56 protein-coding genes, 1 tRNA gene, 3 rRNA genes and 1 riboswitch (2 of these 61 cut by a window edge) are annotated in these 56,220 nt (G+C 54.9%); of the genes, 49 read left to right on the top strand and 11 right to left on the bottom strand.

Annotated features, from left to right (window positions below):
* From JK621_RS15050 to rsd, 4 genes are all read right to left on the bottom strand, one after another.
* Positions 1-24, bottom strand: partial view of a HesA/MoeB/ThiF family protein gene (locus JK621_RS15050; RefSeq protein WP_212556683.1) — the 5' end (the start) only. Its footprint begins 726 nt before the window's first position; the window shows 24 of its 750 coding nt (coding positions 1-24); it begins with the start codon at positions 22-24; the stop codon falls past the left edge of the window.
* Between the two features lie 4 nt (positions 25-28).
* Entirely contained in the window at positions 29-667 is a 639-nt protein-coding gene (thiE, locus tag JK621_RS15045) for a thiamine phosphate synthase (protein WP_212556682.1), read from the bottom strand.
* Complete coding sequence (gene thiC, locus JK621_RS15040; protein WP_249337077.1) at positions 660-2,603, bottom strand: phosphomethylpyrimidine synthase ThiC; 1,944 nt, start codon at positions 2,601-2,603, stop codon at positions 660-662. The genes thiE and thiC overlap by 8 nt, the downstream gene beginning before the upstream one ends.
* A gap of 115 nt (positions 2,604-2,718) precedes the next feature.
* Positions 2,719-2,842: riboswitch (TPP riboswitch) on the bottom strand.
* A 39-nt stretch (positions 2,843-2,881) separates the two neighbouring features.
* Positions 2,882-3,385, bottom strand: a complete 504-nt coding sequence (rsd, locus tag JK621_RS15035; protein ID WP_212556681.1) for a sigma D regulator — start codon at positions 3,383-3,385, stop codon at positions 2,882-2,884.
* A 99-nt stretch (positions 3,386-3,484) separates the two neighbouring features.
* Between rsd and nudC the strand changes: the two genes are divergently transcribed.
* The 6 genes from nudC (at position 3,485) to JK621_RS15005 (ending at position 7,860) form a co-directional block, all read left to right on the top strand.
* A complete protein-coding gene (gene nudC / locus JK621_RS15030; protein ID WP_212556680.1) occupies positions 3,485-4,252 on the top strand; it encodes an NAD(+) diphosphatase in 768 nt (255 codons plus the stop codon).
* Between the two features lie 38 nt (positions 4,253-4,290).
* Positions 4,291-5,355: a uroporphyrinogen decarboxylase gene (gene hemE, locus JK621_RS15025; RefSeq protein WP_126479714.1), complete on the top strand. Its 1,065-nt coding sequence runs from the start codon at positions 4,291-4,293 to the stop codon at positions 5,353-5,355.
* 9 nt (positions 5,356-5,364) lie between these two features.
* The gene (gene nfi / locus JK621_RS15020) at positions 5,365-6,051 is read left to right on the top strand and encodes a deoxyribonuclease V (protein ID WP_212556679.1); all 687 of its coding nucleotides are present in this window, start codon (positions 5,365-5,367) and stop codon (positions 6,049-6,051) included.
* Between the two features lie 48 nt (positions 6,052-6,099).
* Positions 6,100-6,690 carry a YjaG family protein gene (locus JK621_RS15015; protein ID WP_004953973.1) on the top strand — a complete coding sequence of 197 codons (591 nt, stop codon included), beginning with the start codon at positions 6,100-6,102 and terminating at the stop codon, positions 6,688-6,690.
* Between the two features lie 189 nt (positions 6,691-6,879).
* Complete coding sequence (hupA, locus tag JK621_RS15010) at positions 6,880-7,152, top strand: nucleoid-associated protein HU-alpha (protein ID WP_012004757.1); 273 nt, start codon at positions 6,880-6,882, stop codon at positions 7,150-7,152.
* 36 nt (positions 7,153-7,188) lie between these two features.
* Complete coding sequence (locus tag JK621_RS15005; RefSeq protein WP_212556678.1) at positions 7,189-7,860, top strand: DUF1481 domain-containing protein; 672 nt, start codon at positions 7,189-7,191, stop codon at positions 7,858-7,860.
* A gap of 52 nt (positions 7,861-7,912) precedes the next feature.
* On the opposite strand, the gene purD is transcribed toward JK621_RS15005, so the two are convergent.
* Both purD and purH read right to left on the bottom strand, forming a co-directional pair.
* Positions 7,913-9,196, bottom strand: coding sequence for a phosphoribosylamine--glycine ligase (gene purD, locus JK621_RS15000; protein WP_212556677.1), 1,284 nt, complete (start codon positions 9,194-9,196; stop codon positions 7,913-7,915).
* 48 nt (positions 9,197-9,244) lie between these two features.
* On the bottom strand, positions 9,245-10,834 hold the full coding sequence (gene purH / locus JK621_RS14995) for a bifunctional phosphoribosylaminoimidazolecarboxamide formyltransferase/IMP cyclohydrolase (protein WP_212556676.1): 1,590 nt from the start codon (positions 10,832-10,834) through the stop codon (positions 9,245-9,247).
* Positions 10,835-11,469: 635 nt separating this feature from the next.
* Between purH and JK621_RS14990 the strand changes: the two genes are divergently transcribed.
* From JK621_RS14990 to rrf, 4 genes are all read left to right on the top strand, one after another.
* Positions 11,470-13,011, top strand: a 16S ribosomal RNA gene (locus tag JK621_RS14990).
* Between the two features lie 145 nt (positions 13,012-13,156).
* Positions 13,157-13,232, top strand: a tRNA-Glu gene (locus JK621_RS14985).
* A 235-nt stretch (positions 13,233-13,467) separates the two neighbouring features.
* Positions 13,468-16,375 (top strand): 23S ribosomal RNA (locus JK621_RS14980).
* A gap of 102 nt (positions 16,376-16,477) precedes the next feature.
* Positions 16,478-16,593 (top strand): 5S ribosomal RNA (gene rrf / locus JK621_RS14975).
* Together the 16S, 23S and 5S rRNA genes with 1 tRNA gene alongside form the textbook arrangement of a ribosomal RNA operon.
* A gap of 91 nt (positions 16,594-16,684) precedes the next feature.
* Here the strand turns inward: rrf and JK621_RS14970 are convergent.
* From JK621_RS14970 to acs, 4 genes are all read right to left on the bottom strand, one after another.
* The gene (locus JK621_RS14970; protein ID WP_212556675.1) at positions 16,685-17,203 is read right to left on the bottom strand and encodes an ester cyclase; all 519 of its coding nucleotides are present in this window, start codon (positions 17,201-17,203) and stop codon (positions 16,685-16,687) included.
* 171 nt (positions 17,204-17,374) lie between these two features.
* Positions 17,375-19,027: a cation/acetate symporter ActP gene (gene actP / locus JK621_RS14965; protein ID WP_212556674.1), complete on the bottom strand. Its 1,653-nt coding sequence runs from the start codon at positions 19,025-19,027 to the stop codon at positions 17,375-17,377.
* Positions 19,024-19,335, bottom strand: a complete 312-nt coding sequence (locus JK621_RS14960) for a DUF485 domain-containing protein (protein ID WP_062869262.1) — start codon at positions 19,333-19,335, stop codon at positions 19,024-19,026. The genes actP and JK621_RS14960 overlap by 4 nt, the downstream gene beginning before the upstream one ends.
* Before the next feature lie 90 nt (positions 19,336-19,425).
* Positions 19,426-21,384: an acetate--CoA ligase gene (acs, locus tag JK621_RS14955; protein ID WP_212556673.1), complete on the bottom strand. Its 1,959-nt coding sequence runs from the start codon at positions 21,382-21,384 to the stop codon at positions 19,426-19,428.
* An 895-nt stretch (positions 21,385-22,279) separates the two neighbouring features.
* Between acs and gltP the strand changes: the two genes are divergently transcribed.
* Entirely contained in the window at positions 22,280-23,596 is a 1,317-nt protein-coding gene (gene gltP / locus JK621_RS14950) for a glutamate/aspartate:proton symporter GltP (RefSeq protein ID WP_212556672.1), read from the top strand.
* Positions 23,597-23,757: 161 nt separating this feature from the next.
* On the opposite strand, the gene JK621_RS14945 is transcribed toward gltP, so the two are convergent.
* Positions 23,758-23,919 (bottom strand): hypothetical protein, encoded by a 162-nt coding sequence (locus JK621_RS14945; RefSeq protein ID WP_212556671.1) that lies wholly within the window; start codon positions 23,917-23,919, stop codon positions 23,758-23,760.
* A gap of 52 nt (positions 23,920-23,971) precedes the next feature.
* Between JK621_RS14945 and JK621_RS14940 the strand changes: the two genes are divergently transcribed.
* From JK621_RS14940 to JK621_RS14755, 38 genes are all read left to right on the top strand, one after another.
* Positions 23,972-24,628 (top strand): carbonic anhydrase, encoded by a 657-nt coding sequence (locus JK621_RS14940; protein ID WP_212556670.1) that lies wholly within the window; start codon positions 23,972-23,974, stop codon positions 24,626-24,628.
* Complete coding sequence (locus JK621_RS14935; RefSeq protein WP_212556669.1) at positions 24,606-26,081, top strand: SulP family inorganic anion transporter; 1,476 nt, start codon at positions 24,606-24,608, stop codon at positions 26,079-26,081. Before JK621_RS14940 ends, JK621_RS14935 begins: the two co-directional genes overlap by 23 nt.
* Before the next feature lie 335 nt (positions 26,082-26,416).
* Complete coding sequence (locus tag JK621_RS14930) at positions 26,417-27,331, top strand: ParA family protein (protein WP_212556668.1); 915 nt, start codon at positions 26,417-26,419, stop codon at positions 27,329-27,331.
* Positions 27,331-27,996 carry a hypothetical protein gene (locus JK621_RS14925; protein WP_172906324.1) on the top strand — a complete coding sequence of 222 codons (666 nt, stop codon included), beginning with the start codon at positions 27,331-27,333 and terminating at the stop codon, positions 27,994-27,996. Before JK621_RS14930 ends, JK621_RS14925 begins: the two co-directional genes overlap by 1 nt.
* Positions 27,989-29,338: an SPI-7-type island replicative DNA helicase gene (dnaB-PI, locus tag JK621_RS14920; protein ID WP_212556667.1), complete on the top strand. Its 1,350-nt coding sequence runs from the start codon at positions 27,989-27,991 to the stop codon at positions 29,336-29,338. Before JK621_RS14925 ends, dnaB-PI begins: the two co-directional genes overlap by 8 nt.
* A 2-nt stretch (positions 29,339-29,340) precedes the next feature.
* Entirely contained in the window at positions 29,341-31,071 is a 1,731-nt protein-coding gene (locus JK621_RS14915) for a ParB family protein (RefSeq protein WP_212556666.1), read from the top strand.
* On the top strand, positions 31,071-31,793 hold the full coding sequence (locus JK621_RS14910; protein WP_115058004.1) for a DUF2786 domain-containing protein: 723 nt from the start codon (positions 31,071-31,073) through the stop codon (positions 31,791-31,793). Before JK621_RS14915 ends, JK621_RS14910 begins: the two co-directional genes overlap by 1 nt.
* A gap of 210 nt (positions 31,794-32,003) precedes the next feature.
* Positions 32,004-32,633: a DUF2857 domain-containing protein gene (locus JK621_RS14905; protein WP_060422762.1), complete on the top strand. Its 630-nt coding sequence runs from the start codon at positions 32,004-32,006 to the stop codon at positions 32,631-32,633.
* Complete coding sequence (locus JK621_RS14900) at positions 32,630-32,893, top strand: hypothetical protein (RefSeq protein WP_212556665.1); 264 nt, start codon at positions 32,630-32,632, stop codon at positions 32,891-32,893. The genes JK621_RS14905 and JK621_RS14900 overlap by 4 nt, the downstream gene beginning before the upstream one ends.
* A gap of 113 nt (positions 32,894-33,006) precedes the next feature.
* A complete protein-coding gene (locus tag JK621_RS14895; RefSeq protein WP_212556664.1) occupies positions 33,007-34,281 on the top strand; it encodes an STY4528 family pathogenicity island replication protein in 1,275 nt (424 codons plus the stop codon).
* A 295-nt stretch (positions 34,282-34,576) separates the two neighbouring features.
* Positions 34,577-35,338: a PFL_4669 family integrating conjugative element protein gene (locus JK621_RS14890; protein WP_212560207.1), complete on the top strand. Its 762-nt coding sequence runs from the start codon at positions 34,577-34,579 to the stop codon at positions 35,336-35,338.
* Positions 35,335-35,910 carry a hypothetical protein gene (locus tag JK621_RS14885; RefSeq protein ID WP_212556663.1) on the top strand — a complete coding sequence of 192 codons (576 nt, stop codon included), beginning with the start codon at positions 35,335-35,337 and terminating at the stop codon, positions 35,908-35,910. The genes JK621_RS14890 and JK621_RS14885 overlap by 4 nt, the downstream gene beginning before the upstream one ends.
* 12 nt (positions 35,911-35,922) lie before the next feature.
* Positions 35,923-37,962: a DNA topoisomerase III gene (locus JK621_RS14880; protein WP_212556662.1), complete on the top strand. Its 2,040-nt coding sequence runs from the start codon at positions 35,923-35,925 to the stop codon at positions 37,960-37,962.
* Positions 37,963-38,675: 713 nt separating this feature from the next.
* Entirely contained in the window at positions 38,676-39,143 is a 468-nt protein-coding gene (locus JK621_RS14875) for an STY4534 family ICE replication protein (RefSeq protein WP_212556661.1), read from the top strand.
* A 72-nt stretch (positions 39,144-39,215) separates the two neighbouring features.
* The gene (locus JK621_RS14870; protein ID WP_212556660.1) at positions 39,216-39,743 is read left to right on the top strand and encodes a single-stranded DNA-binding protein; all 528 of its coding nucleotides are present in this window, start codon (positions 39,216-39,218) and stop codon (positions 39,741-39,743) included.
* Positions 39,744-40,336: 593 nt separating this feature from the next.
* Positions 40,337-42,217, top strand: coding sequence for a group II intron reverse transcriptase (locus JK621_RS14865; RefSeq protein ID WP_212556659.1), 1,881 nt, complete (start codon positions 40,337-40,339; stop codon positions 42,215-42,217).
* A 153-nt stretch (positions 42,218-42,370) separates the two neighbouring features.
* Positions 42,371-42,613, top strand: coding sequence for a DUF4160 domain-containing protein (locus JK621_RS14860; protein ID WP_212556658.1), 243 nt, complete (start codon positions 42,371-42,373; stop codon positions 42,611-42,613).
* On the top strand, positions 42,594-42,866 hold the full coding sequence (locus tag JK621_RS14855; protein WP_072270381.1) for a DUF2442 domain-containing protein: 273 nt from the start codon (positions 42,594-42,596) through the stop codon (positions 42,864-42,866). Before JK621_RS14860 ends, JK621_RS14855 begins: the two co-directional genes overlap by 20 nt.
* Before the next feature lie 145 nt (positions 42,867-43,011).
* Entirely contained in the window at positions 43,012-43,644 is a 633-nt protein-coding gene (locus JK621_RS14850; RefSeq protein WP_147881285.1) for a PilL N-terminal domain-containing protein, read from the top strand.
* Entirely contained in the window at positions 43,641-44,384 is a 744-nt protein-coding gene (locus JK621_RS14845) for a hypothetical protein (RefSeq protein ID WP_212556657.1), read from the top strand. The genes JK621_RS14850 and JK621_RS14845 overlap by 4 nt, the downstream gene beginning before the upstream one ends.
* A gap of 10 nt (positions 44,385-44,394) precedes the next feature.
* Entirely contained in the window at positions 44,395-45,105 is a 711-nt protein-coding gene (locus JK621_RS14840) for a TIGR03759 family integrating conjugative element protein (RefSeq protein ID WP_049191715.1), read from the top strand.
* Positions 45,084-45,776, top strand: a complete 693-nt coding sequence (locus JK621_RS14835) for a transglycosylase SLT domain-containing protein (protein ID WP_212556656.1) — start codon at positions 45,084-45,086, stop codon at positions 45,774-45,776. The genes JK621_RS14840 and JK621_RS14835 overlap by 22 nt, the downstream gene beginning before the upstream one ends.
* Before the next feature lie 2 nt (positions 45,777-45,778).
* The gene (locus JK621_RS14830) at positions 45,779-45,961 is read left to right on the top strand and encodes a hypothetical protein (RefSeq protein WP_126027005.1); all 183 of its coding nucleotides are present in this window, start codon (positions 45,779-45,781) and stop codon (positions 45,959-45,961) included.
* Positions 45,958-46,185, top strand: a complete 228-nt coding sequence (locus JK621_RS14825) for a hypothetical protein (RefSeq protein WP_048796742.1) — start codon at positions 45,958-45,960, stop codon at positions 46,183-46,185. The genes JK621_RS14830 and JK621_RS14825 overlap by 4 nt, the downstream gene beginning before the upstream one ends.
* 2 nt (positions 46,186-46,187) lie before the next feature.
* Positions 46,188-46,712, top strand: coding sequence for an integrating conjugative element protein (locus JK621_RS14820; RefSeq protein WP_212556655.1), 525 nt, complete (start codon positions 46,188-46,190; stop codon positions 46,710-46,712).
* A complete protein-coding gene (locus tag JK621_RS14815) occupies positions 46,709-47,335 on the top strand; it encodes a restriction endonuclease (protein WP_212556654.1) in 627 nt (208 codons plus the stop codon). Before JK621_RS14820 ends, JK621_RS14815 begins: the two co-directional genes overlap by 4 nt.
* Positions 47,319-47,849, top strand: coding sequence for a hypothetical protein (locus JK621_RS14810; protein ID WP_212556653.1), 531 nt, complete (start codon positions 47,319-47,321; stop codon positions 47,847-47,849). The genes JK621_RS14815 and JK621_RS14810 overlap by 17 nt, the downstream gene beginning before the upstream one ends.
* Complete coding sequence (gene traD, locus JK621_RS14805; RefSeq protein ID WP_212556652.1) at positions 47,842-49,953, top strand: type IV conjugative transfer system coupling protein TraD; 2,112 nt, start codon at positions 47,842-47,844, stop codon at positions 49,951-49,953. Before JK621_RS14810 ends, traD begins: the two co-directional genes overlap by 8 nt.
* The gene (locus JK621_RS14800) at positions 49,937-50,695 is read left to right on the top strand and encodes a TIGR03747 family integrating conjugative element membrane protein (RefSeq protein WP_212556651.1); all 759 of its coding nucleotides are present in this window, start codon (positions 49,937-49,939) and stop codon (positions 50,693-50,695) included. Before traD ends, JK621_RS14800 begins: the two co-directional genes overlap by 17 nt.
* A gap of 235 nt (positions 50,696-50,930) precedes the next feature.
* Entirely contained in the window at positions 50,931-51,260 is a 330-nt protein-coding gene (locus JK621_RS14795) for an RAQPRD family integrative conjugative element protein (protein ID WP_212556650.1), read from the top strand.
* Positions 51,260-51,502 carry a TIGR03758 family integrating conjugative element protein gene (locus JK621_RS14790; RefSeq protein ID WP_212556649.1) on the top strand — a complete coding sequence of 81 codons (243 nt, stop codon included), beginning with the start codon at positions 51,260-51,262 and terminating at the stop codon, positions 51,500-51,502. Before JK621_RS14795 ends, JK621_RS14790 begins: the two co-directional genes overlap by 1 nt.
* Before the next feature lie 55 nt (positions 51,503-51,557).
* On the top strand, positions 51,558-51,923 hold the full coding sequence (locus tag JK621_RS14785) for a TIGR03745 family integrating conjugative element membrane protein (protein WP_212556648.1): 366 nt from the start codon (positions 51,558-51,560) through the stop codon (positions 51,921-51,923).
* An 11-nt stretch (positions 51,924-51,934) separates the two neighbouring features.
* Positions 51,935-52,300: a TIGR03750 family conjugal transfer protein gene (locus JK621_RS14780; RefSeq protein WP_012146793.1), complete on the top strand. Its 366-nt coding sequence runs from the start codon at positions 51,935-51,937 to the stop codon at positions 52,298-52,300.
* Positions 52,297-52,968: a PFL_4703 family integrating conjugative element protein gene (locus tag JK621_RS14775; RefSeq protein WP_212556647.1), complete on the top strand. Its 672-nt coding sequence runs from the start codon at positions 52,297-52,299 to the stop codon at positions 52,966-52,968. Before JK621_RS14780 ends, JK621_RS14775 begins: the two co-directional genes overlap by 4 nt.
* On the top strand, positions 52,965-53,876 hold the full coding sequence (locus JK621_RS14770) for a TIGR03749 family integrating conjugative element protein (protein WP_212556646.1): 912 nt from the start codon (positions 52,965-52,967) through the stop codon (positions 53,874-53,876). The genes JK621_RS14775 and JK621_RS14770 overlap by 4 nt, the downstream gene beginning before the upstream one ends.
* Complete coding sequence (locus tag JK621_RS14765; RefSeq protein WP_212556645.1) at positions 53,869-55,365, top strand: TIGR03752 family integrating conjugative element protein; 1,497 nt, start codon at positions 53,869-53,871, stop codon at positions 55,363-55,365. Before JK621_RS14770 ends, JK621_RS14765 begins: the two co-directional genes overlap by 8 nt.
* Positions 55,366-55,519: 154 nt before the next feature.
* The gene (locus JK621_RS14760) at positions 55,520-55,945 is read left to right on the top strand and encodes a TIGR03751 family conjugal transfer lipoprotein (RefSeq protein ID WP_212556644.1); all 426 of its coding nucleotides are present in this window, start codon (positions 55,520-55,522) and stop codon (positions 55,943-55,945) included.
* Positions 55,945-56,220, top strand: the 5' end (the start) of a protein-coding gene (locus JK621_RS14755; protein ID WP_212556643.1) for a conjugative transfer ATPase. 2,589 nt of this gene lie beyond the right edge of the window; the window shows 276 of its 2,865 coding nt (coding positions 1-276); it begins with the start codon at positions 55,945-55,947; its stop codon lies off the right edge, out of view. The genes JK621_RS14760 and JK621_RS14755 overlap by 1 nt, the downstream gene beginning before the upstream one ends.

Raw genomic sequence — 56,220 nt, 5'->3', positions numbered from 1 at the left:
CAGAAATTCTTGATCGTTAAGCATCGAGTCACTCCTTGCCTTCGATCAGTTGCAAAAGCTGCGCGGTGGCCGCACGCCAGTCCGGGGCCTTGGTGATGGCGCTAACCACCGCCACGCTGCCGACGCCGCAATCCAGCACCGACGCCACGCGATCGATCCCGATCCCGCCGATCGCCACCGTCGGGTAGTCCGCCAGCCCGGCGACATGGCGTTTCAGCTCAGCCAGACCTTGGGGTTCGGAAGGCATCTCTTTGGTTTGGGTTGGGAAAATGTGTCCCAGCGCGATATAAGAGGGTTTGACTGCGATTGCCCGGGCTAATTCGGCATCGTCATGGGTGGAAACGCCAAGCCGTAATCCTGCCCGATGGATCGCCGCCAGATCGGTGGTATCCAAATCTTCCTGGCCGAGGTGCACGCCATAGGCGCCGTGTTTAATCGCCAGTTGCCAGTAGTCGTTGATGAATAGCCGGGCGTGATAATGCTTGCCGAGGGCTATGGCGGCGGCGATATCGTCCTCGACTTGCTCATCCGGCAAATCCTTGATGCGCAGTTGGATCGTGGTCACGCCCGCTTCCAGCAGGCGGGCAATCCATTCAACGCTGTCTACGACCGGGTAGAGTCCCAGTTTGTGGGGCGTCGCCGGGAAGGGCGTCATGATATCAGTCATTGCTCGTCTCCTCCTGCAGATTGCCGGCGCTGTGATACAGCTCGCTGCCGCGGGCGCGGAACTCGGCGGACATTTTCTCCATGCCGGTCAGCTGCACCTCTATCGGCTTGGCGGCCTCCTGGGCGGCGGCGTAGTCGCGCACCTCTTGCGAGATCTTCATCGAGCAGAACTTCGGTCCGCACATCGAGCAGAAGTGGGCGATCTTGCCGGATTCCTGCGGCAGGGTTTCATCGTGATAGGCTCGGGCAGTGGCGGGATCGAGCGCCAGATTGAACTGATCTTCCCAGCGGAATTCGAAGCGGGCTTTGGACATGGCGTTATCACGGATTTGCGCACCCGGATGCCCTTTGGCCAGGTCGGCGGCGTGGGCGGCAATTTTGTAGGTGATCAGGCCCTGTTTGACGTCCTCTTTATTCGGCAGGCCGAGGTGTTCCTTCGGCGTGACGTAGCACAGCATGGCGCAGCCGAACCAGCCGATCATCGCGGCCCCTATGCCGGAGGTGAAGTGGTCATAACCCGGTGCGATATCGGTAGTCAACGGGCCCAAGGTGTAGAACGGCGCTTCGTGGCAGTGTTCCAGCTCTTCGGTCATGTTGCGGCGGATCATCTGCATCGGCACGTGGCCAGGGCCCTCGATCATCACCTGCACGTCATATTCCCAGGCAATTTTTGTCAGTTCGCCCAGCGTATGCAGCTCGGCGAACTGCGCTTCGTCGTTGGCGTCCTGAATCGAGCCGGGACGCAGGCCGTCACCCAGCGACAGCGATACGTCATAGGCGGCGCAGATTTCACAAATTTCGCGGAAGTGTTGATACAGGAAGTTTTCCTGATGATGCGACAGACACCATTTGGCCATGATCGAACCGCCACGGGAGACGATGCCGGTCAGGCGTTTGGCGGTCATCGGCACATAGCGCAGCAGCACGCCGGCATGGATGGTGAAGTAGTCGACGCCTTGTTCGGCCTGCTCCAGCAGCGTATCGCGGAACATTTCCCAGGTCAGGTTTTCCGCCACGCCGTTCACTTTTTCCAGCGCCTGGTAGATAGGCACCGTGCCGATCGGCACCGGACTATTGCGCAGGATCCACTCACGGGTTTCGTGGATGTAGCGGCCGGTGGACAAATCCATCACGGTGTCTGCGCCCCAGCGGGTGGACCACACCAGCTTCTCCACTTCTTCTTCGATTGACGAAGTCACTGCGGAATTGCCGATATTGGCGTTGACCTTCACCAGGAAGTTACGGCCGATGATCATCGGTTCGGCTTCCGGATGGTTGATATTGGCGGGGATGATGGCACGACCGGCGGCCACTTCCTGGCGAACGAATTCCGGCGTGATGTTTTGCGGCAGGTTGGCGCCCCAGCTTTGGCCGGGATGCTGGTGGCGCAGCACTTCACCGCGGATACGTTCACGGCCCATGTTTTCGCGGATGGCGATGAACTCCATTTCCGGGGTGACGACGCCGGCGCGAGCGTAGTGCAACTGGGTGACGCATTTGCCCGCTTGCGCCTTGCGCGGCTGCGGCAGATGTTCGAAGCGCAGATGATCCAACCCTTCGTCCGCCAGGCGCTGCTGAGTGAACCCGGAACTGACGCCGTTGAGAGCTTCGGTATCGCCACGTTCTTCGATCCAGCCGGCGCGCAGTTTCGCCAGGCCGCGATGCACATCGAGCTCGGATTGCGGATCGCCGTACGGGCCGGCGGTGTCATATACCGGGATAGCTTCGTTCTGCTCGTATTGCGGGTTGTCTTTGTCACCGCCAATCAGCGTCGGGCTGAGCTGGATTTCACGCATCGGAACCCGGACATCGCTGCGCGAGCCTTGCAGATAGATGCGGCGTGAATTGGGAAAGGATACGCCCTGCAAAGTGTCGATGAATTGCTGGGCTTCTTCGCGCTGTTCTTTACGGGCGCGCGGTTTTTTAACGTTAGACATAGCAAATTCCTACCAGTGTGATGAGTTGGGAAAATTGCTTGTCTGGAGCTCGGAGGGAGTAATGATGCTGGCCGGGAAGGCGGAGGTATCCCCGATCGGGAAGCCCTGCCTGTGGCGATAGATTACTCTTGTTCCCTTCGCGGGTATTAACCCGATCAGGTTCCGCGGATCCCGAATTAACGGTCTCAGCCTGGCCAATTTGATGAGCAAATCAGCGCTAGGCACTCCGACAAGATGCCCTCCAGTATAGGAGGGATAATAAAAAAAACTACAAAATTCTAACGCGTCTGATCCAGTGCTTTATCCGGCAGAGGTTGCTGCGAGGCTTCCGTCGCCAGTTGGATCAGCTTATCTTCCAGAGCGAAACGCGCCGCAAGCGTTTCACCGATATCCGACAGCGCCTGGTGGAATTCCATGCACACGTCCTGATCGATATCCACTTCGGTATAGCGATCGTGGAAAGCCATGATCTGCTCGGTATTGACCCAAAGTTTGGGATAGATGTTCACCGATAGCGCCATTTTCGGACTGGGTGCGGCTTCCACTTGTTTGATAATTCTGTCATAGATATGAAAATGCCCGGCAGAGAGGTAATCCACCAAATTATGGCAAAAGTTCTCCAGCGCTTTTTCATTCAGCGGCGTATGCTTTTCTTTGTTCGGTTTGATGCCCACGAGGGTGCAATAGGCGACGAGCAACTGCTTGCGCGCCTGAAGCCATTGATCAACTAATTCATTACTACCACCAACGCGCTGAGTCAGGCTTTCCAAACGGTTGAGCATGTTTGACTCCGTAAGTAATAAAAAGTAACAGTAAGTTATTAAAATGTAACAAGGCCGATTTGTAGAGTGCCAGTGAAGCTGAGGTTGTGCAACAACGATATGGAACTTGCATTAACGGGTAATGAAAATGGCTGGTGGATCGTCAGCCATGAAAGCAAAATTTGGTTACCGCACGGTGAATTGCCGTTCGGTTCGGCGGCGTCGTTTTCCCTGCAGGGGCGAATGGCGCGCACCATTGGTGAGTGGGAAGGGCTGCCGGTGTGGCTGGTGCGTCAGGCGATGCCGCAGGATATGGGCTCGGTGCGCCAACTGCTCGAGCTCGATCGCGGGTTGTTTCAGCTTGCCGGGCGCGGCGTGCAACTGGCCGACTTTTACCGCTCTCATCGCTTCTGCGGTTATTGCGGCCATGAGATGCACCTCAGCCGTACCGAGAGCGCCTGTCTGTGCGGTCACTGTCGGGAGCGTTACTACCCGCAAATTGCACCCTGCGTGATCGTCGCTATTCGGCGCGACGATGAGATCCTGCTGGCGCAGCATGTGCGTCATCGCGGCGGCATTCATACCGTATTGGCCGGTTTTGTCGAGGTCGGTGAAACGCTGGAGCAGGCGGCCGCGCGCGAGGTGATGGAAGAAAGTAATATTGAAATCAAAAACCTGCGCTATGTGACTTCTCAACCCTGGCCGTTCCCGCATTCGCTGATGATGGCCTTTATGGCCGATTACCACCGCGGTGAGATTCGTCACGATCCGAAAGAGCTGCTGAACGCCGGCTGGTACCGTTATGACCAGTTGCCGCTGTTGCCGCCGCCCGGCACAGTGGCGCGCCGCCTGATAGAGGACACCGTAGCCTTATGCCGTGAGCAATAAATCGCTACAATAACGGCAGATGAATAAGGGAGCCCTATATGAATGAGTTGAAGAACGATCGTTACCTGCGCGCGCTGCAACGTATGCCGGTGGATGTGACCCCAGTATGGATGATGCGTCAGGCCGGTCGTTATTTGCCGGAGTACAAGGCTACCCGCGCTCAAGCCGGCGATTTCATGTCGCTGTGCAAGAATGCGGAGTTGGCCTGTGAGGTTACGCTGCAACCGCTGCGCCGCTATGCGCTGGATGCCGCTATCCTGTTCTCCGATATCCTCACCATTCCCGATGCTATGGGGCTGGGCCTGTATTTCGAAGCCGGTGAAGGCCCACGCTTCTCTTCGCCGATCACCAGCCGTGCCGACGTGGACAAACTGCCGGTGTTCGATCCGGAAGTGGAACTGGGCTATGTGATGAACGCGGTACGCACCATTCGTCGCGAACTGAAAGGCGAAGTGCCGCTGATTGGCTTCTCCGGCAGCCCGTGGACGCTGGCGACCTACATGGTGGAAGGAGGCAGCAGCAAGGCCTTTACCAAGCTGAAAAAAATGATGTACGCCGAACCGGCCACGTTGCATTTGCTGCTGGATAAGCTGGCGGACAGCGTCATTTTGTATCTTAACGCCCAGATTAAAGCCGGCGCGCAGTCGGTGATGATATTCGATACCTGGGGCGGTGTGCTGACCGGACGCGACTATCGCGAATTCTCGCTGCACTACATGCACAAGATTGTCGACGGGCTGCTGCGTGAAAACGACGGCCGCCGCGTACCGGTCACGTTATTCACCAAAGGCGGCGGCCAGTGGCTGGAAGCGATGGCGGCGACCGGTTGTGATGCGCTGGGCCTGGACTGGACTACCGATATTGCGGATGCGCGCCGTCGCGTAGGCGACAAAGTGGCGCTGCAGGGGAATATGGATCCGTCCATGCTGTACGCATCGCCTGAACGCATCGGCCAAGAAGTGGAAACCATTCTGGCCGGTTTCGGCCACGGCGAAGGCCACGTGTTCAACCTGGGCCACGGCATTCATCTGGACGTACCGCCAGAAAACGCGGGCGTCTTTGTAGAGGCCGTTCACGCTCAATCGGCGAAATACCATCGCTAAGGACGGAATGTGGTAGATACCCAAGCTCTGCGCGCAGAGCAGTTGCAACGTGCGTCTGAAGTCATTCGCCACGATGACTTTCTGGTCGATACGCCGGCTTTTATCGCCGGCGCTGACGTGGGTTTCGAGCAGGAAGGGGCGGTGACGCGAGCTGCCATCGCCATCCTGCGGTATCCGTCGCTGGAACTGGTTGAATACCAGATTGCCCGTGTGGCTACTACCATGCCCTATATTCCGGGTTTTCTTTCATTCCGTGAATATCCCGCGTTGCTTGCTGCGTGGGAGCAATTGCAACAGAAGCCGGACCTGGTTTTTGTCGACGGTCATGGCATTTCGCATCCGCGCCGCCTGGGCGTCGCCAGCCACTTTGGGTTGTTGGTCAATGTGCCGACCATCGGCGTGGCGAAGAAGCGCCTGTGCGGTAAATTCGCGCCTCTGGATGTCGCCGCCGGTGCGCTGGCGCCGCTGGAGGATAAAGGCGAACAGCTTGGCTGGGTGTGGCGCAGCAAGGTGCGCTGCAACCCATTGTTTATCGCCACCGGCCACCGTGTAAGCGCCGACAGCGCACTGGCCTGGGTACAGCGCTGCATGGCGGGCTACCGTTTACCTGAACCCACGCGCTGGGCCGATGCCATCGCCTCGCGCCGGCCGGCCTTCCAGCGCTGGCTGCAACAGCATCCAGAGGTGCCGCAATGACCGATTTCGGGTACACTGCGGCGCAGATAACGCGTAAGAGAGTGAATAATGCTACGTAACCCGATTCATTTACGTCTGGAAAAGCTTGAAAGCTGGCAACATTTGACCTTTATGGCCAGTTTGTGCGAGCGTATGTATCCGAATTACCAGATGTTCTGCCTGCAGACCGAGTTCGGCGATCCGGCCATTTACCGCCGCATTCTGGATTTGGTGTGGGAAACCCTGGTGGTGAAGGATGCCAAGGTCAACTTTGACAGCCAGCTGGAGAAGTTGGAAGAGGCGATTCCCTCGGCAGAAGATTACGATCTTTACGGCGTTTACCCGGCGATTGACGCCTGTATCGCATTAGGGGAACTGATCCATTCGCGGCTCAGCGGGGAGACGCTGGAGCACGCCATTGCCATTAGCGAAACGTCGATTCGCACCGTGGCGATGCTGGAAATGACTCAGGCCGGTAAAGAAATGACCGACGATGAGTTGAAGGTTTTGCCTGCGGTAGAGGAAGAATGGGACATTCAATGGGAGATTTTCCGCCTGTTGGCTGACTGTGAAGAGCGTGATTTAGAGCTGATCAAAGGGTTGCGTTCTGACCTCCGCGAGGCTGCGGTAAGTAATATCGGGATAAATTTAACGCAATAAGGCAAGAAAACGTGATTTAACGCCTGATTTGTCATGCCTTAAGGCTTCACATCCGCACCCTGTCTGGTCTACATTTGGGGGGCGTAAAAAAAGTGGCTATCGGTGCGTGTATGCAGGAGGGTGCTGTCAATCGGCATATCCGTCGCACTCGATGCTTTGCAAACGATAAACACACTGTAAGGATAACTTATGAACAAGACTCAACTGATTGATGTAATCGCGGACAAGGCTGACCTTTCCAAAGCACAAGCTAAACTGGCTCTGGAATCCACCCTGGCTGCTATTACTGAGTCTCTGAAAGAAGGTGATGCAGTACAATTGGTTGGTTTCGGTACTTTCAAAGTGAACCATCGTAACGAGCGCACCGGCCGCAACCCACAGACTGGTAAAGAAATCAAAATCGCAGCTGCCAACGTGCCTGCGTTCGTTTCTGGTAAAGCACTGAAAGACGCGGTTAAGTAATACTGCGTGTTGGTGAAAAGATTAAACAGGGGGGCGATGGCGCCCCTTTTGTTTGTCCGACAGGCGCTGCTGGCCATTGGCATTGCCGGTGGCCTGAGCGCCTGCAGCAGTCATTCTGATCCCCCCACCTTTACCGCCAGCGGCTACGTGGCCGATCAGGGCGTTATGCGTCTGTGGCGTAAAGACGACGACCAGCAACGTCCTCAGGTGCTGATGAGTGTCTACAGCCCCTATCGCGGGCCAGGCACGGTCACTACCCTGTACGAATACCAGAACGGTGAACTGCGCCAGATTAAGCGCACTGATGCCGATCGCGATCAAGACTCTATTCAATTACGCTTTGCCGATGACGGCACGGTGAGTTTTATGCAACGCCAGCTGGCTACGCGGCGTGAGCAATTGACCGGCGATGAGATCGCCCTGTATCAATACCAGGCACGGCGGGTCCTTGAACTGAGCGATGCGTTGCGCGCCGGTAAGGTGACGCTGATGCAGGGGCGTTGGCAGCAGGATGTGGTGCAAACCTGTGATGGGCAATCAATCAAGCCGAAGCTGGATAAGAATGCAGAGGCCTGGATCGCGCGGCGTGCCCGCAACAGCAACCAGCCGGTGAATATAGCCTGGTTGGACGCGCCGGAAGGGCGTGAACTGCTGCTGGTGGCGAACGACGATTTTTGCCGCTGGGAACCGAAAGAAGAGACGTTATAAAAAAGGGTTCTGCATGCAGAACCCCTCGTTTGACTGTGGTGCGACGTTCAGATCATTTGCCGCGGGCAATCGCACGATAGCCAATATCGCTGCGACAGAAACTGCCCTGCCACTGAATGCCTTTCGCCAACTGGTATGCGCGTTGTTGCGCTTCCGCTACCGTTGCACCCAGCGCTGTCGCGCACAGCACGCGCCCACCGTTAGTGACTACGTCATCGCCCTGCATGCGCGTACCGGCATGGAACACTTTGCCGTCGGCGCTTTCCTGCTGCGGTAGGCCCTGAATCACGTCACCGTTGCTGTAGTCGCCCGGGTATCCGCCGGCCGCCAGTACCACGCCCAAGGCAGGGCGCTCGTCCCACTCGGACGTTTTCTCATTCAACTTGCCTTCCTCACCGGCCAGACACAGTTCAACCAGATCGGAGCGCAGACGCAGCATGATGGGTTGAGTTTCCGGATCGCCAAAGCGGCAGTTGAACTCAATCACTTTCGGCTGACCGTCTGCAGAGATCATCAGCCCGGCATACAGGAAACCGACGTAGGTATTCCCTTCCGCGGCCATGCCGCGTACCGTCGGCCAAATGACCTGGTCCATTGCTCGCTGGTGGATTTCATCAGTGACTACCGGGGCCGGGGAATAGGCGCCCATACCGCCGGTGTTAGGGCCGGTATCGCCATCGCCAACGCGTTTGTGATCCTGGCTGGTGGCCATCGGCACTACGTTCTCGCCGTCGACCATCACGATAAAACTGGCTTCCTCACCCTCGAGGAATTCTTCCACCACGATACGGTGGCCCGCATCGCCAAAAGCGTTGCCGGCCAGCATGTCCTGCACTGCGTCTTCCGCTTCCTGCAGCGTCATGGCGACGATGACGCCTTTACCGGCGGCAAGACCATCGGCTTTAATGACGATAGGGGCACCTTTACTGCGTACATAAGCCAGCGCCGGTTCAACGTCGGTAAAGTTCTGGTACTCGGCGCTCGGAATGTTATGACGCGCCAGGAAGTCTTTGGTAAAGGCTTTAGAGCCTTCCAGTTGAGCGGCCGCCTGGGTCGGGCCAAAGATTTTCAGGCCTGCGGCCTGGAAGGCGTCAACCACGCCAATCACCAGCGGCGCTTCCGGCCCAACGATGGTCAGACCGATGTCATGGCTCTGTGCAAAGGCGACCAGCGCCGGAATATCGGTGGCGGAGATCGCTACGTTTGTCAGGTTTGGTTCCAGCGCGGTACCGGCGTTGCCCGGTGCGACGTAAACGTTGTCTGCCAGCGGTGACTGAGCGGCTTTCCATGCCAGCGCATGTTCACGCCCGCCGTTGCCGATAATTAAAATGTTCATCAGGTACTCCATGCAGAGCGTGCGCCGTAGCGCACGCGGCAAAAGGGATTAATGGCGGAAGTGGCGCATGTCGGTGAAGATCATCGCAATGCCGTGTTCGTTGGCGGCGGCAATCACTTCGTCGTCGCGGATCGAACCGCCAGGCTGGATCACGCAGGTGATGCCAACCGCCGCTGCCGCATCGATGCCGTCACGGAACGGGAAGAAGGCGTCGGACGCCATGGCGGAACCTTTCACCTCAAGCCCTTCGTCTGCCGCTTTGATCCCGGCGATTTTGGCGGAGTAAACGCGGCTCATCTGGCCAGCGCCTATGCCGATGGTCATATTGTCACGCGCATAAACGATGGCGTTGGATTTCACGAATTTGGCCACTTTCCAGCAGAACAGCGCATCACGCAGTTCCTGAGCGCTCGGCTGACGTTCGGACACCACGCGCAGATCGCCTTCGTTCACCATACCCAGATCGCGATCCTGCACCAGCAGGCCGCCATTGACGCGTTTGAAGTCCAGCGCGGCAACGCGTTGTTGCCATTGACCGCAGGCCAGAACGCGAACGTTCTGCTTGGCGGCCAGCAGAGAGCGGGCTTCCTGGCTGATGCTCGGTGCAATGATCACTTCCACGAACTGGCGGCTAATGATGGCTTGCGCGGTGGCGGCATCCAGTTCACGGTTGAAGGCGATGATACCGCCGAAAGCCGAGGTCGGATCGGTCTGGTAGGCGCGCTCGTAGGCCACCAGGATATCGTCGCCGATAGCCACACCGCATGGGTTGGCGTGCTTGACGATCACGCAGGCCGGCTCGGCGAACTCTTTGACGCATTCCAGCGCGGCGTCGGTATCGGCGATGTTGTTATAGGAGAGCGCTTTGCCCTGCAGCTGGTCAGCGGTAGCGACAGAAGCTTCCTGAACGTTCTCTTCTATATAGAAGGCAGCTTGCTGGTGGCTGTTTTCACCGTAGCGCATATCCTGCTTCTTGATGTAGTTAAGGTTCAGGGTGCGTGGGAACCGGCCGGCAGGCTGTTCAGTATCGCCGTGATAGGCTGGAACCAGTGCGCCGAAGTAGTTGGCGATCATGCTGTCGTAGGCGGCGGTATGCTCGAAGGCTTTGATAGCCAGATCGAAACGAGTGGCGTATTGCAGCGAGCCATCGTTGTTATCCATCTCGGTAATGATGGCGGCGTAGTCGCTGCTCTTCACCACGATGGCGACGTCTTTATGGTTCTTGGCCGCGGAGCGCACCATGGTCGGGCCGCCGATATCGATATTCTCGACCGCGTCTTCCAGCGAGCAGTCCGGGCGCGCGACTGTCTGGGCGAACGGATAAAGGTTAACGACTACCATGTCGATCGGCTTGATGTCGTGCTGGCCCATGATCGCATCGTCCTGACCGCGACGGCCCAGAATGCCGCCGTGTACCTTGGGATGCAGGGTCTTCACTCGTCCGTCCATCATTTCCGGGAAACCGGTGTAGTCGGAAACTTCGGTAACAGGCAGGCCGGCATCTGCCAGCAGACGGGCGGTGCCGCCGGTGGAGAGTAGTTCGACGCCACGCTGGGAAAGCGCTTCGGCGAATTCAACGATACCGGCTTTGTCGGAGACGCTGAGCAGGGCCCGGCGGATTGGACGAGGTTGTTGCATGGTTTTATCCCTTGGCTTTGGAGTCGCAATAAAGAGCGTTACGTGAATTTCCACCTGCTTCTCTCTATAAGGAAAGGATTTTCTCTCTATAGAGGAGCAATCGGGCACAGATTCAGGTAACGACCTTATAAAAGAGGGAGCGTTTCGTCGCGAGGAATTGTAGCGAAAACGTTTGCGCGGTGCTCGTAAATTTTCCTCGCAAATGGGTTCTGTGGATAAAGTTGTGCACAACAGGGTATAAGGACGGGTTTTGCTGTGGAATGCAGCAAACGATCGTTTTTGTCGAAAATACCTGTTGCGGCCTGCGAGGAGCTCCCTATAATGCGCCTCCATCGACACGGAACATGTGAACAACTTCACAGAGTCTCCGGGGTTCGAAGAGAAAAAATCCTGAAAATTAGGGTTGACTCTGAAAGAGGAAAGCGTAATATACGCCACCTCGAGATAGCAAGCTACGGCGGCTAACTCACTGCTCTTTAACAATTTATCAGACAATCTGTGTGGGCACTCCACAAGACGATATCCAGAACCTTCGGGTTCGAAAAAATATCAAGTCTTGAAGAGTGACTACTGAAGTAAAATTCATTTAGTAACCTTTGAGCATCGCTTCACGAGTTGAAGCAAATCGAACTTTTAAATTGAAGAGTTTGATCATGGCTCAGATTGAACGCTGGCGGCAGGCCTAACACATGCAAGTCGAGCGGTAGCACAAGAGAGCTTGCTCTCTGGGTGACGAGCGGCGGACGGGTGAGTAATGTCTGGGAAACTGCCTGATGGAGGGGGATAACTACTGGAAACGGTAGCTAATACCGCATAACGTCTACGGACCAAAGTGGGGGACCTTCGGGCCTCACGCCATCAGATGTGCCCAGATGGGATTAGCTAGTAGGTGGGGTAATGGCTCACCTAGGCGACGATCCCTAGCTGGTCTGAGAGGATGACCAGCCACACTGGAACTGAGACACGGTCCAGACTCCTACGGGAGGCAGCAGTGGGGAATATTGCACAATGGGCGCAAGCCTGATGCAGCCATGCCGCGTGTGTGAAGAAGGCCTTAGGGTTGTAAAGCACTTTCAGCGAGGAGGAAGGGTAGTGTGTTAATAGCACATTGCATTGACGTTACTCGCAGAAGAAGCACCGGCTAACTCCGTGCCAGCAGCCGCGGTAATACGGAGGGTGCAAGCGTTAATCGGAATTACTGGGCGTAAAGCGCACGCAGGCGGTTTGTTAAGTCAGATGTGAAATCCCCGCGCTTAACGTGGGAACTGCATTTGAAACTGGCAAGCTAGAGTCTTGTAGAGGGGGGTAGAATTCCAGGTGTAGCGGTGAAATGCGTAGAGATCTGGAGGAATACCGGTGGCGAAGGCGGCCCCCTGGACAAAGACTGACGCTCAGGTGCGAAAGCGTGGGGAGCAAACAGGATTAGATACCCTGGTAGTCCACGCTGTAAACGATGTCGATTTGGAGGTTGTGCCCTTGAGGCGTGGCTTCCGGAGCTAACGCGTTAAATCGACCGCCTGGGGAGTACGGCCGCAAGGTTAAAACTCAAATGAATTGACGGGGGCCCGCACAAGCGGTGGAGCATGTGGTTTAATTCGATGCAACGCGAAGAACCTTACCTACTCTTGACATCCAGAGAATTCGCTAGAGATAGCTTAGTGCCTTCGGGAACTCTGAGACAGGTGCTGCATGGCTGTCGTCAGCTCGTGTTGTGAAATGTTGGGTTAAGTCCCGCAACGAGCGCAACCCTTATCCTTTGTTGCCAGCGATTCGGTCGGGAACTCAAAGGAGACTGCCGGTGATAAACCGGAGGAAGGTGGGGATGACGTCAAGTCATCATGGCCCTTACGAGTAGGGCTACACACGTGCTACAATGGCGTATACAAAGAGAAGCGAACTCGCGAGAGCAAGCGGACCTCATAAAGTACGTCGTAGTCCGGATTGGAGTCTGCAACTCGACTCCATGAAGTCGGAATCGCTAGTAATCGTAGATCAGAATGCTACGGTGAATACGTTCCCGGGCCTTGTACACACCGCCCGTCACACCATGGGAGTGGGTTGCAAAAGAAGTAGGTAGCTTAACCTTCGGGAGGGCGCTTACCACTTTGTGATTCATGACTGGGGTGAAGTCGTAACAAGGTAACCGTAGGGGAACCTGCGGTTGGATCACCTCCTTACCTAATGATATTGATTCGCGTGGCGTGCTCACACAGATTGTCTGATGAAAAAGTAATGAGCAAAAGCGCTACCTGTTGATGTAATGAGTCTCTGACTCATGCTGATACGAACCGATTAAAACGTTCAGTTTAATCGGATTTTCGTGTCCCCATCGTCTAGAGGCCTAGGACACTGCCCTTTCACGGCTGTAACAGGGGTTCGAATCCCCTTGGGGACGCCAATCCGATAATGAGTGAAAGACATTATCACCGGTGAGTCATCACCGAAAACATCTTAAAGATGACTCTTGCGAGTCGTGTTTAAGATATTGCTCTTTAACAATCTGGAACAAGCTGAAAATTGAAACATGACAGCTGAAACTTATCCCTCCGTAGATGTATTGGGATAAGGATTAACCTGTCATAGAGTCTCTCAAATGTAGCAATGCGAACGATGGAAACATCTTCGGGTTGTGAGGTTAAGTGACTAAGCGTACACGGTGGATGCCTAGGCAGTCAGAGGCGATGAAGGGCGTGCTAATCTGCGAAAAGTGTCGGTAAGGTGATATGAACCGTTATAACCGGCAATACCCGAATGGGGAAACCCAGTGTGTTTCGACACACTATCGTATGGTGAATACATAGCCATACGAGGCGAACCGGGGGAACTGAAACATCTAAGTACCCCGAGGAAAAGAAATCAACCGAGATTCCCCCAGTAGCGGCGAGCGAACGGGGAACAGCCCAGAACCTGAATCAGTTTGTGTGTTAGTGGAAGCGTCTGGAAAGTCGCACAGTAAAGGGTGATAGTCCCGTACACTAAAATGCACATTCTGTGAGTTCGATGAGTAGGGCGGGACACGTGACATCCTGTCTGAATATGGGGGGACCATCCTCCAAGGCTAAATACTCCTGACTGACCGATAGTGAACCAGTACCGTGAGGGAAAGGCGAAAAGAACCCCGGCGAGGGGAGTGAAATAGAACCTGAAACCGTGTACGTACAAGCAGTGGGAGCACCTTCGTGGTGTGACTGCGTACCTTTTGTATAATGGGTCAGCGACTTATATTTTGTAGCAAGGTTAACCGTATAGGGGAGCCGTAGGGAAACCGAGTCTTAACTGGGCGAATAGTTGCAAGGTATAGACCCGAAACCCGGTGATCTAGCCATGGGCAGGTTGAAGGTTGGGTAACACTAACTGGAGGACCGAACCGACTAATGTTGAAAAATTAGCGGATGACTTGTGGCTGGGGGTGAAAGGCCAATCAAACCGGGAGATAGCTGGTTCTCCCCGAAAGCTATTTAGGTAGCGCCTCGTGAACTCATCTTCGGGGGTAGAGCACTGTTTCGGCTAGGGGGCCATCCCGGCTTACCAAACCGATGCAAACTCCGAATACCGAAGAATGTTATCACGGGAGACACACGGCGGGTGCTAACGTCCGTCGTGAAGAGGGAAACAACCCAGACCGCCAGCTAAGGTCCCAAAGTCATGGTTAAGTGGGAAACGATGTGGGAAGGCATAGACAGCCAGGATGTTGGCTTAGAAGCAGCCATCATTTAAAGAAAGCGTAATAGCTCACTGGTCGAGTCGGCCTGCGCGGAAGATGTAACGGGGCTAAACCATGCACCGAAGCTGCGGCAGCGACGCTTAGCGTTGTTGGGTAGGGGAGCGTTCTGTAAGCCGTTGAAGGTGGCCTGTGAGGGTTGCTGGAGGTATCAGAAGTGCGAATGCTGACATAAGTAACGATAAAGCGGGTGAAAAACCCGCTCGCCGGAAGACCAAGGGTTCCTGTCCAACGTTAATCGGGGCAGGGTGAGTCGACCCCTAAGGCGAGGCCGAAAGGCGTAGTCGATGGGAAACAGGTTAATATTCCTGTACTCGGTGTTACTGCGAAGGGGGGACGGAGAAGGCTAGGCTAGCCGGGCGACGGTTGTCCCGGTTTAAGCGTGTAGGGGGAGAGAATTGGTAAATCCGTTCTCTTATTCAACCCTGAGGCGTGATGACGATGCACTACGGTGCAGAAGTAGTTGATGCCAAGCTTCCAGGAAAAGCCTCTAAGCATCAGGTAACACAGAATCGTACCCCAAACCGACACAGGTGGTCAGGTAGAGAATACCCAGGCGCTTGAGAGAACTCGGGTGAAGGAACTAGGCAAAATGGTGCCGTAACTTCGGGAGAAGGCACGCTGGCGCGTAGGTGAAGAGACTTGCTCTCGGAGCTGAAGCCAGTCGCAGATACCAGCTGGCTGCAACTGTTTAATAAAAACACAGCACTGTGCAAACACGAAAGTGGACGTATACGGTGTGACGCCTGCCCGGTGCTGGAAGGTTAATTGATGGGGTCAGCCGCAAGGCGAAGCTCTTGATCGAAGCCCCAGTAAACGGCGGCCGTAACTATAACGGTCCTAAGGTAGCGAAATTCCTTGTCGGGTAAGTTCCGACCTGCACGAATGGCGTAATGATGGCCAGGCTGTCTCCACCCGAGACTCAGTGAAATTGAACTCGCTGTGAAGATGCAGTGTACCCGCGGCAAGACGGAAAGACCCCGTGAACCTTTACTATAGCTTGACACTGAACATTGAGCCTTGATGTGTAGGATAGGTGGGAGGCTTTGAAGCGTGGACGCCAGTCTGCGTGGAGCCAACCTTGAAATACCACCCTTTAATGTTTGATGTTCTAACTCGGCCCCGTAATCCGGGGTGAGGACAGTGTCTGGTGGGTAGTTTGACTGGGGCGGTCTCCTCCCAAAGAGTAACGGAGGAGCACGAAGGTTAGCTAATCACGGTCGGACATCGTGAGGTTAGTGCAAAGGCATAAGCTAGCTTGACTGCGAGAGTGACGGCTCGAGCAGGTACGAAAGTAGGTCTTAGTGATCCGGTGGTTCTGAATGGAAGGGCCATCGCTCAACGGATAAAAGGTACTCCGGGGATAACAGGCTGATACCGCCCAAGAGTTCATATCGACGGCGGTGTTTGGCACCTCGATGTCGGCTCATCACATCCTGGGGCTGAAGTAGGTCCCAAGGGTATGGCTGTTCGCCATTTAAAGTGGTACGCGAGCTGGGTTTAGAACGTCGTGAGACAGTTCGGTCCCTATCTGCCGTGGGCGTTGGAAGATTGAGAGGGGTTGCTCCTAGTACGAGAGGACCGGAGTGAACGCACCACTGGTGTTCGGGTTGTCATGCCAATGGCACTGCCCGGTAGCTAAGTGCGGAAAAGATAAGCGCTGAAAGCATCTAAGCGCGAAACTTGCCTCGAGATGAGTCTTCCCTGGGCCTTTAAGGCCCCTGAAGGAACGTTTAAGACTAAGACGTTGATAGGCTGGGTGTGTAAGTGCAGCGATGCATTGAGCTAACCAGTACTAATGATCCGTGAGGCTTAACCTTACAACACCGAAGGTGTTTTGATTTGAGAGATTTTCAGCGAAGTTCCGAGATTGGTTTCGATGGCGACACGAGAGTGAAGCGGTTGGAATGAAACAGAATTTGCCTGGCGGCAATAGCGCGGTGGTCCCACCTGACCCCATGCCGAACTCAGAAGTGAAACGCCGTAGCGCCGATGGTAGTGTGGGGTCTCCCCATGCGAGAGTAGGACACTGCCAGGCATCAAACAAAGTCGAAAGCCTCATGCGAAAGCATGGGGCTTTTTGCTTTTGGGTCAGGGAATACGGGCGCAGCTACGCTGCGCCTCAGTGGCTACATTTTCACCATTCCCAACTGCTGTAATAACGTCAGATTATCCTCAATATGCCAATTGGCGGTTATTGCTCCTTGCTTGATCTGATAGATATCGGTTGCAATAAAATCAATGAGTTGTCCTTTTCCCTGTTTCCCCTGAAAATGGCCAGTAAAATGCCCGCTAAAGTGCAAATGCGCCACGACGCGATCGCCGGAAACAATCATCTGCGTCACTTCGCAACGTAAGTCCGGGACGGCCTGGCGGAAAGTTTTCGAGGCCTGCAACGCGCCGCGAATACCCTGCATTCTGCCGGTGGGTAAGGTCATATCGGTAAAGTCACGGGCCAGCGCCTGTTTTGCCAGCATCTCATCGCCGGTATTCCAGAAGCTGTCGTAGCGCTTGGCGGCAAGTATTTGCGCCTGCTGCTGTGCAATAGGAAGGTTGTGGTCGCTAATCAACTGCAATGGTTCGACAAGCGGGGTTGCCAATGCGTTGCCGGCAAAGGCCAGCAATAGTAAGGCCATAGGCTGTTTCATGATCCTGTCTCTTGTATTGTTCAGAGCACCTATCTTGATTCCTGTTAGCCGAATGAAAAACCCCGACAGAGGCGATGAACCTTTAAAGAATATTTACAACTGACAGAACGAGAAAAGGCCCCGAAGGGCCTTTGATTAGGGGGTGTTTGCTTTTTTTCACTTATTATTCAGTTAATGCGAGCTGCCCTGAGAGATGCCCAGCCCGGTTTGCGAACGAACAAACTGAGAGCGGAAACGCTCGCGTTCTTGCTGCCCGGTCAGCGAACTGTCGGTGACGGAGAACAGCCAGGTCCCTACAAATGCCACCAGTATCGAGAACAGCGCCGGGTATTCATAAGGGTAGATCGGTTTTTCATGGCCAAGGATCTGCACCCAAATCGTCGGGCCCAGGATCATCAGGATCACCGCAGTCAGCAAGCCCAGCCAGCCACCGATCATCGCACCACGGGTCGTCAGGCGTGACCAATACATCGAAAGAATGATGATCGGGAAGTTACAGCTGGCGGCGATAGAGAAGGCCAGCCCCACCATAAAGGCGATATTCTGCTTCTCAAACAAAATTCCCAGCGCAATCGCCACTATCCCCAGGATCACCACGGTGATCTTGGAAACCCGCAGTTCATCACGCTCGGTCGCTTTGCCATCTTTAACCACGCTAGCGTACAAGTCGTGAGATACCGCTGATGCCCCTGCCAGCGTCAGGCCGGCAACCACCGCAAGGATGGTGGCAAAGGCGACTGCCGAGATAAAGCCGAGGAAGAAGTTACCGCCAACCGCGTTGGCCAAATGCACTGCGGCCATATTGGTGCCGCCCAGCAGCGCTCCGGTGGCATCTTTGAACGCCGGGTTAGGGCTGACCAGCAAAATAGCGCCAAAACCGATAATAAAGGTCAGAATATAGAAGTAGCCGATAAAACCGGTGGCATAGAACACGCTTTTGCGGGCCTCTTTGGCATCGCTGACGGTAAAGAAGCGCATCAGAATATGCGGCAACCCGGCGGTACCGAACATCAGCGCCAGCCCCAGGGAAAGTGCCGAAATAGGATCTGAGACCAAACCACCCGGGCTCATAATGGCGATGCCCTTCGGATGCACTTTCACGGCTTCGGCAAACAGGGTGTTGAAGTCAAAGTTGACCGATTTCATCACCATCAGCGCCATAAAGCTGGCACCCGCCAACAGCAGCACCGCTTTGATAATCTGTACCCAGGTCGTGGCCAGCATGCCGCCGAACAAAACGTACAACACCATCAAAATGCCGACCAAAATTACCGCTACATGGTAGTTCAGCCCGAACAGTAATTGGATCAACTTGCCGGCCCCGACCATCTGAGCAATCAGATACAGCGCGACCACCACCAGGGAGCCGCAGGCGGAAAGCGTGCGGATCGGTTTTTGCTTCAGGCGGTAAGAGGCTACGTCAGCGAAAGTATAGCGGCCAAGGTTACGCAGGCGTTCGGCAATCAGGAACAGAATGATCGGCCAGCCGATCAAAAAGCCGATAGAGTAAATCAGCCCGTCATAGCCAGAGGTATACACCAGTGCGGAAATACCCAGGAAAGAAGCCGCCGACATAAAATCACCGGCGATGGCAAGACCGTTCTGCAGGCCGGTGATTTTCCCCCCCGCGGTGTAATAGTCCTGGCGCGAGCGGGTGCGTTTGGAGGCCCAATAGGTGATATACAACGTGGCGCCGACAAACAACACGAACATGACGATCGCCTGAATATTCAACGGCTGGCGATGTACTTCACCGCTAATGGCATCGGCAAAGGCCAACCCCGGCAGAGCCAACAGAGCGACGGAGGACAATAAACGCTTCATTTCTGCACCTCACGCAGGATTTCTGCCGTCAGGCGATCAAACTCGCCATTAGCGCGGAATACGTAGATCCCGGTCAGAACGAAAGAGATAACGATCAGGCCCACACCCACCGGGATCCCACGGGTAATGGTCGATCCGACGGCGATCGGCGTACCGAGCCATTGCGGATCGAAAGCGATCAGTAAAATGAAGCCAACGTAAAGTACCAGCGTAATCAACGAAAGCAGCCAGGCGAAGCGGCCGCGTTTTCGTACCAGCTCTTTAAAACGCGGGTTTTCCTCAATCCTTTGATAAATGGTGTCATTCATCAGTGCGTCTCCAGTAGGTATTGATCGAGAACGCCGCGCGGCAGCCGTCCATCGGATGAGTTCCTGATGAACGGCCGGAGACGGCGGAAATTACGACGGTACTTTCATTGATTGTTTTTCTTCCAACAGCTTGTCTACTACGGCCGGGTCCGCCAGGGTTGATGTGTCACCGAGGTTGCTGGTGTCACCCGCAGCGATTTTGCGCAGAATGCGGCGCATGATCTTGCCGGAGCGCGTTTTGGGCAGCGAATCTGTCCAGTGCAGCACGTCTGGCGTGGCGATCGGCCCTATTTCCTTACGTACCCAGTTACGCACTTCGGTATAGAGTTCAGGAGAGGGTTCTTCGCCATGATTCAGCGTGATATAGGCATAAATCGCCTGGCCCTTAATATTATGCGGAATGCCGACTACCGCCGCTTCGGCGATTTTCGGATGCGAAACCAGCGCAGATTCGATTTCTGCGGTACCCAGACGGTGCCCGGAAACGTTCAGCACGTCATCGACGCGGCCGGTGATCCAGTAATATCCATCTTCATCGCGGCGTGCGCCGTCACCGCTGAAATACATGCCTTTAAAGGTGGAGAAGTAAGTCTGCTCAAAACGATCGTGATCGCCGAACAGCGTACGCGCCTGGCCAGGCCAGGAATCGGTGATCACCAAATTGCCTTCGCAGGCGCCTTCCTGAGGCGTGCCTACGTTATCGACCAAGGCAGGCTGCACGCCGAAGAACGGCCGCGTGGCAGAGCCGGCTTTGAGCTCTGTGGCGCCGGGCAGCGGGGTGATCATAAAACCGCCGGTTTCGGTCTGCCACCAGGTGTCGACGATCGGGCACTTGCCGTTACCGATTTTGTTGTAATACCACTCCCAGGCTTCCGGGTTGATCGGCTCTCCGACCGAACCCATGATACGCAGTGAATCGCGTTTGGTGCCCTCTATCGCTTTATCGCCTTCGGCCATCAGCGCACGGATGGCGGTGGGGGCGGTATACAGGATATTGACCTGGTGCTTATCAATCACCTGTGACAGGCGGTTGACGTCAGGGTAGTTCGGCACGCCTTCGAACATCAGGGTGATGGCACCGCAGGCCAGCGGGCCGTAGAGCAGATAGCTGTGGCCTGTAACCCAGCCGACGTCGGCCGTACACCAGTACACCTCACCGTCGTGGTAGTCGAAGACGTACTTGAAGGTCATGGCGGCATACACCAGATAGCCACCGGTGGTGTGCAGCACGCCCTTGGGTTTGCCGGTCGATCCGGAGGTATAAAGGATAAACAACGGGTCTTCCGCATTCATCTCTTCCGGTGGGCAGTCGGCGGAAACGCCGTTGATCAGCTCATGCCACCATAAATCACGGCCTTCCTGCCAATAACCCGGCTTGCCGGTACGTTGGAAAACGACCACGTTGGTGATGCTTTTCACGCCAGGGTTTTTCAGCGCGTCGTCGACGTTCTTTTTCAGCGGCACGGCACGCCCGGCGCGCAGGCCTTCGTCAGCGGTGATAACCAGCCTGGAGTTGGAGTCGATAATGCGGCCGGCGACCGCCTCTGGCGAGAAACCGCCAAAGATTACCGAGTGCACCGCACCGATACGTGCACAGGCCAGCATGGCGACCGCGGCTTCCGGCACCATGGGCATATAGATAGCCACGACGTCGCCTTTTTTGACGCCCAACTTTTTCAGTACGTTGGCGAACTGGCAGACATCGTGGTGCAGTTGTTTGTAGGTCACCTGTTTCGACTGGGTGGGATCGTCACCTTCCCAGATAATGGCGGTCTGGTCACCGCGCTCGGCCAGATGGCGATCGAGGCAGTTGGCCGCCAGATTCAGGGTGCCGTCTTCAAACCAGCGGATACTGATATGGCCCGGATCGAACGACGTGTTTTTTACCCGGCTATAAGGTTTGATCCAGTCCAGGATTTTTCCTTGCTCGCCCCAGAAAGTCTCCGGGTCTTGCACAGACTGTTGATAATATTGTTGGTATTGTTCTGGGTTAATCAGGGCGTGTTCTGCAATTGCAGAAGGAATAGCGTGTTTATGCACTTGGCTCATAGCTTTTCTCCTTGAAGTTGTTAATGATATGTCAACTGAGGGTTAAGTATAGTTTGCTATGATTCTTTGTTTCTTTTTTGCGCGGCAGATCACGCAACAAAGATATTGATTTGTAATAGTTCTGTCTTATTTGCGTTGTGTATCTATCTACTTGGTGGGAAAAAGCGGTTAAATAGGTGGTTTTTTTCAGAAAACGCTATCTAAAGAACCAAAAAGAATAATCAATCCCAGATTAAACGCGCTTCCTATAGATCATAGCCAATATAAAACCTTGAGTATTAATTTCTGCTCAACCCTTTATACGTATGCCGACTATTAATATACCCGTGACTATTAATAGTCTGGTCATTATCACCACTCTTAGCTTAATAAGCTTGCCTGGGATTTATCGTTTTTTATAAATATTTTTATGTATATTGGTTTTAGAAGAATAATTCTCATTTGTGTTTTCAACGAAAAATATCAAAGAAATAATTACCAGGCGAAATGTTTTTTTGTTTCATTTTAAAAACCTTTATGCAACATAATATAAACATCACTGGCAAATTAAATATGCAGATTCTGCGAAAAATAACGCATTTTTATTATGGGTGAAAATTGTACGATCGGATTAATATGTGATTTACGGCACATAAAATTATGTTTTTAATAACAATCGATTATGCTATGTGAGGCTGAAATTGATAATTTCTATGATTCGATTCAGCGCGCAAGCCTGATAAAACAAGGGTTGCAGACAAGGTCGCTCAAATGGTACTGATTTAAGCAGCGTCACACTAAGGGCAGGTGGATGCCTTCTTGAAATGAACATAAGCCCGTATTAAATGATTAATTATTCTCTTCTTCGTGTTGCAGTTAAATACGTTGAAAGGAATCTTTTGAGGACTCTTTGGGTATGAAAAGTGTAAAAATTAGCCTTGCTTGGCAAATCCTGATAGCGCTGGTGTTGGGTATTGTCGTCGGTGCAGTGCTCCATAATCAGACTGAGTCGCGTGAGTGGCTGGTTAGTAATGTTCTTAGTCCGGCCGGTGATATTTTTATTCGCCTGATTAAGATGATTGTCGTGCCGATCGTTATTTCTACGTTGGTGGTAGGTATCGCCGGAGTCGGCGATGCGAAAAAGTTAGGCCGCCTCGGATTGAAAACCATTATTTATTTCGAAGTTATTACCACTGTCGCCATAGTGGTGGGGCTGACGTTGGCTAATGTTTTTCAACCCGGTCACGGTATCGATATGTCGACGCTGACGGCGGTCGATATCTCTCAATATGAAAAAACTACTGAGCAAGTGCAAAGCGGTTCGCATAGCTTGGTGGGAACCATTCTGTCGTTGATTCCTTCGAACGTCTTTGCCTCTATGGCCAAAGGCGACATGCTGCCGATTATCTTCTTCTCGGTGCTGTTTGGTCTTGGCCTGTCGTCATTGCCGAAAGAAACCAAAGAACCTCTGTTGAAGGTGTTTAAAGCCGTTTCCGAAAGCATGTTCAAAGTCACCCATATGATCATGCGTTATGCGCCAATTGGGGTATTTGGTCTGATCTCCGTGACGGTAGCCAACTTTGGTTTCGCTTCGCTGTTGCCGCTGGCCAAACTGGTGGCGTTGGTGTACTTCGCCATCGCCTTTTTCGCTCTGGTGGTGCTGGGTGCGGTCGCCCGCTTATGCAATCTGCGAATCTGGACGCTAATCCGTATCCTGAAGGACGAACTGATCCTGGCTTATTCCACCGCCAGTTCGGAAACCGTGTTGCCACGCATTATTGAAAAGATGGAAGCCTACGGTGCGCCGAAGGCGATCACCAGCTTTGTGGTACCCACCGGTTACTCCTTTAATCTGGACGGTTCCACGCTGTATCAGAGCATCGCCGCCATCTTTATTGCGCAGTTGTACGGGATTGAGTTGTCTCTAGGCCAGGAAATCGTGCTGGTGGTGACGCTTATGGTCACGTCCAAGGGGATCGCAGGCGTACCCGGCGTTTCTTTCGTGGTGCTGCTGGCAACTTTGGGCAGCGTCGGCATCCCGCTGGAAGGGTTGGCGTTTATCGCCGGCGTCGACCGTATTCTGGATATGGCGCGCACTGCGTTGAACGTAGTGGGTAATGCGTTGGCGGTACTGGTGATCGCCAAATGGGAGCATCAGTTCGACAGTAAGAAAGCGCTGGCCTATGAGACAGAGTTCTTGTCAGGCAATGCCAAACAGGCAAGTGAGTCTTAATAGTCTGCCTGTGCAATTATTGAAAAACCCGCCTTATGGCGGGTTTTTTTATGCCCGATTTCTGGCGGGTCAGGCAGCGAATGTAAAGAATGCTCTCATTGGAGTTACTTTAGTTTTTTTATATGTCGGCCGTGATTAATTGGCCAATAAAATCAAAATGTTTACTTGTTTTTGTTAAAAGTTCCCGGCTGTTTTTCCTTGTCAGATTCGTCGCTGCTTCTATGGTTAATAGGGGCCTTTCCTGATGGAGGAACGGCGCTGTGCGTGTAAAAAATGCCCCATGCCAATTTTGGCTTTGGGATAAAACCATCATTTTGATTCATGTAATTGGCTCCTGGGCGGGTAGGCGAGAGCCTGTTTGTCCCCAACAGAGAGATGCATGCCGTGACGATACTTAAACCCCTGATAGCCAGAAACCGCAGTTGGGCGCTACAGCAGCGCCAGCGCAACCCACATTACTTCCGCAAGCATGTCGCCGGTCAGCAGCCGCAGGCGCTGTGGATAGGCTGTTCCGACAGCCGTGTCCCGGCCGAGGTACTGACCGGCGCACACCCCGGTGAGCTTTTCGTTCATCGCAATATCGCCAATATGGTCCTTGAGGATGACGATAGTCTGATGAGCGTATTGCAATATGCGCTGGAATATCTGCAAGTCTCCGCCATTGTATTGTGCGGCCATTACGGTTGCGGCGGCGTACAGGCTGCAGTGGCGTTGCCGGCAATGTCGCTGGCACAAGAAGACAGTGCATTGGCGCGACGGATGGCGCATTTGCGGCGATCACTCGAACATAACTTGCAGGATTATCAGCAGGCAGAGGGAAACGACGTTGCACGTCTGAACCGGCTTATCGACGCGCACGTGGTGACCCAGTTCACCCATTTGATTGCCAGTGAACCGGTGCGCCGACGCTGGGAGCAGGGCAAGATGCTGGAGGTTTTTGGCTGCGTGTACGATCTGCAAGAAGGGCATTTGAAGGAGCTCGTCCATCAGAACGCTATGGAGGTGGGTCATGAACTTAAGCACTCTGCGTAATGATATTCCCGCCGGAATAGTGGTGTTTCTGGTGGCATTGCCGCTCAGCCTTGGCATCGCGCAGGCCAGTGGCTTGCCTCCTTTTGTGGGGCTGTTGACCGGGGTAATCGGCGGCATTGTGGTCACCTTGCTTAGCCCTTCGCGCTATGCCGTCAGCGGGCCTGCGGCCGGCTTGGTCACCATTGTGACCGCTGCCATGGAAACGCTGGGTTCATTTTCATTGCTGCTGGTGGCGCTGATGCTGGCGGGAGCACTGCAGCTTATTTTCGGCCTGCTGCGCGCCGGACGGTGGATCACGCTGGTGCCCGGTACGGTGATCCAGGGCATGCTGGTGGCCATCGGTATTTTGCTGATCATGCAGCAGGTGCCGGTAGCGTTGGGCGTACCGGGGGACGCAAGCCTGAAGGCGTTGCTGGCCGACGAGGCCGAGCTGCTGTCGCCCGCCTCGGCGCTGGTTGCCTTGGGTGCTCTGTTGATCATGTGGCTGTGGACCACCGCGCCGGTGAAACGGATCCCGTTGGCCCGTTATCTTCCCGGCCCGCTGGTGGCGGTGCTCTGGGGCAGCCTGGCCGTGGTCTTTGGTGAGCGCTGGATGCCGGAAAGCATCGGTGCCATGCCACGCATTTCACTGCCTAAATTCGACAGTGCCGAGGCGCTGGGCGAGCAGCTCAGCCGTCCGGATTGGCAAGGTGCCTGGCGCAACCCTTCGGTTTATCTCATCGCGCTGACGTTGGCGCTGGTGGCTAGCCTGGAAACCCTGCTGAGTCAGGAGGCGCTGAAAAAACTGAAATCCCAAACGCCGGCACCTTCGCCGGACAAGGAGATGCGCGCTCAGGGCGTTGGCAATATGCTGAGCGGTTTTCTCGGCGGTCTGCCGATCACTGCGGTGATTGTCCGCAGCTCGGTGAACGTCAATGCCGGAGCGCGTAGCCGCATTTCGATTCTGCTGCACGGTGTGCTGCTGCTGTTATGCGGCCTGTTCCTCAGCGATGCGCTAAACACCATTCCGTTAGCCAGCCTGGCGGCGGTACTGTTGTATACCGGCTATAAGCTGGCCTCTCCGGCATTGTTTATCGCCCAGTGGCGCCAGGGGTTGCCGCAATTTATTCCCTTCATCCTGACCGTGTCCTGCATCATTATCTTCGGCATGCTGGCGGGTATTGCTATCGGGCTGATGGCGCAACTGTTGTGCAGTACCTACAAAAGCCACCGCAATGCGCTGCAACTAAGCTGTTACGACGATCATTATGTGGTGCGGTTCCACCAGAACCTGACTTTTCTGCATAATCCACGTTTGCAAAGCCTGCTGGCACAGATCCCCGATAATTGTGTGGTAATCGCCGAGCATGATAACGCCGAGTATATCGACCCGGACGTGAGGGCGGTGTTGGCGGAGTTTGGCGCCGGCGCGGCCGAGCGGGGGATCCAGCTGAGCCGCTGGCCCGTAGGGTGAGGCCTATCCCTGAAAAGCAAAAACCCAGCCATAGGCTGGGTTCTCTAAATAGGGCGACCGGACTCGGACAACCGGCGCTTGCGCCGGATTGAACAACGCTTTGGCGTTGGCCCGCAGGGTGAGGCCTCCGGCCGAATAATCGAACTCGTTCGATGGAGAGTCCATACCCTGAAAAGCAAAAAACCCGCCATAGGCGGGTTCTTCTAAATATGGTGCCCGGACTCGGAATCGAACCAAGGACACGGGGATTTTCAATCCCTGTGCTTGTTGTGAAATTGTTAAATATTAGGTTTTTTAACCCTTTACACACGAATTAATAAATTCGAGTGTAAAACATGCATACATTAGCTAAATCCACATCTATGGGTGTTAGCCACCCAGCACCTCGTGTTATCCCTATGGTCTCAACCAAAGGGGGCGAAGGTAAATCTACCCAAAGTGCCAACCTTGCCGGCTTCCTTGCCGATGCAGGTAAAAAGACTCTCCTCATCGATGGTGACCACTCCCAACCCACCGCAAGCAGCATTTTTTCCCTGGAATACGAGGCACCCAACGGTTTGTATGAACTGTTGATGAAGACAGTCGACCTCAATCACCCCGAGCAAATCATCTCCCGTTCCGCTATCCCAAACTTGGACATCATTGTTTCCAACGATCCCCACGACCGTTTATCTTCCGCCATGCTGCATGCCCCTGATGGTCGTATGCGGCTGAAGAATGTTCTGCAGCACCCTTTGTTCAACGAGTACGACGTCATCATCATTGACTCCAAAGGTGCGGCGTCTGTGATGCTCGAACTGATTCTGGTTGCCAGTACGGAATTCGCTGTCGGGGTTATCAAGCCTATACTGCCGGATACGCGAGAGTTTCTGCGTGGCACATTGGGGTTGATGGAAGGATTATTGCCGCTGACCAGCTACGGTATTGCGTTACCGCGTATCCGTATTCTGACGAACTGCATGGAATACACCAATCTGGATTGGCAGACACTGAAAAGTTTGCGCAGCATTATTACAAACGGCCAATATCTGCGTGCAGATACTTTCGACGTATCCCTTCTCGACACCATCATCCCCAAGCTGGAAATTTACAAAATGGGGCATGCTTCCGGCCAACCTGTTCATCGTCTCGAAAGAACCACCACCCGTACATCAACGCTCGCTGCTGCTGACACTATGTATGAGCTGGCCTGCGAGTTGTTCCCTCACTGGGTTGCCGACTTTGACGTTCTGCGTCAGGAGGCGAACTAATGAACATTGAACAATTAGTGACCTTTCTTAACGAGCTGCGCGAATTAGCCGCACCTGCCCCCTGGCAGGTTCTTGAGCTCTACAGCGATGCAGTCACTGTCGTGGATGCCAACGGCTTTGAGCATCTGGAAATCCCTAACGTTGCGATTATTCCTGATTGGGAAAAGCTCGGCCTGGAGCACTGGTCGGAAGAGGGCGGAAGCCGTGATGTGGGTCTTGAGGAGCAACGGGCTAGTGGTTATCTGGCCGCCGCTGCACCACAGCTCCTGGCTTACGTCAATGTGCTTAACCGTAATTTGGAAACCACGGAGAATGCGCTGCGCCGCATGCTGAAAATGCATGAGTTGATGATGGCTAAAGCCAATCACGCAGCCAGTTTCTATGACGCTGAATGCTTGCAGGAAATGGCCGAGGCTCCGTATGAGGCAGCCGCGGTGCTTGAGCACATCTGCGGCGCCGATGATGAGAAAACGCACCTAAAAGAGGCAACTTGTGTAGGGTGCGGTTGTACAGATAGCCATGCCTGCCTTGACGAAAATCACACACCCTGCAGTTGGCTTAAGGTCAACCGTAAAACAGGAATGGGTGTGTGTTCTTCCTGCCCGACTTTTCTGGAGAGCCCGCTGACAACGGGCAGTGAAGAGCAGGAGGTTCGCCATGACTGACTTGAATATCCCTTATTCCTCCGATGCTGAGCAAGCCGTTCTTGGCGGCTTGATGTTGGATAACGAGCGGTGGGATGACGTTCTCCCATTGGTTGGAGAGCGTGATTTTCATCTTGCAGCACATCGCTGCATTTTCCAGGCAATGGCTCGCCTGATGGCTGTCCAGCAGCCGATTGACCTGATTACGCTCCATGAATCACTGGAACAAAATGGTGCACTCGAGCAAGTGGGTGGTTTTGCCTATCTGGCAGAGTTGTCTAAAAATACGCCGAGCGCAGCCAATATCGTCGCCTATGCAGAGATTGTGGCTGAACGCAGTCGTCTGCGCAGCCTGCTGCAGCTCGGTCGCGAATTGAGTGCTGATGCTGCCAATCCGCGCGCAGAGTCTGCGGCACTGACCGAACGCGCTGAACAGCAATTGTTCCAACTCTCTGAGCAAACCCAGTCACAGCAGAATGTCAGCCTGACGGATGGGTTGAATGCCGTCGTGACCTATCTGGAGACGGTGAATGGCGGTAATGGTATCACCGGCACCCCGACCGGTTTTTCAGAGCTTGATGTGATGACGTGTGGTCTGCAGCCCGGAGATTTGGTTTTGCTTGCTGCACGACCGTCGATGGGTAAAACCGCCTTTGCGTTGAGCGCCTACACCGGCGCGCTTCGAGGCACGGAGAAACCTGCATTCTTCTTTAGCCTGGAAATGCCGCGGGAGCAGCTGCTTCAACGCCTGATTGCTGTAGATGGGCGGGTTGAACTTTCACGTCTGCGCAGCGGCCAGCTAGATGATGAAGACTGGGCCCGTATTTCCAAGGCGATGGAGCGGTTGTTGCCCTTGGAAAACCGCTTGATTATTGACGATGAGTCGATTTTGACACCCGCACTGTTGCGTTCCAGGGCTCGGCGCTACACCCGTTTGTACGGTAAGCCGGGTTTAATCATGGTCGATTACCTGCAACTGATGCACTGCCCTGGGCAGGAAAATCGCACTCAGGAAATTGCGGAAATCTCCCGCAGCCTGAAAGCGTTGGCCAAAGAACTTGGTTGTCCCGTTGTGGCGCTGTCTCAACTGAACCGTCAGCTGGAAAGCCGTGCTGACAAACGCCCGTTCAATGGGGATCTGCGCGATTCCGGTGCGCTGGAGCAGGATGCCGATGTGATCGCGTTCATCTATCGTGATGACGTTTATTACGCTGATTCTGATGATGCCGGCACGGCAGAAATTATCATTGGTAAACAGCGGCAGGGCGCAACGGGTACCGTTCGCGTCAAGTTTGAAGGGCAATTCACCGCGTTCAGCGATCTCCATGACGGTCAGTATGACCAATATTCGGGGAGGGCGTAACCATGGCGCGTGCTAAAACCAAGCTCCTCGATATGAACAGTGCTTTGCTCCAGCAGGGCAAGACTGCTGTCGGCACACAGCCTTTAGCTCCCGTAGTGACAGAGACTCCCGTCAGTGAAATGCCACTGGTGCTGACATTGGATGAAGTGAACCCGAACCCGGATAACCCGCGAACTTCACGCAACCCGAGATATGAGGAAATTAAGTCGTCAATTCGGGCGCGTGGGTTGGATACGGTGCCGAAGGTGACGCGAGATCCAGCTCGCCCCGAGCTGGGGTATTTTTTCAGTGATGGGGGGAATACGCGTTATACCATTCTTTCCGAGCTCTGGCAGGAAACGGGAGAAGAACGATTTTATCGCTTCTCTTGTGTATTTAAACCCTGGCCAGGACGATTATCCTGCGTGATTGGTCACCTTGCCGAGAATGAGGTACGTGGTGACCTGAGCTTCATTGAAAAAGCGTTTGGCATTCGACAGGCTCGGGAATTATATGAAGCGCAGTTGGGTAAGCCTGTCTCATTACGTGAGCTTTCAACACTCCTAACCGCACAGGGTTATCCCGTCCATAATTCCAGTATCAGTCGGATGGAGGATGCAGTGCAGTACCTGTATCCCTATATGCCTCACTTATTGGAGACTGGGCTGGGGCGTCCGCAAATTCTTCAATTACTGGCTATGCGCTCTCACGCTGAAGCCACGTGGCAGAAGCACTGCATTACCCAAGAACCGAACCAACCATTTGACACCGTTTTCGGTGATGTATGCGGCCGTTTTGATTCACCTGAGGACTATTCGCTGGATATGTTCCGTGATGAGTTGATTGGAGCCCTCATCAACGCATTACCGCACCCGTTGCTCAATTATGACCGCTGGTTACTTGAGCTCGATCCCAAAGAGCAAAACCGGCGCAAGCACCTCGGTGAGCCGGCATTAACGCCTGAGCTGTCAGGCAAGGGCAATACTGTCGAGCTGGCGCCAGCACTGCAACAGGAAGACGCCGGTGGGCCGACGGTTCCTGAAATGCAGGGTGGTGGCTCTTCTATGGTACTGGACAGCGCCTTGCATGAGTCGACAGGTGATGCTGATGATGAACCACAGGAGACTCAGGAAAAGGAAACGCCCACAACTAAAACTGAACCACGTGTTGAAACTCAGCCTGATTTATACGGTGCGCCTTCGGTGTTATCAGGTGACATTGAAACGGTTTTAGACGGTGAGCATACCACCGTCAATGAAGCCCCTCAGCCTGGCGCTCATGAGTCGAGCGCCCCTCACAGCAATACCGAGACACAGCCTGTAGCCCCTGTTGCAGAGGTGCCCTTCGCTGAGGTAGGACTTGAGCCGGTTTCCTCCATTTGGGGTATTTCTGCCCTGCAGGACGATATCGAGCACCTGCAGGTGATCACCTTCCGATTGGCATTCGAACTGGCCGAAGTGGCGGGCTGCGAGGCGGAAATCAAAGCCGATAAAGCCGACCTGCAGGCTGCCGGCTACGCATTAACTGCCGAACGCCCATCCCGCTTCACCGCGTTACTCCTGACCCTTGCCGGCAACAACCCGGACGGCGCCTCATCCAGTTCGCTCAATGAGGCCCTTATTGGTTCGGAAAATGCGGCTGACTGGCCTTTGCTTGACGATATTCATGCCGTGAAATTGATGCGCCTTATTCGCGTTTTGCGCCGTCTGCGTGAACTGCAGCGTGATTTATCTGCAACAGAGGAGACAGCCTGATGAGCCATTCACAACGACAGGCGCGCCTGGTGAAACTGGTGCGCAAACTGCTTGAGCTGGCCCGCAGCAACAGTAATGCGCATGAGGCTGGACTGGCGTTAGCCCGGGCGCAAAAACTGATGCAGAAATACGGCATCAGCGAGCTGGAAGCCAGTCTTTCCTCTCTTCAGACGGCACCGAGCCAGGGAGCGCCTTCCGAAGCGAAACAGAAGCTGCCCGAATGGATGTCTGGGCTGGCATGGGCGATTGCCCGCGCCTTTGGATGCCGTTTGTATTTTTCCTGGCGGGATACCGCTTCGGGCCCGCGTCGCAACGTGACGTTCTACGGCTTTAGTGAGCGGCCGGCCGTTGCGGCTTATGCGTTCGACGTGCTGAGCCGGCAGTTGAAAGATGCAACTGCAGACTACCTGAAAACTCAGAATAAACGCCTGAAAATGAGCACGCGCCGTGCCCGGGCAGAGCAGTTTCGTGCCGGCTGGGTTGCCGGCGTCCGGAGAGTCATTACGACGTTTACCGTTACTGAACAGGAATGCGAGCTGATGGGCACCTGGCTGGAAAGCCAAAAGATGGGGGAGTTGCAGACGCGCGCCCCGAAAGCCTGCCGCGGTGATGATATTGCCCGGTTACGTGGATACGAAGCAGGTCAGAACGCCCGTTTACACCAGGGTGTTCAGGGGGCGGTGACCACTGGCATTGGTTATCAGGGAGGACGTAATTCATGAACTCTTATTTGTTCCTTATCACAATGCTGTCCTTCATTTTTTGGTTCCTGCTTATAGGTATGGGCAACGTTCCTGATCCCAGAACGTGGTTTAAGGACAAGGGCAAAAACTTCATTTCAGCGTTGCCATTCCTGTTCGTTTCCATGGTGTTGCTGGCATGCTTGTTTGCTGTTTTTTCGAGATGTTTTTCAGAAATCGGGGGGCTTCACTATGAGTAATAGCTTATCTCAGGCGACGAACAGCCTGCTCACGCAGCTCGTGATGGAGCTTAAATCAGGTTATATCCGCCGTTGTGAGTCCCTGGGGCTGACCACGGAAGAGATGCAGCTGCTGCACGGTCTGACCATTGAAGACCTCCATTACCTGATGAACAGCTCGGTATCGGTGCTGACCTTTCAAATCCATCACGAGAATTTCTCATTGATGTTGCAGCACGCACGCCGCGAGCAGCAGCGCATGCAACGAATTGACCGGGCCCTGGCGTTGGGGGGCTCTATCGAAATGATGCAGCACTATTTTGGCCTCTCGACCGTTGAAGTTGCCGCCCGCCGGCGCATGACCGGTATCAACATTCGCCAGGGGCGTTGTGCAGCGCTCAGTGATGACGAGAACGCGGCATTGTGGCGCCAGTGGCAAAAAGCCGACATCGATGACGCCTCCAGTGCAGATGGACTGGACGTCATGATGCTGGCCGCCGAACAGATGGATGTTTCTCTGACGGCTGTCTGGCATGCAGTTCGCAGCTTCGATGCCCCTCAGACTGTGACTGCCAGAAAAGCCATTCAGGCCGTGCGTACGCCACGTGGTACGCCGGGAGGAAATGCAAGGAGGCTGGCATGAAGCCGGTGATATTAATGCCTGGGTTGCAGGTCCCCCGTTCGGCGCCGCCGTCCTGTCAGAAAAAGGCGAAGGAGCAGGTCAGGCGCTTCCGCCGCGGGGAGCGCAACTACAAGCACCTTCATGTTAAAGGCAAGCACGCCCCCGGACGTGCCTGGATGAAGATTGATATCGGGACCAACTGGCGACTGCTCAGCCGAAACAGTTGTGATGACTGGGTGCTGTTGACTCACGAACGCTACAACAACGAACTGTGGAAGTGATGACACTGACCCTGTACCTGATGTCGGGTACAGGCCTGAGTGCCGTTAGGCCAACAACCGCCTGATGCCTTCGCCCTGTGGGCGGGGGCAGCGTAAAAGGATGCGCAAAATCGATGAGCATAAATAAAACACCTGATGACAGCCTGATCACCTTTACGCTCGAACAAATGAATGCCTGCCTGGCGGAACGAATAGGTGCCGAAAAGCACGCGGGGACTCCCGATGTCACGAATCTGCGCAGCGGCTTGCTGTACATGGGCAATGTGCATGATTCCATTCCCCGCAGGTTGCTCCTGGACACCCGCCTGTCACCGCTTGATAAAACCGCGTGGATAATGATCCGCCTGTACGCGCAACAGAACCAGGGCGCCGTATTCCCTACCTATGATGAACTGCAGCTGCAGCTCGCCTCGCCGTTTAACGGTAAGGCGTCCCGCGAGACTGTCAGCCGCGTGCTGCTGATGTTACGCCTGACCGGCTGGCTCAGTTTGTGCCGGCGTGTGCGTGACGACAAGGGGCGGGTGAAGGGCAATATCTATGCTCAACACGATGAGCCACTCTCGGCCCGTGATGCGGAGACATTGGATCCGACCTGGCTGGATACGGTCGCCATGGGCTGCGTGCACAAAAATCGCACCGTCAGCCAGACGGCCTGGTCGGTACTGTCCGATATTCAAAATGATCCCACAATGCGTCATCAGCATTCCCAGATGGCGGCGATTGCTGAACGGCTGGGGTCGCCACAAACCCCGCAACAGATGGCTGCCAGAGTGTCTCAACGACAGGAAAATATCCCCAGTTCGGATGCCGAACTCAGTAAAAAATCCCCGGGTTCGGATACCGAACTGAGTCAAATTAAACCCAGTTCGGATACCGAACTCAGTGTAAAACAGGAAGGCAAAACACCGAGTTCGCTTTCCGAACTCATGCTGAAATCAGTCACTTACGGTGCATCAACGAAACCGAACTGTAACGTACGTTCTTTCACACAGAGTGTGAATAAAACAACGTACGTACCTGAGTTACCGGCCGAACTGCAGAACAGCATAGCGATGGATGATCAGCGCCAGATTGGTGTCCAGCTTAAAGCATTGCCTGCAGAGGTTGCCCGTCAGGTGCTGGGGAGTCTTGAGCAGGCGATGGCCAAAGGCAGCCTGAATAATCCCACTGGCTGGCTGCTGGCGGTGATCAAGCGCGCCCGAAACGGTGAGCTGTATGCGAGTGCCAAATCCCCAGAATCTGCCAGGCCTGTACCGCGACGCCAAATACCTTGCTCTGCGTCGCCAGCAAAAGCAACAGATCCAGCCCGCCAACACCTGGCGTCGCGGGAACATGTCAGCGATGTTGTGGCCAAATTACGCCAGCAAATGATGCGGACAAAAAAATGAGTCGTGAGTGCAGATAATCAAATTGTTCAAAAATAGAACAGTGCTGCCAGTGGCAGCACTGATTAAAAAGCGTGCACTGCTGCCAGTGGCAGCGCTGATTAAAAAGCGTGCACTGCTGCCAGTGGCAGCACTGATTAAAAAGCATGCATTGCTGCCACTGGCAGCAATGGATAGAAGTGAACGGGATAGTCTTTTGAGTTTTTGTTCGTCATGCAAAAAGAGTTTTGGATTGTTGCCAAGACAAGCTGGCGCAACTATTTCAAGCCACACACACATTTCCGGAAGGATGCTTCTAATGGTTGAATCAACAAAGAACAACGAACAAAAACCGGCAACTGCACGCGCTGGTGCATTAAAATCCACTCTTACTGTAGAGCTTCATACCCTCTATGCCATTCGTTTATGGGAAGGGCGACGTAGCCAAAACGCTGATCCTGAAACGTCGGGGAAGCGACGCCCTGATATTTATAGTATGCCCCGTTTTATTCTACGAGCAGGGCAGATCAATGAGGCTTCTGGTGAAGATAACCCTTATGCCGATGCTGCAATGGTCGCCCTGGAAGAGACCTTAAATAAAGGTACGCAGTTACTTCAACAGGCTGTTGCCGAGCTGGACAAAACACTGGCAAACATCCCTGCACAAATTTCTCTTTCGGATGTTGCTTCTGTATCTCCTTTAAATATTGGTGTATTTAGCCGAACCCCGGTGGGTTATCGCTGCGTTTTCCTCCTGGTTGGGTATGACCAACTGGCGATGAAAGCCTTTCAGGCCTGGCACTATGGGCTTATATCACGTTCGCAACGTGACACATTGTTAGATCGAGGGGGCCATTGGATCCGTAGCGTTTACGGTGTCGTCCAACACTATCGTCCCGTCAAAGTGACTCGTGATGATATCCGTCTCGAAACCCCCGCAGGAAAGGATGCGATCACCCGTTTTGGTATGCCTGACGAAGACATTATGTCAGGTGCGACACGTTCCGCTTTTTCGCCGCCCCTCAATAAAACTTCTGTGTTAACAGCCTCCGCTTCTTCTAAAAAAGGAGCCAAAGCATGAGCATGAATCGACAGGTAAAGTCTGTTTTTATGCCCGGTGTACTCTGCACCGCGTTATTGTTAACGGGGTGCGCAGGCACCGAGCTGGGTGAATGGAACAAAAAAATCAGTGACGCTGCCCATTCGCTGGCGAGCGGTGGCAGCGGTGGCTCCAGCGAGGGCGGTATGCCCTGGATGACCCGGGCCGGTATCTCCGGACCCCGGCAGGATGTGCATCATACGTATACGCTCCCGGTGGATGTTGATACCGCGGCGGCGCGGCTGAAAAGCCATTATCAGTTTATCTCCTCCGAAGAGCTGGAAAGTCTGCGTCAGCGTGATCAGCACGGCGACTGGAGCGCGAGCGCCATTGATGAAGCGCGCCCGGTCTGGTCAGCAAACCAGGGCAGTTATTACAAGATGGGGCAGGAATGGAAAGGCAATGATCGCCTTGAGCTCGAAGTGGTCAAGTCCGGCGCAGGCAGTCGCCTGAAAGTCACGTACAGCTCACCGGATGCGCCGCACCTGACCGATGCTTACCTCGGACGTTTGATGACGCAGCTGCAGCAGGTCGCTAAAGGTCAGCTGGGCTGACGGGGGTATCTGATGCAACTCTACCTGTGCGAGAAACCCAGCCAGGGTAAAGATATCGGCGCCATACTCGGGGCGACGCAGCGTAAGCAGGGTTACCTGGCGGGCGCCGGCGTGATAGTCACCTGGGCAATCGGGCATCTGCTGGAACAGGCCCCGCCGGAGACCTACGGTGAGCAGTTCGGCAGCCCCTGGCGGGAGTCCGTTCTTCCTATCGTCCCTGCCCAGTGGAAAATGGCGGTAAAAAAAGACACTGCCGACCAGTTCGCTGTCATCCGCGGGTTGCTCAAACAGGTTGATTCTGTGGTGATTGCGACCGATGCGGATCGCGAGGGGGAAGTGATCGCGCGGGAGTTACTGGAACATTGCCACTTTACCGGCCCGGTCCAGCGGCTCTGGTTGTCAGCGCTGGACGAGGCCAGTATTCGGCATGCCCTGGCGAACAAACTCCCTGGCGAGAAGACCGCGCCCTTGTATGAAGCCGGCCTGGCGCGATCACGGGCTGACTGGATGACGGGGATGAACCTGACCCGGCTTTACACGCTCAAAGCCCGCGAACAGGGATACGGCGAGGTGTTGTCGATCGGGCGGGTGCAGACCCCCACGCTGGCGCTGGTCGTGAACCGTGACCGCGACATTGCCAACTTCATCTCCAAACCGTACTGGCAGGTCAGGACGATGCTGCAGAAAGATGGGATCGCCTTCCCGGCAAACTGGGTACCTGCCGTCAATTACTGTGATGAAGAGAAGCGCTGTATTCAACAAAATGTGGCGCAGGCCGTCGTGCAGCTGTGTCAGCAAACGGCTAATGCCGTTGTGCTTGAGGTGGGGACCGAACGCAAGAAAGAGTCCGCACCGTTGGCCTTTGACCTGGGCACCCTGCAGCAGGCCTGCTCACGCAAGTGGGGGATGAGCGCCAACCAGGTCCTGAGTATCGCGCAGTCACTGTATGAGACGCACAAGGCCACTACGTATCCCCGGACGGATTGCGGCTATCTGCCGACATCGATGCGGGAAGAGGTTGCCGACGTGCTGAGCGCTGTTACCCGTACGGATCCAACACTCAACGAAAGCGTGGCCAGGCTCGACAGGACTTTTGTTTCCCGTATCTGGAACGACAAAAAAATCACGGCGCACCACGGGATTATCCCAACCAAACAGCCGTTCGACCTGAGCAAGCTGTCTGCCGACGAGCTCAGGGTCTATCAGCTGATACGTCAGCATTACCTGGCACAGTTCCTGCCGTTACATGAAGTGGATGTCACGGAAGCGACATTCAATATCGGCGGGCAACTGTTCCGCACCCGCGGCAAGGTCGAGGCGGTAGCTGGATGGAAAGTGTTGTTCCAGCATGACGCGAGCGAGGCGAAAGAGGAGCCTGCCGACACGGATGATGTCCGACTACCTGCCCTGGTAAAAGGTGAAACCGTCTCGGTTGCCGGTGCTGAGCTCAAAACGCTGCAGACGAAGCCTCCGGGACATTTCACCGACGGGACACTGATCGCCGCCATGAAAAATGCAGCGGCGTTCGTCAGTGACCCGCAACTGAAGAAGGTGTTAAAAGAGAACGCGGGGCTGGGTACTGAAGCGACGCGTGCCGGCATTCTGGAGACGCTGTTTAAACGCGGGTACCTGGAGAAGAAGGGCAAATACCTGCTTTCCACGCCGATCGCCGGCGAACTGATAGATGCGTTACCGACTGCGCTGACCAACCCCGGGATGACGGCGCTGTGGGAGCAGGCGCTGGACGAGATTGCTCAGGACCAGATGACACTCGATACGTTCATGAGCCGTCAGGCACAGTGGACGGGGCACCTGGTAGAGAAGGGGAAGGCGCAAGCCGTGAAGTTTACCGCGCCACCTTCGCCACCGTGCCCGACATGCAGCGGGACGATGCGCCGGCGCGGCGGGAAGAAAGGCGGTGGCGCCTTCTGGGGCTGCAGTAATTATCCCACTTGCCAGGGCATCATTAACATCGATGCAAAAAGTGGGAGTAAGACTAAGCGCTATAAAGCAAAATCACCGGCTAAAAATAAAGCAACCGGATCGGAGTAAGAGATTGTCTGATGTTTATCGCAGAAAGTTTTGCTAATGTGGGCGGGCTTTGATGCAGAGCACCCCGTGGCTGCGGATGGCAGGAAAGTTTAATGCATGGACAATTCTGCTTCAGCCCATATCAATGGCCTCCACACTCAGGTTGATTGATTAAGCGCATGCGACTTCGTGAAAAGCGCGCCAGGAGTCTACTACCCCTCCTCGAAGTCAGATGAGATCTACTACCAGTTATGGTGCAAACTCCGCGGCGCAGTCTTTGACTGTGCCGTTTTTGTTTTCTTAATTCACAAAATTGATATTCCAGGTTGACAGCAGCAGCACCTGAATTAAAAATGAACAGGCTTATTTGTTGTCTTCGGACAACCACCAATGCTCAGTGGGTCTGTGATGAGCGCTTTCGGGTGACCCTGCTGTTAATTGACAGCCACTAATGATCCCGTTACCTGTGAGGATCGCCTTCGGGTGGTAACAAAAGAACACTTCCTTAGCCTGAAAGGGAGTACACAGTTTAACTGTGTGGTACATCTGCCCGCCTTTGAGAGTAGATATCGTTGATAGTGACGCGACTGTGCGCAACGATTAAGGCTTATTCAATCTGATCAGACTGTCAGGCAATGGCGTATACCCATACCTGGCTCCCGACGGGAAATACTTTTCCCGTCGGGGAAGGTGTATTTCTCCGTCACCGAATCTACACTCCTGGAGAAAACATCATGTCTAGCCAAGCTCAACAAGCATCCACCAAAACTGAATACTTCAACCTGACTATCAAAGGGATGGGGTATCTCAGCAACATTCGTCAAGTGAATGGCCCGAATGGCACTTTTATCAGATGTGTCGTCAATGGACTCTCCGGTCCTACCGATAACGCCAGTTACACGCGTTTCGATGTGACGGTCGCCGGTAAAGAAGCCAGCAGCCTGATCAACCGCTGTCAAAAGTCGGTTGATGAAGACAAGAAAGTCCTGATTGGTTTTGTGCTCAGCAATCCCAAAACTGACATCTTCACGCTCAACAGCGGCGAACATGCCGGTGAACAGCGCGTCAGTCTCAAAGCACGCCTTATCAAGGTCGATTGGATTAAGATCGGTCAGGAGAAGGTCTTCCAGGCTGAGAAATCCGACTCTACGCCGCCTCAGCAAGGTTCCGCACAGCAACAATACGCGGAAAACTCTTTCTGATAACGCCCTCTACGCCTCGATTTTTCGGGGCGTTTTTCCCTTTCTAATTCTATTCCCTATGAGGATTCGATTATGGCGTCTCGCGGCGTAAACAAAGTCATACTTGTCGGTCATCTCGGCCAGGATCCGGAAGTCCGTTACATGCCAAATGGCGGTGCGGTTGCTAACATTACCCTGGCGACCTCTGAGAGCTGGCGCGATAAGGCGACCGGTGAGCAGAAAGAAAAAACCGAATGGCACCGTGTTGTGTTGTTCGGCAAGCTTGCTGAAATTGCCGGTGAATATTTGCGTAAAGGCTCGCAGGTTTACATTGAAGGCTCCCTGCAGACACGTAAATGGACCGATCAGGCCGGTATTGAAAAATACACCACTGAAATCGTCGTCAACATTGGCGGCACTCTGCAGATGTTGGGTGGGCGTTCGCAACCAGCCAACGCAGGACAATCAGGCCAGGGCAGTTGGGGGAAACCTCAGCAACCGCAACCTTCACACAGCGGTACGCCGGCTCAGCAACCCCAGCCGGCTCAATCGGGTGGAAATGCCGCGCCGATGGATTTTGACGATGACATACCGTTCCTTGTGCGCCGTTTTGCTTTGTAAATCAAATGGTTAACTCAATGTTCTGAGTTAACCATAGGCTGTTGGAGAGCCTATTGCAAGCCTGACTTATCCTTACCCAGTAATGGGTTTGAACCTCGAAAGAGGGAGGGGAGTGTAGCATGTCAGGAAAAGGCTGGTTGCGGGGAAATAACCTACTTTGCGCCAGCCATTGCAAGTCCCATATGGTTAAGCCTGATTGGTTGAATCATAGTTCATAGTGGGTTTCGGGATGCCTTTGACTCACGGTTATTCAGGAGTCATACCAGTATTTATAGTAATTATTTTTAGAAGGTTACTATATCCAACAATATTGGCACCTGCTCGGTGAGAGTGGTAATTGAACGTAAGTGGAACCTAAGTGGGATGCACCTTGACTACAAAGAAATACGGGATTACCTAAGTTGGTTATGTAATTAACCAATATGGTAACGGAGGCTCCGTAGTACCCAACGTAGCTCTGTAATGGAGTCGCAATTGGCTAACCAATCTGAAAAATATATATAAATTGATAAGCAATTATCGGTGAAATTATATTCGTAAGGGGGAAGGGAGTCAGTTGGAACTATACTAATAGAAGCGAGGTTCGATAGTCAGTGCTATCACAAAGAACACTCAATGCTCTAAGTGGTATAAACAAAGCCAGTACACAAGGTTATAAGATCAAGAAGCTGCACAAAATCATGTGTAGCAATAAAGATCTTTGGGCACAGGCCTATGCCAATATTTATTCTAATCAGGGAGCCATGACGAGAGGAATAAATAATAATACGATGGATGAAATGAGCGTGGACAGGATTATTAATCTCATTCAGCTTATAAATTCAGGCTCGTATAAGCCCAAACCTTGCAGGCGCACGCACATACCTAAAGATGCCCGAAAACCGAATGGAAAGAAACGTCCATTAGGTATTCCAACTGGAGACGATAAGTTAATACAGGAAGTAATGAGAATGTTACTGGAAGAAATCTATGAACCGGTTTTTAGCGACTGGAGCTATGGATTCAGGCCTAAACGTTCCTGTCATTCTGCATTAAAAGAAATCAGAAACCGTTGGAAAGGAACAAAATGGGTATGTGATGTTGATATCAAAGGTTACTTCGACAACATTGACCACGATCTGCTGCTGAAATTCCTGAGTAAGCGGATCGCTGATAACAAATTTCTGGCGCTTCTCAAGAAGTTCCTGAAGGCTGGCTATCTGGACAACTGGCGTTACTTTGGCACCCATAGCGGGACACCGCAAGGTGGTATTATCTCCCCTATTCTTGCCAATGTATTTCTCCATGAACTTGATGAGTTTATGAAAAATAGAATCAGCGAGTTCGGCAAAGGGGGACGGAGGAAACCCAATCCCATATACAAAAGAGCACTACAGAACCGAGCAAATCGTATTAAATGGATCAGGCAAGGTTTCGGCGCTTCCGGAATGCCTGCTGATGAGCAGAAAATCCAAAAATGGAGACATGAAGCGGATGAACTGGAGAAAAAATTGCGCACACTATCTAGTGTTATTATGGATGATTCTGAATTCAAAAGAATGCGGTATGTTCGATATGCTGATGATTTTCTGATTGGTGTGACAGGAAGTAAAAATGAGGCAAAAAAGATAATGAAAGAGGTTGTCAATTTTGTTGAAACTGAACTTCATCTGGAAATATCAAAAGAGAAATCCGGCATTATTGACCCAAAGAAAGGATTCACTTTTCTCGGTTATGAAATTAAAACACGCCGTGAAAGCAAACAGGTCAAATGTGTTGTAGGGCTTAATGCAGATGGAAGTAAAACTCATGCGGTAAAACGTACGATAACGGAACACGTCCATCTGGGTGTACCGAGGGAAAGAATCCTGAAATTCTGCTCTCTACGTGGCTATGGGAATTACGATGGCGGATATGGTAATAGTGCTGGTCGGCCAGCAATGATGCACATGTCTGACTATGAAATAATTGGTCAGTACAACGCCGAAATGCGCGGCTATGCGAATTACTACAATCTTACCCCCGTTCTCTATCTCAATAAGTTGCATTGGATATGGGAAAATAGTCTTTATAAGACGCTGGCAGGTAAACATCGGATTTCACGCACCAAAATCGCGCGGCGGTTAAGGCAAGCGGATGGCAGGTATGTTTATCGGGAAAATCGTAATGGAAAGGTATATGAGTTGGAGGTATTTAGACTCAAAAACAGGAGTGCGCCAAAACACAGTTCACCGGATATATTGCCGAACACGCATAAATATTCTGGTAGAACTGAATTGCTGGACAGGATGGCTGCATGCCAATGTGAATATTGCGGTACCAGAACCGGTCCTTTTGAAGTCCACCATGTGAGGAAACTTAAGGATATCAAGTCGGGTACAGATAACTGGAAGAAGCTGATGATTGCCCGTAACAGGAAAACATTAGTGATCTGCCGGACCTGTCACGTCAACCTTCACAGAGGAACACTGCCAGACCGAAGAAGCTTTGTTTGATCCAATGGAGAGCCGTATGCACAGAAATGTGCACGTACGGTTCGGTGGGGGGGCAACGGCTATCCCGTTCTGGGCGCACGTGCCCTACCCAACGGGTTTGGTTATGGTATCGCAAAATCAGCCATTTACGCTTTGTGATCGTCGGGAGACATTATGCCGACAATACTTAGAGTAGGTGGCTTTCGCTTTTACTTTTACTTTTACAGTCATGAACCTAACGAACCGGCGCATGTCCATATTGATAAGGGCAATGCAACCGCTAAAATATGGTTACATGATGTCAGTATTGCGCGTAGTGTGGGATTTGCATCACATGAACTGCGTATACTGCAGCGTCTGGTGACTGAACATCGGACAATTTTACAGGAGGCCTGGGATGCTTACTTTACGCAATGAAAATGATCTGCGTGTAATGAATGTCCGCATCGATGATGACCGTTTGTCGGTTGATTTGATGGATGGCCGAACTATTTCGGCACCGTTAGCCTGGTATCCCCGGCTTGCGGCCGGTACGCCGGCGCAACGGGAAAACTGGGAACTCTGCGGGGCTGGAATGGGTATACACTGGCCAGATCTGGATGAGGACTTAAGTACGGAAGGGTTGTTGATGGGAGCGAAAGGCATTACTCGTACACCTTCATTATCCTGATGTTGTTCCTCGTCTTCTGACACTAAACGCTGACCTTCGGGTTGGCGTTTTTTTTGAATAGCAATAAAGAGTTGTTAATTGAGCGTCCCGGACGGTAACCGCACAGTGACACCTGTCAATTGTCACTGAACAGGAAACCTTCCGGATGAAAAAAACATTTCTCGCCTCTTCCCTGGCAGCACTGATGCTGACCGGGTGCGTTACTCAGCAGCCTCTGCAGCAGCGCGATATTTCCCCTGTTACGCCGCCCGTCACCGTCAACCGCAATGTTCAGCCGGTCAGCCCGGATGCCTACGGGCAGGCGCCTGAGGTGGTGCGCTACGACCGTTATTTACTGGTCAGCACTGATCCGGCGGCCGTTCAGCGTGATCCGCTTTCGCAAATCATCGATATCCGTATTCCGGCGTCAGTAAAACCGACGGTTGCTGATGCATTGCGTTATGCGCTGCGCCAGTCGGGCTATTCCCTGTGCGCGACCGGACCGGCAAACGGCGTGTTGTACCGCCAGGCGTTGCCGGCGGTGCAGTACCAACTGGGGCCGATGCGTTTGCGTACCGCGCTGCAGGTACTGGCAGGCCCCGCGTGGCAGCTCGAGGTAGACGACGTGCAACGTGTTGTCTGCCACAGTCTGCGCGACGGGTATCAGTTGCCGGCGACACAGCTGCCGCCGGTGACGGTGGCGCCAGCCAGGGCGGTTTCAGCAGGTCCTGCTGCGACGGTCATTGCACCTCAAGCCGTTAACGCGGTACCGGCAACCGGCGGGTGGTTGAAAAAATGACAGAGCATAATGACGAAATGGTGCCGATGACGTCGGCAAAAAAAGGGTTGCTGCGAAGCCAAACCTTTTGGGGGGCAACGGCTGGCGTCGTTGTCGTCCTGGTTGCTGGCCTCGTCGGTACAGGGGCTATCAACCATGTCGACCAGCGTATTGCCCAGCTTGAGCAGGCACAGAAAGCACTGGCGCCGCAGGATGGCATGAACTCTATGGCCGATGTGGTGCAGACGCAGGCTAAACAGCTTAAAAGCCTGGCTGAACGCCAGGAATCGCTCACGCGACAGGTTGGGGCGCTGACGCTAACCAATGGGTTACCGGAAAAACTTGCGCAGCAGCTGCAGGCTCAACAGGTTGAGCTGAATGCGCTGAAAGACAGCATTGAGTCCGTGAAAAAGTCAGCAACTGAAAAGCCGGCACCGACTGTGGCGCCATCAACGTCCGTACCCGTAGCACCATCCGCGACAGCCAAAATCACCCCAAAGCACAAACCTACGCCGATTAAATCTTCCCCGCGTAATGCAGTACACCGTGTGGCGCGCAAGGCGCCATTCGTGCTGACCGGGGTGGAGCAGCGTGGGACGTCGGCCTTTGCTGCCGTGGCGCCGCAGGGGTTCAGTGATTTGTCGCAGGTGCGGTTAATCGGGGAAGGGGAGTCGGTCGCCGGCTGGACCCTGGTCAGTGCCGGCTACGGGCAGGCGACGTTTCGTGTGAACGGCCGCCTGCAGACCGTCAGCGCCCAATAAGGAGAGCGTGATGAAACTGAAATACAGCGTGATTTCCCTGATGCTACTGAGCCCGTTATCACAGGCGGCGCAGCAGACGGCCATCGAGAACAGCCAGTCAACTCTGAGCGAGATTCAGCAGAGCCAGGCCAACAAGACGGCGCAGCAGGGCAGGCAGTGGGGGCTCAGTGGGGAGGAATACCAGCGTTATCAGCAGTTGATGGATGGCCCTCGCGGGACGCAGTCTCCGGGGCTTGATCCGTTAACTGCCCTTGGCATCGAGGCACAGAGCGATGCCGAGCGTAAAAAGTACGCCGAGCAGTGGGTAAAGCAGGAGTTCGCCCGCACCGAGAAAGAACTCAGGTTCCAGCGTGAGGTGGATGCGGCCTGGCAGCGCCTTGGTGTGCTGCCGGTCAACATGGGGAATGCGGCGGGTATTGCCCATGACACCGGTGGGCGACTGGCGCTGTTCGTGAAAGCGAAGGACTGCGGTCAGTGTGATGCTCGGCTGGCGGCGGTGCTGGCAGATAACCGGCCGGTCGACATTTACCTGGTCGACAGCAAGGGCAATGACAGCCTGCTGCGTGACTGGGCCCGGGCGCATCACATTCCCATCGACAAGGTGCGCGCACGTCAAATCACGCTCAATCATGACGGTGGCCGCTGGATGAAGTTCGGCAACGGCCTGATGCCCGTGGTGCTGCAACAAGGGGAAAACGGATGGACACTCGCCGCGTTCTGACCCGGGGGCTATTGCCCCTGTTTGCCTTCCTCTCCTCTGTGGGGGGAGGAGCCGTTCATGCTGCTACCCAGCAGGTCCCTTCCGGCTATCGGGAGGTGGCGCTGCGTCACGGAGTTCCTCCGGAATCCCTGTATTCGGTGGCGCTGGCCGAGACATCAATGGCGCCGAAAAGCATCATCTCGGTGACCCGCGGGACCGGGCCGGCCCCGGATGTTGAGCGTCCCTGGCCCTGGACCATCAACGTTGCCGGCAAAGGGTATCGCTACGCCAGCCGCCTGCAGGTCTGGGAAGCGTTGCAGCGCTTTTTGAAAACACATCCTCGCAAACGCATCGATGTCGGGATTGCCCAGGTCAATCTGGGCTGGAACGGCCATCACTTCACCTCGACCTGGGCGGCGTTTGATCCGTACACCAATCTCAACGCGGCGGCGGCCATCCTGCGGGAATGCTATGACCGCAACCCTGGGAGCTGGCTGGTTGCCGCCGGGTGTTATCACCATCCCGCCGGCGGTGCGCCCGCTGCTCGGTATAAATCCATCGTGAGCGGCAAGCTGGCACGCCTGAACGGCAGGGCATCCGCCCCGAACCGAGTGGTCAGTACAACCCCCACGCCCACGGCGTTACCGGCACAAACGGCGGCGCTGACGTGGGTTGAACCACGGAGCCAGTAAGCATGATGAACGTGAGTTTGACGAAGCAACTGGAAGAGCTGAAAGACCAATTGCCGGCGGCGCTGGCTACATGGCAGCAGTCGAAAGGCGGGAAAATCACCGTTGGATGGATGCATGCCGCTAACCCTGAAGTCATCGGCGCTTTGCTTGAGCTGCTCGATGGCCATGAGCAGGAGGACGCATGAAAACGCTTGAGATGATTAAAAACCTGGCAGAACGCAACACCGTTGTTGCCAGTGCTGACGTACTCGCTGTGTTTGCAGCCCTGGAAAAATCGCATCAGCGCATCGGGGAACTGGAGTCTCAGCTGCAATCGGGCTTTACGCCGGAGGCGCTAGCCCAGGAAGAACGAGCGGAAAATGCCGAGCAGCGCGTAGCAGAGTTGGAATTCATGCTGAGGAACCCATAATCATGAAAAAAGTGAATTTCCTGCTGTTCGGCCTGAGTCTGGTGACCACCACGGCGCTGGCCAACCTGAACGTGATCGCCGATATCGGTGGTGAAGATGCTTCGCCGTATTTTGAAGGTATCAACCGTCAGGAGGGGGCGCAATCGTCTCCGGTCGTGCCGCCGGCGCCGGCATCGCCCGCTGAGGTCGAGGCGGCCGCGTTGCCTGTGGCAACTCCAGAGCTTACGCCCGGCGATGTGGCTGACAGACCGCTGCAGTTACCGGGGATTGGCGTGCTGTTCATTGTGGGTGATGACGATGCCAGCCGTATCTGGCTTCAGGCGCACGCTGAACAACTCAAGTCCCTGCACGCTGCGGGTCTCGTCGTTAACGTCAGCAACCTGCCTGCCCTGCAGGCGCTGCGTGAACTGGCGTCAGGTGTGCCGATGGCACCAGCCTCCGGCAGTGAGTTGGCGCGCCGGCTGCAGCTGTCGAATTACCCGGTACTTATCACCGATACCGGTTTGTCCCAGCAGGTCACACCATGATGTCTCCGCAGCATGTCGGTATCGCGCTGATGGCGGATCCGGTGCTGGCTATCTTCTTGATAGGGCTGTTTATTACTGTGATGGCCACGCTCAATCTGCGTGGCCGTGAGTCGGCCTCCGTACGCCGCCACCGGCGTTACCGTGCGACTGCTGCCCGCGTTCTGCAGCGACTGCCCCAGTTGGGCGGCGATGGCCAGCGTCTGGCGTACCTGCGCAAAATCAATCCCTACGTTTTTGAAGAGTTGCTGCTCCTGGCGTTCGAGCGTCAGGGGTATGCCGTTATCCGCAATACCTCCTACAGCGGTGACGGTGGTCTGGATGGTCAGGTCATCATCGGTGACCAAAAATACCTCATCCAGGCAAAACGTTACGGCCGGGCCATTACGCCGTCCCATATCAAGGGTTTCGGCGCGTTGCTGCGGCATCACCACTGTCAGGGTTTTTTCATTCATACCGGCCGTACCGGCCAACTGAGCCGTGCTTTGCTGCAGAACCATCCCTACGTGCATCTGGTCAGTGGCCAGAAGCTGCTGGCGTTGCTTGCCGGCAATGCGGAGTGGTTGTCATTTCTGCCTGGGAGCACGGTAACCAAACGGAGTACCTCAAATGTTTCATCAGCCTAATTATGTTGTCGTCGCTACCCGCTTTTTGTCAGCGATACTCAGAGTCCTGTTGGTCTGGCCAGGTGTGGTTCTGGCGATTTTTGGCTTCATGTTTTTTATGTCAACACTCGGTGATGACGGCGGGCAGCGGGCGGCATCACGGATGGCCGAGACTGCTCAGAGTTACCGTACAGCGCCTGTAGGCATGGTGATAATTCAGCCATGCCCGCATCCGGACGCCCCTGAGTCAAAACTATTCTTGGCACCTTCGGTGGTGGCGGTTGAAAAACAGGACTGTCGACCTTACCCGAAGATGTTTACTGACATTGCAGCGAAGGAGCGACGGATTATTCTCGGCATTGGGGGCACCTTGCTCGCATTTGGTGTGTTGGTCGAGCTGTGTTCATTGCTGATCAGACGCCGCCAGAATAGCCGGAGTGCTGTTCACTATGGAGGTATCAATGCGCGAGGGGAGAGCAGCATGCTCTTCCAATATGACAAACCCGCGAATGATAAGGAAGGTCGCAATGAGTAACCGGCATGTGATGGAAGCCTTGTTGCGCCCGGCCGTGGAGCTCAACACGGCGATTGTGGCCGGAGGCGCGGCTGTGGTTTGTGCGATAGCGCCCTGGTCGGTGGCGCTGGCGCCAGAGGTGAGCTATGTCACCGCCGGCAGCTTTGCAGTGTTGTCTGCCGTACGTGCGCGCCAGGGGATGCGGGTGATCCGCTATCGGCGTAACCTGCGTCGGTTACCTCGGTATGTCATGACCAGCGCACAGATCCCGGTGAGCCGGCAGCGACTGTTCCTGGGGCGGGGTTTTCGCTGGCAGCAAAAGCACACCCAGCGCCTGATGGACACCCGTCGCCCAGAGGTTGAGAAGTATGTTCAGCCGCCAAAAATGTACCAGATAGCGCGCCGGCTGGAGCTTAAAACCGAATATACCTTGCCGTGGTTGTCCCAGCTGCTGCGCAAGGACTCCCCGCTCAATCCGGTCAGGCCGCTGCCACCGGTCGGGGGGAATCCGGCGATCCATGGTATTGAACCCGATGAGCTCGATGTCTCAATGGCGCTTGGCGAACGTGTAGGGCACAGCCTGGTGCTGGGCACTACGCGTGTCGGTAAGACCCGCCTGGCGGAGCTGCTGATCACCCAGGATATTCGCCGCGGTGACATCACCATCGTGTTTGATCCGAAAGGGGATGCTGACCTGCTGCGGCGTGTCTGGGCTGAAGCCCACCGCGCCGGCCGCGGGGATGAGCTGTTCATTTTCCATCTGGGCTGGCCGGATATCTCGGCACGCTATAACGCCGTTGGGCGTTTTGAGCGCGTCTCCGAGGTAGCTGGCCGTATCTCCGGGCAGTTGAGTGGGGAGGGCAACAGTGCGGCGTTCCGCGAGTTCGCCTGGCGATTTGTCAACATCGTCGCACGAGCCCTGGTCGCCCTGGGGCAGCGACCGGACTACACCCTGATCACCCGTTTTGTGAACAACATCAGTGAACTGTATGAGACCTACGCGAAAAAGGTGATTGAAACGCGTATGCCGGCACTGCAGCAGCAGATCGATAACAATCTGAAGGTGCTGACGGAGGAGGATGTGCCGCGCAACATGCAGGGACAACCGAACGCGGTCAAAATATTCGCGGTTGAAATGGCCCTGAGCTCGGAAGCCGGCAAGCAGCTGTATGATCCGATTCTGGATGGACTGCGCAGTGCGGTGCGCTATGACCGCACCTATTTCGATAAAATTGTGGCGTCACTGCTGCCGTTGCTGGAAAAACTCACCACCGGCAAAACGGCAGAGCTGCTGGCGCCGAACTACATGGACATGAATGACCCCCGGCCGATATTTGACTGGGAGCAGGTCATCCGCAAGCGCGGCATTGTTTACGTCGGACTGGATGCGTTGTCGGACGGTGTGGTCGCTTCTGCCGTCGGCAACAGCATGTTTGCTGATCTGGTGTCCGTGGCCGGTCATATCTATAAACACGGCATGCATGGCGGGTTGCCGACTCGCGCTGACGGCAAACTGCCGATCAACCTGCACTGCGATGAGTTTAATGAGCTCATGGGGGATGAATTTATCCCTCTGATCAACAAAGGTGGCGGCGCCGGCATGCAGGTGACGGCCTACACGCAAACCGAATCAGACATTGAGGCGCGCATCGGGAGTACCGCCAAGGCGGCCCAGGTCACGGGTAACTTCAATACCCTGATCATGCTGCGTGTGCGCGAGAATCGGACCGCGCAGCTGCTGACGACACAGCTCCCGGAGGTCGATATTTACACCAAAACCCTGGTGTCGGGGCACGCTGATACGGCCGACGTCGAGACAGGGCAAGACTTCACGTCCAGCACTCAGGATCGTGTCGGCACAGTGAAAACGCCGCTGCTGATGCCGGCAGATGTGATCAACCTGCCGAAGGGCCAGGCGTTCGCGCTGCTGGAAGGCGGTCAGTTGTGGAAAATTCGTATGCCGCTGCCGAGCGGTGACTGTGATGATGCCCTGATGCCGGCAAATCTGCAGAAAATCGCCGAGGAGATGCAGCGTAACTACCGCACCAGTGAGTCCTGGTGGTCAGCAAGCACTGTGATGCCGGATGTGGTCATGCAAGGGGGATTAAATGGCGCAGGCGGATAATACGCAGCCGCGTCAGGCGGCTGAACCCCGTAAGCACGGGCTGCTTTATAACCTGCTGTGGGGCTGGCCATGGATGCTGATCGGGATGTTTTTTGCCTCGTTGTTCGTGAGCCTGGTGATTGAATATGTCGGGATGGCCTTCTTCTGGCCAGAGTTGGGTGCGTCGCACAGTGAAGCGGTGATGAACACCGAGTTGGGGTACCTGTCCTCAGAGTTTACGCGCAGTCTGCTGCTGTCTGAACCCTCGGTGACCGTCACCCGTTGGATTATGATGGCGTATCAATGGACCTTCGTGGACAGTGGCTTTTTGGACTGGATCCAACGTGCGTATGACACGCAGGTACACAGCCAGAATGCCGTTGCCAGGGAGCTGAACAGCTGGAGTGGTTGGCTGGCCGCCACGCTCAAAGAGTACCTGATGGCGACGGTGTACGTTACCGTCATCACCCTGGTGCGGGTGACCATTCTGGTGCTGTCCATCCCGCTGTTTATCCTGGTGGTCCTGGTTGCGCTGACAGAAGGCCTGGGGCGGCGTGATGTTCGTCGTTATGGTGCCGGCTATGAAAGCAGCTTTGTCTATCATCATGCGAAAAGAATGGTAAAGCCGGCTATCTATATTCCCTGCATGCTGTACCTGTCATGGCCAACCGCAGTATATCCCAATCTGCTGTTGTTGCCGGCCGCTATCCTGCTCGGTATTGCGGTGACGGTAACTACCGCCTCCTTCAAAAAGTACCTGTAGCCCTGAATTCCGGGCTGGACGGCGGTGTACAAAACTGGTTTTTGTGCGCCGCCGTCAGCAGACAAGCCGCGTAGCGGCGCGTCAGTTGATTACCACTATCCTGAATAGATTCACCCTCCCTGGCCCCTCCTGAAGTGAGTAAAAATTATCAAAATTCCATAAAGAGTTATCCGCTGACCTGATCCCCCATCTATCGCACCCTGACAGCACCCTAATCGTTAAGGAGTGCTTGTGTATGCCTATCTCCGTTGTTCGCGGTCTCGGCGCGGGCTGTTTGCTGGGGTTGACTCTGCTGACTGCCCTGCCTGCCCAGGCTGCTGAAAAAGATGAGTTGGCGTCTGCTCAACGCATGTTGATTCAGGTGCAGGCAACGCTTGAACGCGCGCGCGTTGCCGCCGTTCAGGCCGACCCGTCCGAGCGCGGCCGTTTCTTCTTTGACTATGCCCGCGCCACTGCCGACCTCAAGACCATCAATGCCGGTATCGATCGTTACCTGGAGCCCTCGCGCGCGCAGCCCCGTGATGGCAGCGCGGTGGCCGGCAATTACCGCAGGGAGCGTCCCTGATGGCGATGACCGGTGCGCAGGAACAGGCCTTCAATGCGGCCAGCGGAGGTGTTGAAGCCAACATCCTGTCGCTGATCTGCATCGGCGGGTTGCTGGCGACGCTGTTTGTCTGGGCGGCCTGGGCGCTGACCGATATCTGGAAAGGGTGGAGCAACGAAAAGATCCGCAACGCGGCGATGGTGCAGTTTGCCGTCAGGCTCGTGCTGCTGCTGGTCGTTGTTACCTGGATGTTTGCCAGCTGAAGACGCTGGATAGTTTTACATGTTGTTAATTTCACACTGCAAAAAGGAATGTTTTATGAATGCTGTAGTTCGTCTTTTCCGTCATTTCTCTGCGCATGTCGCGGTGGCGACTTCTCTGGCTTATGCCGCCAGTCAACCGGTGCATGCTGCCCTGCCGAGCGTTGAACCTCCGTCTTCCGGGGGTGGAGGTGGCCTGATGGATACGCTGAAAGGCTATCTGCAGGACGGCATTGTGCTGGTCGGTCTGGTGTTGGCCGCGGTGGCATTTATCGTGGTGGCCCAGTCGGCGGTTTCCACATTTCATGAGGTCCGTGAAGGGAAAACCAACTGGGGTAAATTCGGCGCCATTATCGTGGTCGGTATCGTGCTGGTCGTGGCGGTTATCTGGCTGGTCGGCAAGTCCGCTGAAATCCTGTTCTAAGGTCGTTCGCTATGCAGACTATCCGATTTTTGCCTGACCGCCTCAACGCTGAGCCTGTCGTCTTCCGGGGCTTTACCACCCCGGAGATGGGACTGGCGGCGTTGGCCGGTGTGGGACTGGGTCTGCTCGTGTCGTTGCCGTTTTTTCCGCTTGCCGGTTGGGTCGTGATACCCACCGGCATGCTGGTGACCCCTCTCCTCGTTATCTGGTTTGGTGGCAGCCGGCTGACGCGCCTCAAGCGTGGTAAACCGGAGAATTATATCTGGCAGCGCCTCGAGGCGCGTAAACGTCGCATGGGATGGGGTGACCCCACCCTGATTATCGACAAACAGGGCTGGTCGTTGCGTCGCAGCCGCGTTGTTAAGAGGTCCAAATGAGCCGTTTCAGACATGCGGTTAAAAACCGCGACCAGCACATTCTCACATTACGGGTTACCTGCGGTGTGCTGGTTGTTTTCCTCCTGGTGGCCAGCATTGGCTGGATGCGTGCGCCGGACAACCTGACTATCCATAATCCGCCGGACTTGCGCAGTGGCTCTACCCGCGCCTGGTGGGAGGTTCCCCCCTCCACGATTTATAGTTTTGGTTTCTACATTTTCCAGCAGCTCAATGCCTGGCCAAAAAACGGTGAGGCGGATTACCCGGCAAAAATCAACGGCCTGTCACCGTACCTGACACCATCGTGTGAGCGCTTTCTGAAGGCGGAAGCCAAAAAGCGCAGCGAAAGCGGCGAGCTCGCCGGCAGGACGCGCGTGGTGTTTGAAATCCCTGAGCATGGCTACAACGGCCATTATAACCAAAGCCCGGTGACGGTGAAAGGCCGTGATAACTGGGTGGTGCGCCTTGACCTGGTGGCGGATGAGTCTTTCGCCGGCGAACCGGTGAAGCGTGCACTGACACGCTACCCGCTGAAAGTGGTGCGCGCAGAAGGGGATCCAGAACGTAATGAGTTCGGTCTGGCCCTGGATTGTTATGACAGCATGCCACAGCGTTTGGCTGCGGCGCCGGCGGAACCCGCGCCTGAGAAGAAAGGAGTATTCCAATGATGAAAGCACGTGTTCTGGCGCTTTCCCTGAGTGTGCTTCCCCTGGCGGCGACGTTCACCGTACCGGTAGCCCAGGCGGAAGAGCTGATGAAATGGGAGCGTATCCCGCTGCAAATCCCGCTGGCCGTCGGCAAGGAGCGGGTGCTGTTTGCCGATAAAAATGTTCGCGTCGGTTTCCCGCCGGCGCTGAACGGCAAGCTGCGGGTGCAAAGCAGTGGCGGTGCGGTTTACCTGAAAGCCGATACCGCATTCCCGTCAACGCGTCTGCAACTGCAGGACGTCGAAAACGGGGAGGTCATCCTCCTCGATGTGACGGCATCCGATAAAGGTTCCACCGAACCGGTGCGCATTGTCTACAGCGGTGACGTGACGTCGGTCAGCAACAGCAATGACACCTCGGCCGAATCAAACGGAAACAATACAACAGCGCCAGGGGCGGATGACGGCACTCAGGCGAAGCGTAAAAAAATCAAATACAACGCGCCGCTGCCGGTGGTGCTGACACGCTACGCGGCACAAAGCCTGTACGGCCCGGTGCGCACGGTTGAAGCGGTGCCCGGCATTCATCCGGTTAATCCGCACCTGCCGAAACGCATCACCACACTGTACCCGTCAGAGCCGGTGGCCATCACGCCGCTGGGCGGCTGGGGCATTGGCAGTCGCAACGTGGTGGCGCTGAAGGTGCAGAACACCACCAGCCGTAAAATCACGCTGGATCCCCGGGTGCTGCAAGGGCAATTTGTGACGGCCACCTTCCAGCATCGATACCTGGGGCCGGTGGGGACACCGGAAGACACCACCACGCTGTACCTGGTCACCGCCGGTCGCCCGGATGACGCCTTTGTCGCGGAGCCGTCGGGGGTTCGCAAGGCCGTAAAAGCGGTGAAGAAGGGGGCAAACCATGGCTGACGTGAAATCCAACATGCTGCCGAAAGTGATTGTGATCGGCGTGCTGGCAGCGTCCATTGTCGTCGGGCTCAAAGCCTGCAAAGACGATAAAACGCCGGAGAAGCCCCAGCAGGCGCATAACGTCCTGGCCAACATGTCGCCGGAGGAGTTGCGCGCCCTGGGCGTTGAAGGGGATACCCCGGAAGACACGCTGCGTACCCTGGTCGGCACCTTGCGCACCACCCGAACCCAGCAGGCCGAGCTGCAGAGCAACATCGACAAAGTGTTGAAAGAAAACGAAGAACTGAGAAAACGCAATACCAATGTCTCCGGCCAGGTCAACGAGGCCGTGGCTGGCTACCAGAAGCAGGCGCAACAGCGTCAGCAGCAGCTTCAGCAAGAGCAGCAAACGCTGATGGGGAAAATCCAGACGCTGACCGAACAATTGGCCGGAAACAATGACAAGGCGAAGAACGACAGTGATATCCCACTCGGTCTGGGGCTGGATGGCATGGGCGGCAGTGAGGGAAGTGCTGCACCTGGCCAGGACGGGTTAATGTGGGTCGGACCGAAGGACATGAAAGAACCTGACCCACGCAATCCGAACAGCGTCAAAGACGGCCCGCAGTTCCCGACGTCGTTCCTGTCTGACAACGCCATCACGCGCCAGAAAGCTGCCTATGAGCAGCAGGTCAAAGGCCGCACCAATGAAAAAGGGGCGGAGGAGAATGCCGAGCCGGTGTTTACCCTGCCCGAGAACTCCACCCTGGTGGGCAGTCGTTCCATGACGGCGCTGCTGGGCCGGGTGCCAATCAACGGCACGGTGACCGACCCCTACCCGTTCAAACTGATGATTGGCAAAGACAACCTGACGGCGAACGGCATCGAGCTGCCGGACGTGGAAGGGGCGATTGTCTCTGGGACCGCCAGTGGCGACTGGACGTTGTCGTGCGTGCGTGGCCAGGTCAACAGCATCACCTTTGTGTTTGCGGACGGTACGGTACGCACCTTGCCGCATCCTGACACCAATATGAAGGCAAGCAGCAACAACAATAGCGGCAACAGTGGCAAAGACGTCAGCACCACCGCCGGTATCGGCTGGATCTCCGATGACAATGGCATTCCGTGCATCGGTGGGGAGCGTAAATCCAATGCCTCGACCTACCTGCCGACCATTGCCGCGTTGTCGGCCGCCAGCGCCGCCGGTGAGGGGATCAGCCAGGGGCAATACACCACGCAAAACAATGTCAATGGCAGCAGCGCCACCATGACCGGTAATGCCGGCCAGGCGGTACTGGGCAAAGCCCTGTCCGGCGGAATGAAAGAGACCGCCGATTGGGTACGCGAACGCTACGGCATGATGTTCGACGCCGTCTACGTCCCTCCGGGCCAGAAACTGGCCGTACACATTACCCGCCAGCTGGCGATCGATTTTGAGACCAAAGGGCGCAAGGTGCGTTACGACTTCAGCCTGCCAGGCGAAGACGGCAGCACCGGCGGGCTGGATTAACGCGTCATTCAGAGGAGAAAGGGCATGCTGTGGCTGTGGCGTCAATGCGAAAGGATGAGTCGCCCGCAGGGCTGGGCTTCATTTTACTGTTCTGCAGCGCGTTTTGGCTGAGTGTGCTGCTTCTGCTGTGTTTGCTTATAAGAGAATGATAATCATGCGGAAAAACCTATTTAACCGAGTCCTGGCTACCGCTGTCATGGTCAGCATCATGGCATTGGCCGGCTGTTCGACGTCGAAAGAGGAAATGCTGCCACCGGGCGATAGCTCGATGCTGGAATTGTGGCAGGGTGAAGACGGCGGCGGTTCGGCGCGTAATGCGGTGGCGGCCCGCGACAGTCTGCGCCGCCCACTCACCGACAGCGAACGCCAGGCTACAGCGGCGGACGATCGCAGCTACAGCCGCACCCAGGAAAGCGAAATCAGCCAGCAGTTCCCGCGGCTGCCGAACCCCGACCTGGTGATGTATGTCTTTCCGCACCTGGCGGACGGTAACGCACCGGTGCCGGGGTACAGTACCGTGTTTCCGTTCTACAGCCAGGTGCAGTATGCGATGCCGGGTGAACGGACGGGGGCCTACTGATGCGATTTTCCCTGTTTGATAAAAAGCGTCTGACGCGCAAGACGCCAGTGGTGCCGGCTAGGGGTGACCAGGACACTGTGATCGCCACTGAGGACGGCGTGCCGTTGTCCGTCGACGGGCGTGAGCCATTACGGCGCCCGGGCAAGATGACGGTAAAGGATGAGAAACAGGTGTATCACGCCAACCCGTCCATCGTTGATTACCTGCCCTGGGCGGAGTTTCTCGACCACGAACAGTGTATTTTGCTCGATGACGGGGTGTCCGTCGGGGCTGTT

The sequence above is a fragment of the Serratia plymuthica genome, from assembly GCF_018336935.1.
GTDB lineage: Bacteria > Pseudomonadota > Gammaproteobacteria > Enterobacterales > Enterobacteriaceae > Serratia > Serratia plymuthica_B.
The sequence above is the reverse complement of the archived record's forward strand: the minus strand, read 5'-3'. Positions and strand labels throughout refer to the sequence as shown.

What these genes read in the sequence shown, in the direction of transcription:
- thiE (WP_212556682.1), bottom strand. Translation starts at nt 667, where the DNA reads ATGACTGATATCATGACGCCCTTCCCGGCGACGCCCCACAAACTGGGA.
- thiC (WP_249337077.1), bottom strand. Translation starts at nt 2,603, where the DNA reads ATGTCTAACGTTAAAAAACCGCGCGCCCGTAAAGAACAGCGCGAAGAA.
- rsd (WP_212556681.1), bottom strand. Translation starts at nt 3,385, where the DNA reads ATGCTCAACCGTTTGGAAAGCCTGACTCAGCGCGTTGGTGGTAGTAAT.
- nudC (WP_212556680.1), top strand. Translation starts at nt 3,485, where the DNA reads ATGGAACTTGCATTAACGGGTAATGAAAATGGCTGGTGGATCGTCAGC.
- hemE (WP_126479714.1), top strand. Translation starts at nt 4,291, where the DNA reads ATGAATGAGTTGAAGAACGATCGTTACCTGCGCGCGCTGCAACGTATG.
- JK621_RS15015 (WP_004953973.1), top strand. Translation starts at nt 6,100, where the DNA reads ATGCTACGTAACCCGATTCATTTACGTCTGGAAAAGCTTGAAAGCTGG.
- hupA (WP_012004757.1), top strand. Translation starts at nt 6,880, where the DNA reads ATGAACAAGACTCAACTGATTGATGTAATCGCGGACAAGGCTGACCTT.
- JK621_RS15005 (WP_212556678.1), top strand. Translation starts at nt 7,189, where the DNA reads ATGGCGCCCCTTTTGTTTGTCCGACAGGCGCTGCTGGCCATTGGCATT.
- purD (WP_212556677.1), bottom strand. Translation starts at nt 9,196, where the DNA reads ATGAACATTTTAATTATCGGCAACGGCGGGCGTGAACATGCGCTGGCA.
- purH (WP_212556676.1), bottom strand. Translation starts at nt 10,834, where the DNA reads ATGCAACAACCTCGTCCAATCCGCCGGGCCCTGCTCAGCGTCTCCGAC.
- JK621_RS14970 (WP_212556675.1), bottom strand. Translation starts at nt 17,203, where the DNA reads ATGAAACAGCCTATGGCCTTACTATTGCTGGCCTTTGCCGGCAACGCA.
- actP (WP_212556674.1), bottom strand. Translation starts at nt 19,027, where the DNA reads ATGAAGCGTTTATTGTCCTCCGTCGCTCTGTTGGCTCTGCCGGGGTTG.
- JK621_RS14960 (WP_062869262.1), bottom strand. Translation starts at nt 19,335, where the DNA reads ATGAATGACACCATTTATCAAAGGATTGAGGAAAACCCGCGTTTTAAA.
- acs (WP_212556673.1), bottom strand. Translation starts at nt 21,384, where the DNA reads ATGAGCCAAGTGCATAAACACGCTATTCCTTCTGCAATTGCAGAACAC.
- gltP (WP_212556672.1), top strand. Translation starts at nt 22,280, where the DNA reads ATGAAAAGTGTAAAAATTAGCCTTGCTTGGCAAATCCTGATAGCGCTG.
- JK621_RS14945 (WP_212556671.1), bottom strand. Translation starts at nt 23,919, where the DNA reads ATGAATCAAAATGATGGTTTTATCCCAAAGCCAAAATTGGCATGGGGC.
- JK621_RS14940 (WP_212556670.1), top strand. Translation starts at nt 23,972, where the DNA reads ATGCATGCCGTGACGATACTTAAACCCCTGATAGCCAGAAACCGCAGT.
- JK621_RS14935 (WP_212556669.1), top strand. Translation starts at nt 24,606, where the DNA reads ATGAACTTAAGCACTCTGCGTAATGATATTCCCGCCGGAATAGTGGTG.
- JK621_RS14930 (WP_212556668.1), top strand. Translation starts at nt 26,417, where the DNA reads ATGCATACATTAGCTAAATCCACATCTATGGGTGTTAGCCACCCAGCA.
- JK621_RS14925 (WP_172906324.1), top strand. Translation starts at nt 27,331, where the DNA reads ATGAACATTGAACAATTAGTGACCTTTCTTAACGAGCTGCGCGAATTA.
- dnaB-PI (WP_212556667.1), top strand. Translation starts at nt 27,989, where the DNA reads ATGACTGACTTGAATATCCCTTATTCCTCCGATGCTGAGCAAGCCGTT.
- JK621_RS14915 (WP_212556666.1), top strand. Translation starts at nt 29,341, where the DNA reads ATGGCGCGTGCTAAAACCAAGCTCCTCGATATGAACAGTGCTTTGCTC.
- JK621_RS14910 (WP_115058004.1), top strand. Translation starts at nt 31,071, where the DNA reads ATGAGCCATTCACAACGACAGGCGCGCCTGGTGAAACTGGTGCGCAAA.
- JK621_RS14905 (WP_060422762.1), top strand. Translation starts at nt 32,004, where the DNA reads ATGAGTAATAGCTTATCTCAGGCGACGAACAGCCTGCTCACGCAGCTC.
- JK621_RS14900 (WP_212556665.1), top strand. Translation starts at nt 32,630, where the DNA reads ATGAAGCCGGTGATATTAATGCCTGGGTTGCAGGTCCCCCGTTCGGCG.
- JK621_RS14895 (WP_212556664.1), top strand. Translation starts at nt 33,007, where the DNA reads ATGAGCATAAATAAAACACCTGATGACAGCCTGATCACCTTTACGCTC.
- JK621_RS14890 (WP_212560207.1), top strand. Translation starts at nt 34,577, where the DNA reads ATGGTTGAATCAACAAAGAACAACGAACAAAAACCGGCAACTGCACGC.
- JK621_RS14885 (WP_212556663.1), top strand. Translation starts at nt 35,335, where the DNA reads ATGAGCATGAATCGACAGGTAAAGTCTGTTTTTATGCCCGGTGTACTC.
- JK621_RS14880 (WP_212556662.1), top strand. Translation starts at nt 35,923, where the DNA reads ATGCAACTCTACCTGTGCGAGAAACCCAGCCAGGGTAAAGATATCGGC.
- JK621_RS14875 (WP_212556661.1), top strand. Translation starts at nt 38,676, where the DNA reads ATGTCTAGCCAAGCTCAACAAGCATCCACCAAAACTGAATACTTCAAC.
- JK621_RS14870 (WP_212556660.1), top strand. Translation starts at nt 39,216, where the DNA reads ATGGCGTCTCGCGGCGTAAACAAAGTCATACTTGTCGGTCATCTCGGC.
- JK621_RS14860 (WP_212556658.1), top strand. Translation starts at nt 42,371, where the DNA reads ATGCCGACAATACTTAGAGTAGGTGGCTTTCGCTTTTACTTTTACTTT.
- JK621_RS14855 (WP_072270381.1), top strand. Translation starts at nt 42,594, where the DNA reads ATGCTTACTTTACGCAATGAAAATGATCTGCGTGTAATGAATGTCCGC.
- JK621_RS14850 (WP_147881285.1), top strand. Translation starts at nt 43,012, where the DNA reads ATGAAAAAAACATTTCTCGCCTCTTCCCTGGCAGCACTGATGCTGACC.
- JK621_RS14845 (WP_212556657.1), top strand. Translation starts at nt 43,641, where the DNA reads ATGACAGAGCATAATGACGAAATGGTGCCGATGACGTCGGCAAAAAAA.
- JK621_RS14840 (WP_049191715.1), top strand. Translation starts at nt 44,395, where the DNA reads ATGAAACTGAAATACAGCGTGATTTCCCTGATGCTACTGAGCCCGTTA.
- JK621_RS14835 (WP_212556656.1), top strand. Translation starts at nt 45,084, where the DNA reads ATGGACACTCGCCGCGTTCTGACCCGGGGGCTATTGCCCCTGTTTGCC.
- JK621_RS14830 (WP_126027005.1), top strand. Translation starts at nt 45,779, where the DNA reads ATGATGAACGTGAGTTTGACGAAGCAACTGGAAGAGCTGAAAGACCAA.
- JK621_RS14825 (WP_048796742.1), top strand. Translation starts at nt 45,958, where the DNA reads ATGAAAACGCTTGAGATGATTAAAAACCTGGCAGAACGCAACACCGTT.
- JK621_RS14820 (WP_212556655.1), top strand. Translation starts at nt 46,188, where the DNA reads ATGAAAAAAGTGAATTTCCTGCTGTTCGGCCTGAGTCTGGTGACCACC.
- JK621_RS14815 (WP_212556654.1), top strand. Translation starts at nt 46,709, where the DNA reads ATGATGTCTCCGCAGCATGTCGGTATCGCGCTGATGGCGGATCCGGTG.
- JK621_RS14810 (WP_212556653.1), top strand. Translation starts at nt 47,319, where the DNA reads ATGTTTCATCAGCCTAATTATGTTGTCGTCGCTACCCGCTTTTTGTCA.
- traD (WP_212556652.1), top strand. Translation starts at nt 47,842, where the DNA reads ATGAGTAACCGGCATGTGATGGAAGCCTTGTTGCGCCCGGCCGTGGAG.
- JK621_RS14800 (WP_212556651.1), top strand. Translation starts at nt 49,937, where the DNA reads ATGGCGCAGGCGGATAATACGCAGCCGCGTCAGGCGGCTGAACCCCGT.
- JK621_RS14795 (WP_212556650.1), top strand. Translation starts at nt 50,931, where the DNA reads ATGCCTATCTCCGTTGTTCGCGGTCTCGGCGCGGGCTGTTTGCTGGGG.
- JK621_RS14790 (WP_212556649.1), top strand. Translation starts at nt 51,260, where the DNA reads ATGGCGATGACCGGTGCGCAGGAACAGGCCTTCAATGCGGCCAGCGGA.
- JK621_RS14785 (WP_212556648.1), top strand. Translation starts at nt 51,558, where the DNA reads ATGAATGCTGTAGTTCGTCTTTTCCGTCATTTCTCTGCGCATGTCGCG.
- JK621_RS14780 (WP_012146793.1), top strand. Translation starts at nt 51,935, where the DNA reads ATGCAGACTATCCGATTTTTGCCTGACCGCCTCAACGCTGAGCCTGTC.
- JK621_RS14775 (WP_212556647.1), top strand. Translation starts at nt 52,297, where the DNA reads ATGAGCCGTTTCAGACATGCGGTTAAAAACCGCGACCAGCACATTCTC.
- JK621_RS14770 (WP_212556646.1), top strand. Translation starts at nt 52,965, where the DNA reads ATGATGAAAGCACGTGTTCTGGCGCTTTCCCTGAGTGTGCTTCCCCTG.
- JK621_RS14765 (WP_212556645.1), top strand. Translation starts at nt 53,869, where the DNA reads ATGGCTGACGTGAAATCCAACATGCTGCCGAAAGTGATTGTGATCGGC.
- JK621_RS14760 (WP_212556644.1), top strand. Translation starts at nt 55,520, where the DNA reads ATGCGGAAAAACCTATTTAACCGAGTCCTGGCTACCGCTGTCATGGTC.